Source organism: Candidatus Margulisiibacteriota bacterium (assembly GCA_041661965.1).
GTDB lineage: Bacteria > Margulisbacteria > WOR-1 > O2-12-FULL-45-9 > XYB2-FULL-48-7 > XYB2-FULL-45-9.
Genome location: JBAZTH010000003.1, coordinates 1 through 56,748 on the forward strand (window position 1 = coordinate 1; position 56,748 = coordinate 56,748).

53 protein-coding genes, 3 tRNA genes and 1 rRNA gene (1 of these 57 only partly in view) are annotated in these 56,748 nt (G+C 51.8%); 26 read left to right on the top strand and 31 right to left on the bottom strand.

The window, feature by feature from the left end; translation table 11 throughout:
- The 7 genes from WC772_05745 to WC772_05775 form a co-directional block, all read left to right on the top strand.
- On the top strand, window positions 1–644 hold a 644-nt coding region (locus WC772_05745; GenBank protein MFA6170256.1), incomplete at its 5' end, for an NADH-quinone oxidoreductase subunit L.
- Window positions 644–1,504 carry a complex I subunit 1 family protein gene (locus WC772_05750; GenBank protein ID MFA6170257.1) on the top strand — a complete coding sequence of 287 codons (861 nt, stop codon included), beginning with the start codon at window positions 644–646 and terminating at the stop codon, window positions 1,502–1,504. The genes WC772_05745 and WC772_05750, both read left to right, overlap by 1 nt.
- Window positions 1,501–1,986, top strand: a complete 486-nt coding sequence (locus WC772_05755; GenBank protein ID MFA6170258.1) for an NADH-quinone oxidoreductase subunit B family protein — start codon at window positions 1,501–1,503, stop codon at window positions 1,984–1,986. The genes WC772_05750 and WC772_05755 overlap by 4 nt, the downstream gene beginning before the upstream one ends.
- Window positions 1,983–2,369, top strand: coding sequence for an NADH-quinone oxidoreductase subunit C (locus WC772_05760; GenBank protein MFA6170259.1), 387 nt, complete (start codon window positions 1,983–1,985; stop codon window positions 2,367–2,369). The genes WC772_05755 and WC772_05760 overlap by 4 nt, the downstream gene beginning before the upstream one ends.
- Complete coding sequence (locus tag WC772_05765; GenBank protein MFA6170260.1) at window positions 2,369–3,448, top strand: nickel-dependent hydrogenase large subunit; 1,080 nt, start codon at window positions 2,369–2,371, stop codon at window positions 3,446–3,448. The genes WC772_05760 and WC772_05765 overlap by 1 nt, the downstream gene beginning before the upstream one ends.
- A complete protein-coding gene (locus WC772_05770; protein ID MFA6170261.1) occupies window positions 3,448–3,747 on the top strand; it encodes a 4Fe-4S binding protein in 300 nt (99 codons plus the stop codon). Before WC772_05765 ends, WC772_05770 begins: the two co-directional genes overlap by 1 nt.
- 2 nt (window positions 3,748–3,749) lie before the next feature.
- Window positions 3,750–4,394 (top strand): protein-L-isoaspartate(D-aspartate) O-methyltransferase, encoded by a 645-nt coding sequence (locus tag WC772_05775; GenBank protein ID MFA6170262.1) that lies wholly within the window; start codon window positions 3,750–3,752, stop codon window positions 4,392–4,394.
- Between the two features lie 4 nt (window positions 4,395–4,398).
- Here the strand turns inward: WC772_05775 and WC772_05780 are convergent.
- The 10 genes from WC772_05780 to WC772_05825 form a co-directional block, all read right to left on the bottom strand.
- Window positions 4,399–4,472: transfer RNA gene (locus WC772_05780), tRNA-Pro, on the bottom strand.
- Window positions 4,473–4,757: 285 nt separating this feature from the next.
- Window positions 4,758–5,729, bottom strand: coding sequence for a thioredoxin-disulfide reductase (gene trxB / locus WC772_05785; protein ID MFA6170263.1), 972 nt, complete (start codon window positions 5,727–5,729; stop codon window positions 4,758–4,760).
- A gap of 1 nt (window position 5,730) precedes the next feature.
- Window positions 5,731–6,735 carry an LPS export ABC transporter periplasmic protein LptC gene (lptC, locus tag WC772_05790; GenBank protein ID MFA6170264.1) on the bottom strand — a complete coding sequence of 335 codons (1,005 nt, stop codon included), beginning with the start codon at window positions 6,733–6,735 and terminating at the stop codon, window positions 5,731–5,733.
- A gap of 88 nt (window positions 6,736–6,823) precedes the next feature.
- On the bottom strand, window positions 6,824–7,435 hold the full coding sequence (locus WC772_05795; GenBank protein MFA6170265.1) for a hypothetical protein: 612 nt from the start codon (window positions 7,433–7,435) through the stop codon (window positions 6,824–6,826).
- Entirely contained in the window at window positions 7,432–8,886 is a 1,455-nt protein-coding gene (rfaE1, locus tag WC772_05800) for a D-glycero-beta-D-manno-heptose-7-phosphate kinase (protein MFA6170266.1), read from the bottom strand. Before rfaE1 ends, WC772_05795 begins: the two co-directional genes overlap by 4 nt.
- A gap of 51 nt (window positions 8,887–8,937) precedes the next feature.
- Window positions 8,938–9,516, bottom strand: a complete 579-nt coding sequence (gene gmhB / locus WC772_05805) for a D-glycero-beta-D-manno-heptose 1,7-bisphosphate 7-phosphatase (GenBank protein ID MFA6170267.1) — start codon at window positions 9,514–9,516, stop codon at window positions 8,938–8,940.
- Window positions 9,517–9,620: 104 nt separating this feature from the next.
- On the bottom strand, window positions 9,621–10,817 hold the full coding sequence (locus tag WC772_05810; GenBank protein ID MFA6170268.1) for a radical SAM protein: 1,197 nt from the start codon (window positions 10,815–10,817) through the stop codon (window positions 9,621–9,623).
- A gap of 1 nt (window position 10,818) precedes the next feature.
- Entirely contained in the window at window positions 10,819–11,223 is a 405-nt protein-coding gene (locus WC772_05815; GenBank protein MFA6170269.1) for a hypothetical protein, read from the bottom strand.
- Window positions 11,224–14,394, bottom strand: coding sequence for a hypothetical protein (locus WC772_05820; protein MFA6170270.1), 3,171 nt, complete (start codon window positions 14,392–14,394; stop codon window positions 11,224–11,226).
- Window positions 14,395–14,462: 68 nt separating this feature from the next.
- Entirely contained in the window at window positions 14,463–15,767 is a 1,305-nt protein-coding gene (locus WC772_05825) for a hypothetical protein (protein MFA6170271.1), read from the bottom strand.
- Window positions 15,768–15,865: 98 nt separating this feature from the next.
- Here WC772_05825 and recR point away from each other — a divergent pair, with 98 nt between their 5' ends.
- Genes recR through WC772_05865 form a run of 8 tightly spaced genes read left to right on the top strand, consistent with a single transcriptional unit; the run spans window position 15,866 to window position 21,921 of the window.
- Window positions 15,866–16,465 (top strand): recombination mediator RecR, encoded by a 600-nt coding sequence (gene recR, locus WC772_05830; protein MFA6170272.1) that lies wholly within the window; start codon window positions 15,866–15,868, stop codon window positions 16,463–16,465.
- Window positions 16,462–17,163: a YIP1 family protein gene (locus tag WC772_05835; GenBank protein MFA6170273.1), complete on the top strand. Its 702-nt coding sequence runs from the start codon at window positions 16,462–16,464 to the stop codon at window positions 17,161–17,163. The genes recR and WC772_05835 overlap by 4 nt, the downstream gene beginning before the upstream one ends.
- Window positions 17,142–17,717 carry a 2-oxoacid:acceptor oxidoreductase family protein gene (locus WC772_05840; protein ID MFA6170274.1) on the top strand — a complete coding sequence of 192 codons (576 nt, stop codon included), beginning with the start codon at window positions 17,142–17,144 and terminating at the stop codon, window positions 17,715–17,717. The genes WC772_05835 and WC772_05840 overlap by 22 nt, the downstream gene beginning before the upstream one ends.
- Entirely contained in the window at window positions 17,714–18,004 is a 291-nt protein-coding gene (locus tag WC772_05845) for a 4Fe-4S binding protein (protein ID MFA6170275.1), read from the top strand. Before WC772_05840 ends, WC772_05845 begins: the two co-directional genes overlap by 4 nt.
- A 1-nt stretch (window position 18,005) precedes the next feature.
- Window positions 18,006–19,178, top strand: a complete 1,173-nt coding sequence (porA, locus tag WC772_05850) for a pyruvate ferredoxin oxidoreductase (protein ID MFA6170276.1) — start codon at window positions 18,006–18,008, stop codon at window positions 19,176–19,178.
- Window positions 19,178–20,110, top strand: a complete 933-nt coding sequence (locus WC772_05855) for a thiamine pyrophosphate-dependent enzyme (GenBank protein MFA6170277.1) — start codon at window positions 19,178–19,180, stop codon at window positions 20,108–20,110. Before porA ends, WC772_05855 begins: the two co-directional genes overlap by 1 nt.
- Window positions 20,111–20,122: 12 nt before the next feature.
- Entirely contained in the window at window positions 20,123–20,410 is a 288-nt protein-coding gene (locus tag WC772_05860; GenBank protein ID MFA6170278.1) for an HU family DNA-binding protein, read from the top strand.
- A complete protein-coding gene (locus WC772_05865) occupies window positions 20,407–21,921 on the top strand; it encodes a R3H domain-containing nucleic acid-binding protein (protein MFA6170279.1) in 1,515 nt (504 codons plus the stop codon). The genes WC772_05860 and WC772_05865 overlap by 4 nt, the downstream gene beginning before the upstream one ends.
- An 18-nt stretch (window positions 21,922–21,939) precedes the next feature.
- Here the strand turns inward: WC772_05865 and WC772_05870 are convergent, their stop codons facing one another.
- Together WC772_05870 and nadB are read right to left on the bottom strand one after the other, a co-directional pair.
- Window positions 21,940–22,860 (bottom strand): HAD family hydrolase, encoded by a 921-nt coding sequence (locus WC772_05870; GenBank protein MFA6170280.1) that lies wholly within the window; start codon window positions 22,858–22,860, stop codon window positions 21,940–21,942.
- Between the two features lie 47 nt (window positions 22,861–22,907).
- Window positions 22,908–24,479, bottom strand: a complete 1,572-nt coding sequence (nadB, locus tag WC772_05875) for an L-aspartate oxidase (GenBank protein MFA6170281.1) — start codon at window positions 24,477–24,479, stop codon at window positions 22,908–22,910.
- Window positions 24,480–24,537: 58 nt separating this feature from the next.
- Here nadB and WC772_05880 point away from each other — a divergent pair, with 58 nt between their 5' ends.
- From WC772_05880 to WC772_05895, 4 genes are all read left to right on the top strand, one after another.
- Window positions 24,538–24,774, top strand: a complete 237-nt coding sequence (locus tag WC772_05880) for a hypothetical protein (GenBank protein ID MFA6170282.1) — start codon at window positions 24,538–24,540, stop codon at window positions 24,772–24,774.
- A 70-nt stretch (window positions 24,775–24,844) separates the two neighbouring features.
- Window positions 24,845–24,915: transfer RNA gene (locus WC772_05885), tRNA-Gln, on the top strand.
- 419 nt (window positions 24,916–25,334) lie between these two features.
- A complete protein-coding gene (locus WC772_05890; GenBank protein MFA6170283.1) occupies window positions 25,335–26,189 on the top strand; it encodes an ankyrin repeat domain-containing protein in 855 nt (284 codons plus the stop codon).
- 164 nt (window positions 26,190–26,353) lie between these two features.
- Complete coding sequence (locus WC772_05895) at window positions 26,354–26,683, top strand: hypothetical protein (protein MFA6170284.1); 330 nt, start codon at window positions 26,354–26,356, stop codon at window positions 26,681–26,683.
- A gap of 16 nt (window positions 26,684–26,699) precedes the next feature.
- Here the strand turns inward: WC772_05895 and WC772_05900 are convergent, their stop codons facing one another.
- The 5 genes from WC772_05900 to WC772_05920 are packed head-to-tail and all read right to left on the bottom strand — an operon-like array spanning window position 26,700 to window position 31,428.
- The gene (locus WC772_05900; protein ID MFA6170285.1) at window positions 26,700–27,422 is read right to left on the bottom strand and encodes a DUF72 domain-containing protein; all 723 of its coding nucleotides are present in this window, start codon (window positions 27,420–27,422) and stop codon (window positions 26,700–26,702) included.
- Window positions 27,419–28,954, bottom strand: a complete 1,536-nt coding sequence (gene ligD, locus WC772_05905) for a non-homologous end-joining DNA ligase (GenBank protein ID MFA6170286.1) — start codon at window positions 28,952–28,954, stop codon at window positions 27,419–27,421. Before ligD (WC772_05905) ends, WC772_05900 begins: the two co-directional genes overlap by 4 nt.
- Window positions 28,951–29,856 carry a non-homologous end-joining DNA ligase gene (ligD, locus tag WC772_05910; GenBank protein ID MFA6170287.1) on the bottom strand — a complete coding sequence of 302 codons (906 nt, stop codon included), beginning with the start codon at window positions 29,854–29,856 and terminating at the stop codon, window positions 28,951–28,953. The genes ligD (WC772_05905) and ligD (WC772_05910) overlap by 4 nt, the downstream gene beginning before the upstream one ends.
- A complete protein-coding gene (locus WC772_05915) occupies window positions 29,828–30,658 on the bottom strand; it encodes a Ku protein (protein ID MFA6170288.1) in 831 nt (276 codons plus the stop codon). The genes ligD (WC772_05910) and WC772_05915 overlap by 29 nt, the downstream gene beginning before the upstream one ends.
- On the bottom strand, window positions 30,658–31,428 hold the full coding sequence (locus tag WC772_05920) for a Ku protein (GenBank protein ID MFA6170289.1): 771 nt from the start codon (window positions 31,426–31,428) through the stop codon (window positions 30,658–30,660). The genes WC772_05915 and WC772_05920 overlap by 1 nt, the downstream gene beginning before the upstream one ends.
- 133 nt (window positions 31,429–31,561) lie before the next feature.
- Here WC772_05920 and WC772_05925 point away from each other — a divergent pair.
- Window positions 31,562–31,638 (top strand) — tRNA-Ile (locus WC772_05925).
- Between the two features lie 373 nt (window positions 31,639–32,011).
- On the opposite strand, the gene WC772_05930 is transcribed toward WC772_05925, so the two are convergent.
- From WC772_05930 to WC772_05960, 7 genes are read right to left on the bottom strand one after another with little or no spacing between them, the layout of a single operon-like run.
- On the bottom strand, window positions 32,012–33,376 hold the full coding sequence (locus tag WC772_05930) for a hypothetical protein (protein ID MFA6170290.1): 1,365 nt from the start codon (window positions 33,374–33,376) through the stop codon (window positions 32,012–32,014).
- A 3-nt stretch (window positions 33,377–33,379) separates the two neighbouring features.
- Window positions 33,380–35,116, bottom strand: a complete 1,737-nt coding sequence (locus tag WC772_05935) for a hypothetical protein (GenBank protein ID MFA6170291.1) — start codon at window positions 35,114–35,116, stop codon at window positions 33,380–33,382.
- A complete protein-coding gene (locus tag WC772_05940; protein ID MFA6170292.1) occupies window positions 35,113–36,450 on the bottom strand; it encodes an SUMF1/EgtB/PvdO family nonheme iron enzyme in 1,338 nt (445 codons plus the stop codon). Before WC772_05940 ends, WC772_05935 begins: the two co-directional genes overlap by 4 nt.
- 8 nt (window positions 36,451–36,458) lie before the next feature.
- The gene (locus WC772_05945; protein MFA6170293.1) at window positions 36,459–37,328 is read right to left on the bottom strand and encodes a hypothetical protein; all 870 of its coding nucleotides are present in this window, start codon (window positions 37,326–37,328) and stop codon (window positions 36,459–36,461) included.
- Window positions 37,322–38,653, bottom strand: a complete 1,332-nt coding sequence (locus WC772_05950) for a hypothetical protein (protein ID MFA6170294.1) — start codon at window positions 38,651–38,653, stop codon at window positions 37,322–37,324. Before WC772_05950 ends, WC772_05945 begins: the two co-directional genes overlap by 7 nt.
- Window positions 38,653–42,228 carry an AAA family ATPase gene (locus tag WC772_05955; GenBank protein MFA6170295.1) on the bottom strand — a complete coding sequence of 1,192 codons (3,576 nt, stop codon included), beginning with the start codon at window positions 42,226–42,228 and terminating at the stop codon, window positions 38,653–38,655. Before WC772_05955 ends, WC772_05950 begins: the two co-directional genes overlap by 1 nt.
- Window positions 42,212–43,204 (bottom strand): hypothetical protein, encoded by a 993-nt coding sequence (locus WC772_05960; protein MFA6170296.1) that lies wholly within the window; start codon window positions 43,202–43,204, stop codon window positions 42,212–42,214. Before WC772_05960 ends, WC772_05955 begins: the two co-directional genes overlap by 17 nt.
- Before the next feature lie 203 nt (window positions 43,205–43,407).
- Here WC772_05960 and WC772_05965 point away from each other — a divergent pair, with 203 nt between their 5' ends.
- Window positions 43,408–44,160, top strand: coding sequence for a hypothetical protein (locus WC772_05965; GenBank protein ID MFA6170297.1), 753 nt, complete (start codon window positions 43,408–43,410; stop codon window positions 44,158–44,160).
- A 33-nt stretch (window positions 44,161–44,193) separates the two neighbouring features.
- On the opposite strand, the gene WC772_05970 is transcribed toward WC772_05965, so the two are convergent.
- The 4 genes from WC772_05970 to lexA all read right to left on the bottom strand — a co-directional run bounded on the left by WC772_05970 (window position 44,194) and on the right by lexA (window position 47,344).
- Window positions 44,194–44,847: a DUF4130 domain-containing protein gene (locus WC772_05970; GenBank protein ID MFA6170298.1), complete on the bottom strand. Its 654-nt coding sequence runs from the start codon at window positions 44,845–44,847 to the stop codon at window positions 44,194–44,196.
- A gap of 50 nt (window positions 44,848–44,897) precedes the next feature.
- Window positions 44,898–46,115 carry a putative DNA modification/repair radical SAM protein gene (locus tag WC772_05975; protein ID MFA6170299.1) on the bottom strand — a complete coding sequence of 406 codons (1,218 nt, stop codon included), beginning with the start codon at window positions 46,113–46,115 and terminating at the stop codon, window positions 44,898–44,900.
- Between the two features lie 163 nt (window positions 46,116–46,278).
- A complete protein-coding gene (locus WC772_05980) occupies window positions 46,279–46,629 on the bottom strand; it encodes a four helix bundle protein (protein MFA6170300.1) in 351 nt (116 codons plus the stop codon).
- Between the two features lie 124 nt (window positions 46,630–46,753).
- Window positions 46,754–47,344 (bottom strand): transcriptional repressor LexA, encoded by a 591-nt coding sequence (gene lexA, locus WC772_05985; protein MFA6170301.1) that lies wholly within the window; start codon window positions 47,342–47,344, stop codon window positions 46,754–46,756.
- A gap of 148 nt (window positions 47,345–47,492) precedes the next feature.
- Here lexA and WC772_05990 point away from each other — a divergent pair, with 148 nt between their 5' ends.
- Together WC772_05990 and WC772_05995 are read left to right on the top strand one after the other, a co-directional pair.
- Entirely contained in the window at window positions 47,493–49,097 is a 1,605-nt protein-coding gene (locus tag WC772_05990) for a HAMP domain-containing sensor histidine kinase (GenBank protein MFA6170302.1), read from the top strand.
- A 260-nt stretch (window positions 49,098–49,357) separates the two neighbouring features.
- Window positions 49,358–50,851, top strand: a 16S ribosomal RNA gene (locus WC772_05995).
- Between the two features lie 169 nt (window positions 50,852–51,020).
- Here WC772_05995 and WC772_06000 read toward each other — a convergent pair.
- Complete coding sequence (locus tag WC772_06000) at window positions 51,021–51,581, bottom strand: hypothetical protein (protein ID MFA6170303.1); 561 nt, start codon at window positions 51,579–51,581, stop codon at window positions 51,021–51,023.
- A gap of 75 nt (window positions 51,582–51,656) precedes the next feature.
- On the bottom strand, window positions 51,657–52,961 hold the full coding sequence (locus WC772_06005; protein ID MFA6170304.1) for a protein kinase: 1,305 nt from the start codon (window positions 52,959–52,961) through the stop codon (window positions 51,657–51,659).
- A 95-nt stretch (window positions 52,962–53,056) separates the two neighbouring features.
- Between WC772_06005 and WC772_06010 the strand changes: the two genes are divergently transcribed.
- Window positions 53,057–53,902 (top strand): M23 family metallopeptidase, encoded by an 846-nt coding sequence (locus tag WC772_06010; protein ID MFA6170305.1) that lies wholly within the window; start codon window positions 53,057–53,059, stop codon window positions 53,900–53,902.
- Window positions 53,902–54,912, top strand: a complete 1,011-nt coding sequence (thiE, locus tag WC772_06015; GenBank protein MFA6170306.1) for a thiamine phosphate synthase — start codon at window positions 53,902–53,904, stop codon at window positions 54,910–54,912. Before WC772_06010 ends, thiE begins: the two co-directional genes overlap by 1 nt.
- Here thiE and WC772_06020 read toward each other — a convergent pair.
- Window positions 54,883–56,484 carry a hypothetical protein gene (locus WC772_06020; protein ID MFA6170307.1) on the bottom strand — a complete coding sequence of 534 codons (1,602 nt, stop codon included), beginning with the start codon at window positions 56,482–56,484 and terminating at the stop codon, window positions 54,883–54,885. The genes thiE and WC772_06020 overlap by 30 nt on opposite strands.
- 85 nt (window positions 56,485–56,569) lie before the next feature.
- On the opposite strand from WC772_06020, the gene WC772_06025 reads away from it, so the two are divergent.
- On the top strand, window positions 56,570–56,748 hold the 5' end (the start) of the coding sequence (locus WC772_06025; GenBank protein MFA6170308.1) for a 3-isopropylmalate dehydrogenase. The gene runs 874 nt beyond the window's last position; 179 of the gene's 1,053 nt are visible here — the first part of the coding sequence; its start codon is at window positions 56,570–56,572; its stop codon lies beyond the right edge, outside the window.

Consider the following 56,748-nt stretch of genomic DNA (forward strand, 5'->3'; position numbering starts at 1 on the left):
TCTCGATGCTTGCCTTGCCGTTCGGTCTCCTGATCAGCAAATGGATGGCGATCGAAGCGGCGGTCCGTTACCCACTGGTCCTTTTCATGATCATTATCGGCAGTGCTCTGACGATCTTTTTCTGGGCCAAGTGGATCGGCCGGATCATAACTGCTTCGTATCATGAAGAATATAAGATCGAAAAGATCCCTTTCACCATGATGGGGACGATGTTGACCCTGGTGACCGGCGTGATCGTTCTTGGTTTATCGGCTGTGCCGCTCTATCAATTATTTGTCCGTCCGGTCGCGATGGCGGCTTACCAGCATGTCACGACCGTTGTTGCCGCTTGGCGGGTAATGCAATCGGTTGATAAATTTATGGAAGCGCCGCTCTTCGTCTGTTTATTCGTGGTTTTGGTCGCGATCCTGCTGGCAATGAGAAGCATTAAAGAAAGTCATATCCGACCGCCCTTTCTCTGCGGTGAAAATGCCGAACAGAAAGAGACTAGCTTTGAGTTCCGCAGTTTGGCCGATAAACGTGAGACCGCTTATCTTTCTTCGTATTATATGTCGCCGGTTTTCGGCGAGGATAAATTGACCAGCTGGTTCAATCCGCTGGCGATCGCCTTAATTTTAATAATGTTTGGAGCGTTAATGATATGATGTGGGAAGCGTGGTTTAAAATACTAGCGGTCCTGATCCTGGCGCCGATCGGCGGCGCGGTCCTGATGGGGATCGACCGGATCTTGACCGCCCGCATGCAGCGCCGGGTCGGTCCGCCGCTCCTCCAGCCGATCTATGATGTTTTTAAACTGCTGGGAAAAGAGCCGATCCTCCTTAACCGGATCCAGGTTATTTACGCTTTTCTCCATCTTGCCTTTATCGTTCTGTCGGTGATCTTTTTGGTCATGGGCCAAGACCTGCTGATGCTTTTGTTCATTATTGCTTTCGCTAATATTGCCCTGATCCTTGGCGGGATGTGCGTCCGCTCGCCTTACAGCCGGATCGGCAGCCAGCGCGAGATCCTCCAGATGGTCGCTTACGAACCGATCCTGGTCCTGATGGTCGTCGGGATCTACCTGGTCACCGGGAGTTTCCTGGCCAGCGACATTGCCGCTTCCGGGCGGCCGCTGTTATTTTCGCTTCCCTTGATCTTTATTGCTTTTCTATTAGTCTTGACGGTAAAACTGCAGAAATCTCCCTTTGATCTGGCGACCTCTCATCATGCCCACCAGGAGATCGTCAAAGGGATTACGATCGAGTATTCCGGCCCATACCTGGCGATCCTGGAGATCGCTTACTTTTATAAACTTGCCCTTCTGTTCATTATGTTGATGCTTTTCTGGCTCCCCAACATCTATATCGCGCTGGCGCTGGCCGCTGGTTGTTATTTCCTCGAGATCGTGATCGATAACGCGTTCGCCCGCTTGACCCCGATCTGGATGCTGCAATATATGTGGACGATCGGACTGGGGATGGCTTTTACCAATATCATCTGGCTTTATATGGGGAGAGGGTTATGACTAAATTAGCGAAATCACCGTGGGTAGTCCATTATAATTGCAATAGCTGTAACGGCTGCGACATTGAAATTGTCGCCTGTTTGACGCCGATGTACGACCTGGAACGCTTCGGCATCCTCCACGTCGGCAATCCCAAGCACGCCGACGTCTTGTTGGTGACCGGTTCGGTCAACCACCGGAATGCCCGCGTTCTGCGTAACGTTTACGACCAAATGCCAAGTCCCAAAGTCGTGGTCGCCTTCGGGGTCTGTACTTCTTCCGGCGGGATCTTTGCCGATTGCTATAACGTTTATGGTGGGGTGGACAAGGTCATCCCGGTCGACGTTTTTGTCCCGGGCTGCCCGCCGCGGCCGGAAGCGATGATCGATGGCATCGTCAAAGCGGCCGCCAAACTGGAAGCGCTACGCGGCGGAGCGGCTAAGGGTGGGGCGGAGAAGCCGAAAGTTTTCATGGTCCCACCGGCGCCAAAGGAGCAGGCATGATCAACGCGGAAGTTAAAGCCATTACCAAAGAGACCCTCAAAGCCGAAGTCAAAGCCAAGATCGACGGCGGGAATCGTTTCGTGACGATGACCTGTGTCGATACCGGCACCGATTTCGATATCTACTATCATTTCGATCTTAATTACCAGCTCTCGAACTTGCAGTTAAAGCTGGCTTACGGCGAAGTCTTACCGAGCGTCGCCGAGATCACTTTCCCGGCGGTCCTGGTCGAGAACGAGATCAAGGACCTTTTTGGGATCGAGGTTTCCGACCTGCCGATCGATTACCAGGGGCGCTTTGTCCTGTCGGAAGGTTCCCCTAAAGCGCCGATGACCAAAAACTGCGGGATGGCGCTCGATGTCCGCGTGAAAGAGGAGAAATAATGGTCAACACAACCTTAATACCATTTGGCCCCCAACATCCGGTCCTGCCGGAGCCGATCCAGCTTCGCCTGGTCTTGGAAGACGAGAAGGTCGTTGAGGCTTTGCCGGCGATCGGTTATATTCATCGGGGCTTGGAGAAAGTCGCCGAGAAAAAAGATTTCATCCAGACAACTTATATCGCGGAGCGGATCTGCGGGATCTGCAGTTTTATCCATTCTCTTTGCTATTGCCAGGGGATCGAGACGATCATGGGGATCGAAGTTCCCGACCGGGCGAAATATCTCCGGGTCATCTGGAGCGAAGTTCATCGTATCCACAGCCATCTCTTATTTCTCGGCTTGCTGGCCGATGCTTTCGGGTTTGAGAACCTTTTCATGCAGAGTTGGCGCTGCCGCGAATACGTTCTCGATATCATGGAGAAGACCGCCGGTGCCCGCGTAATGCTTGGGACCTGCCAGATCGGCGGGGTCAAACGGGATATTCCGGATGACCTACTTAAAGAAACGCTTAAGACTTTGGACCTTTTGGAAAAAGAATTTACCGAATTTATCCCGGGCTTCCTCAACGACTACAGCATCAAGAAACGGCTGGTCGGGGTCGGGGTCCTCTCTAAAGAGAAGGCCCACGTTCTCGGAGCGGTCGGTCCGGTTGCCAGGGCGAGCGGGGTGGAGATGGATTTCCGGACGACCGGCTACGCCGCTTACAAAGAACTGGGCTTTAAGATGGTCGTTGAACAGACCGGCGATGCCTACGGCCGGATGAAGGTCAGGCTTCTTGAGATGTACGAATCGATGCGCCTGGTCCGGGCAGCGATCAACAAGCTCCCGGCCGGTCCGTTATCGGTCGAAGTGAAGGGGAACCCTAACGGCGAATACGCCTCCCGGGTCGAACAGCCGCGGGGCGAGGTGGTCTATTTCCTCAAAGCGAACGGGACCAAGAACCTGGACCGCTTCCGGGTCAGAACCCCGACCTTTGCCAACCTGGCGCCGCTCCTGCAAATGCTCCCCAACTGCCAGCTCTCTGACGTGCCGGTGATCGTTATTTCGATCGATCCCTGCATCAGTTGTACGGAGAGATAATGGTAAATTTACTGAAGCTTATTTTTAAAAATTTGTTCCGCCGGCCGGCGACCAGGCTTTATCCTTTTGTGAAGCGGGAGCCGTTCAAAGGGGGGCGTTTCAGTCTCGATATGGACCCGGCGATCTGCATTTACTGCGGGATCTGCCAGCGCCGTTGTCCGACCGACGCGATAGTCGTTACCCGGGAACCAAAAACGTGGACGATGGACCCATATCGCTGTATTATTTGCGGTTACTGCGCGGAAGTCTGCCCCAAAAAGTGCATCTACATGAGGAATACCTCGGTCGAAGTAAAGTAAACATGGATAGTTTCGAGCGCCTCCGACTGGAAATGGTCGAGGACCAGCTCGTTTCGCGCGGCATCAAAGAGCCCAAAGTTTTGGCTGTCTTTCGCCGCGTTCCTCGCCACGAATTTATTCCCGCCCAATACCGGGCAGCCGCTTACGATGACTTCCCCCTGCCGATAGGAGGAGAACAGACGATCTCCCAGCCATATATTGTTGCCCTGATAACTGAAATGATGGAGATAAGTAAAGAAGACAAGATTTTGGAGATTGGGACCGGATCGGGTTATCATACGGCGATTTTGGCTGAACTTTGCCGCCGGGTCTACACGATGGAACGGATAGAATCGTTATCGCTGGGGGCGAGAGAGGTTCTAGTAAAGCTCGGTTATACCAACATCGAATTTGTTTCCGGGGACGGCACCGAAGGCTATCTTGAAGCGGCGCCGTACAATCGGATCGTTGTCGGTGCTGGCTGTCCCGACGTTCCGCCCCCGCTTCTTGAACAACTGGCCGAGGGAGGAAAGCTCCTGGTTCCGGTGGGGGATAGGTATTTGCAAAGATTAACGGTGGTGACAAAAAATCAGGGGAAAATCTCCAGGGAGAAAACGATCGATTGCCGGTTTGTGCCGCTTATCGGTAAATATGGCTGGCAAGATTAAAAAATCGGGGTGATAGGATTTGAACCTACGACCTCCTGGTCCCAAACCAGGCGCTCTACCAAGCTAAGCTACACCCCGTAATCCGCCTGTGGCGGCAAACACAGAAAAACCGAGGAAACCGCGACGATACTGTCGCAGGTTTCCGATCAAAGTTTAACATGGATTATAGACGTGGTCAAACAAGGCTGAAAAATTGAGTGAAATTTTTACTGTAGGGGAACGATAAATAAGTGGCTGGAGTATCCGTGACATGCTCGATCTGATTTCCCTCACCGGGATCAACCTGCTAGACGATATTTCAGCCTTTACTTTATCTATTATACCTCTTTTTGGCCGATCTGTCAATCTAAGGGTGAGGACGGGTTAATGCCCTTTTTCGATGAATTCCCGGGCGGAATTGGCGGCAATCGCCCCATCGGCGGCGGCGGTAACTACCTGGCGGAGCGATTTAGCCCGAATATCACCGGCGGCGAAGATCCCGGGGGCCGAAGTTTTCATGTTTTCATCCGTAATAATGAAACCGCGCTCATCCAATTTGACGACCCCTTTGACCGCTTCGACGTTGGGGTGGTAGCCGATATACACAAAAACCCCGTCAGTTTGGACCGTTGATTTTTTGTTGCTTACCAGGTCCTTGAGCACGATCCCGGTCACGGTCTTATCCCCGATGATCTCTTCAACGGTTGAATGCCAGTGAAAATAGATCTTGGGGTGGCTTTGCGCTTTTTCGGCAACGATCCGGTCGGCCCGCAGTTCGTCGCGCCGGTGGATGATCGAAACTTTGCCGGCGTAGCGGGTCAAAAAGAGCGCTTCTTCCACGGCCGAATTGCCGCCCCCGACCACGACGATGTTTTTGTCCTGGTAAAACGCGCCGTCGCAAACCGCGCAATAGGAGACCCCCCGGCCGGTGAAGGTCTCTTCGCCCGGGACCCCCAGCTTGGCCGGTTCGGACCCGGTGGCGACGATCACCGCTTTGGCGAAATGGGCCTGTCCGTCGACGGTGACTTCCCGAAAATGCTTGCCGTTTTTGACCCCAACCGCGCGCCCCCAAATGATTTTCGGAAAGAGCTTTTTGATCTGGTTCTCCAACCGCTGGGCCAGCTCCTGTCCGGAGATCCCGTCGGGGAAGCCGGGGTAGTTATCGATCTGATAGGTGGTGGAGGCCAGCCCGCCCAGGATCATTTTTTCGATCAGCAGGACGTTAAGCCTGGCCCGCAGGGCGTAAAGGGCGGCGGTCATGCCGGCCGGCCCGCCGCCGATAATGATCAGATCGTAAGGCTTTTGCTCTTCAATGATGATCGACTGCTGCGGTTTGGTTTGTAATTTTGTCGGCATATTATTTGTTGATGATCAGCTTGCTTTTTCCGACCAGGGAGATCTTCCGGTCCTTGAGCGAGACCCTGACCTGGTCGCTGGTCAGCTTGTTGGTCCCTTGCTCGGCCCGCGAATTGCCGAAAAGGATAATGTTCTGGTCGTCGGTAAAGTAGTCGGCGGCGTCTCCCCAGGCGTTGATGTCGCGATAAGCGATCCGGACCTCGTTCTTAAGCTTTAATTTCTTTTTCTGTTGGTAATATTGGACCGCTTTGGCGGTGACCCTGGCGTCCTGCCAGCTGATGCGCGGGTTGCCGTTGGCGGTAAAGATATCCTGCGCGCCGGTCACGCTGAATGTCTCGGCTTCCAGGGTGAGCGGAATACTGCCGGCCGGCGCGATGACTATTTTCGGCGAGCCGGACAGGGTCATCATTTTAAATTCGACGTCGCCGCTCAAGGTCTCGGCGTAAGCGGAGGCGTCCCCCTTGTTCAGCATAATTCCCCCCTGGCAGAGGAGTTTTTGGTCGGCCAGCCGCCAGCGGAGATTCTTGGCCTTGAACCAGTAACCGAGCCCTTTTTTGTATTCCTTGGGGAAAGAAAAGAACGAGAGCTTGCCGGTCCTGATCGAACTAAGCAGCTGGTTGATCTTGCCGGCGGAGGCCAGGTCGTAGCCGACCGGATTGTCGAGATAGATCTCTTTCTTGTCTTTTTCCCAGAGGGCGGCGGGGGAGGAGAAGCGCAAGACCGGTTTTCCTTTATTAAAGAAAGTCCCTTCCACGTTTTGCAGGGCGGCGATCCCGGCATTTTTATTGAGCATGCCGGTGTCGGCTTCCAATTGCCAGTATTTGACCCCGTTGACGACCTCTTCGACCGTGACTTTTTTGAAGATCAGGTCGGCTTTCTTTTCCTGTTCCTTCAGAGAGTTATAGATCCGGCTGGAGACGTCCTCCTTCGGGACGAAGATCGCCCAGTAGAAGATCCAGACGAAAAAGACCACCGCCAGGATCGGTATTAAAGTTTTAAATCTCATAAAATTTAGTTAACTCCCCGAATAACCGCGCAATTAATTGCGCGGTTATAGCAAGGAAACCGCGACGATACTGTCGCAGGTTTCCATTTTAGTATCCCAACGCCCTCAACCTGACCGCTTCCATGGTTTCCAGGAAGCCTTTCCATTTGTCCCCTTTACGGTTGTAGCCTTCCCCCAGCAGCAGGTGGAGCGCGGCGACGTTGCTGTCGATCGCCAGCCCTTTTTTGGTGACCTCCATGGCGGTGTCGGTTTCGTTGAGTTCCCCGTAGATCAGCGCCTGGTAGCCGTAACCCCAGACGTTATAAGGATCGATCTTGAGGACATTTTCCAGTTCCCGGATCGCTTCTTTTTTCCGTTCGTTGAAGTAGTAGGCGAAGGCAAGGCGGAAGCGGAGCCGCCAGTCGCTGGGACTGTCGGTGACTTTTTTCTCGTACATTTCCAGCCCCTTTTTCTTAAACGAAGGGTCTAGTTCGACGGTCTTTTTAAGGTTGTTCCAGCCGTCCTGCAGGTTGTTAGTGTAAGCCATGGTGATCGCCAGATCGAAGCGGGTAGCGGCATCGTTCGGATTGGCCTTGACCGCCGCTTGTTTGGTCTCCAGCTCTTTCTGCAGTTCGGGCGTGATCCGCCAGGCCTGGGCGGAAAAAGCTGTAAGCAGTAAGCAGCAAGCGGTAAGCAAAAACAAGCCTCTTTTTATATTCATTTCTTCCCTCCCAGTATTTTAGCGACGATGTTAGTGGTCGAGCGGCCTTTGATCGGCGGAATGACGACAACTTTGCCGCCAAGCGCTTCGACCAGTTTTTTCTCCGGCAGGTCGTTAACGTTATAGTCCCCGCCTTTGACGTGAATATTGGGTTCGACCGCTTTGATCAGATTATCGGGCCGCAGTTCGCCAAACAAGATGACATAGTCGACGCATTCCAGGGAGGCCAGGATCTCCGCCCGTTCCAGTTCCGAGACGTAAGGGCGGGCTGGTCCTTTGAGGGCGGCGACCGACTTGTCGGTGTTGACCCCGACGATCAGAATGTCGCCGAGCTTTTTGGCTTCGCGCAGGTAGCGGACGTGGCCGAGGTGGAGGATATCGAAACAGCCGTTGGTGAAGACGATCTTCATCCCTTCGTTTTTCAGGTTCTTGGCGATCGGCCCGATCTCCCGGCGGGTCTTGATCTTGCGGGTGACCGGCTCATGCCCGGCCAGCGATTCTTCCAGCTCTTCCCGGAAACAGGGGGCGGTCCCGATCTTGCCAACGACAACCGAGCCGGCGAAGTTGGAGAGGAGGGCTGCTTCCCGCGTCGAGGCGCCGGCCGCCAGGGCCAGGGTCAGGGTGGCGATCACGGCGTCGCCCGCGCCGGTGATGTCGAACACTTCGCGGGGGACCGCCGGGAAGGTCTTGGCCTCTTTGGCGTCGAAGAGGGTCATGCCGTCGCGTCCCCGGGTGACCAGGACATAGCGGCTTTTGGTTTTCTGCAGGAGGTTTTTACCCGCTTGCCGCAGGGTTTCGTCGTCTTTGATCTCGACCCCGGCGGCGACAATTGCTTCCCGTAAATTTGGGGTGATGATAGTGACCCCGGCGTATTTGGCGTAGTCATTTCCTTTCGGATCGACAGCGACCGGCTTTTTGTGGGCTTTGGCCAGCTTAATGGTCGTTTGGCAAATCGTTTTGGTGACCAATCCTTTTTCGTAGTCGGAGATAACGATCGCGTCAACGCGGGGGATCAGTTCCTTGAGCCGTTTAACGATCTGTTGGGTTAGGGCGAGAGAGAGGATCGATTTGTCTTCCCGGTCGACCCGGACGACGTGCTGGGAGGCGGCGATGATTCTCGACTTGAGGATGGTCGGCCTAACATCGTCGACAATGATGAAATTGGTGCTGACGTTGATCTTTTTCAGGGCGTTGAGGAGTTTTTCGCCCGAGCTGTCCCGGCCGATGATCCCGATCAGGTAGGGGGTACCGCCCAGGGCGGCGATATTGGCGGCGACGTTGCCGCAACCGCCGGGGACATGGGTCGTCTTTTTAACGTCGGCGATCGGGACCGGCGCTTCCGGCGAGATCCGGGAGACCGTGCTCCAGATATGCTCGTCGAGCATCAGGTCGCCGACGATCAGGACTTTTTTACCGGCAAAATTTGAGATGTATTTTTTTAGGTTGTCCAAGGTTTGATCCTTTCCTTCAAAGGTGCTTATGTAATGGTATAGGAGCGGGGGTTATTTTTCAAGAGCTGATCGGCCAAGGAGCCAGTCGGCCGCCGCTGACAGGTCGGAGGCGATAAAGTCGGCCGGTTTCCGGAGCTTGTTTTTTGATTCGGCCCCCAGGCCGGTCAGGACCAGGATCGTTTTGGTCCCGGCGTTCTCCCCGGCTTCAATGTCGCTCGGCTTGTCGCCGATCATATAGGAGCGGCTAAGGTCGAGCTGGTGTTCACGGGCCGCTTGCTTCAGCAGACCGGGGGAGGGTTTGCGGCAGTCGCAATCATCTTTATAAGGGTAAACCCCGTGTTCGGGGTGGTGGGGGCAGTAGTAAGCGCCATCAAGGTGAGCCCCTTTTGCCAGCAGGAGCTTGTGCATCGTTTTATCGATCGTCTGGAGCATATCTTCGGAGATAATTCCCCGGGCGACCCCCGATTGGTTGCTGATGATGATCACCGGCCAGCCGGCTTCGTTCAGTTTTTTGATCCCCTCGATCGCTCCCGGCAGGAATTCGATCTCCCGGGGAGAGCTTAAGTAGTGGGCGTCCAAAATGACCGTACCGTCACGGTCGAGAAAGACGGCTTTACTTTTTTCAGCCATATCGCGATAATTATAACATAATCTACAAAGAAGAGTCATTGTAGACTATTATCGCGAAACCGGGCGTTGGCTACCGGCTGGACATACAGGCGCTGGAAAAATAGTTATTCAAAACAGAAAGAATAGTTCTTTTTTATTTGACGGTTGATATAACTGATCGCTAGACTCTTCTCTTGATAGAGACGGCCCCAGAAATAGGCCGCTTCTTTGATCAGAAATTTTTTCAATTCGCACAACAGCCGGGCAGGTTCGGTGGAACGGCTCCTAACTGTTTCATAATAGCACTGGCCGCCGCAGAGCTTTTTGGCGGCGCATTTCTCACATTTGGCCAGGAAGCCGGCCTGCGCCGCCGGCGGTGGGTTTTTAATTCCCTTAACAACGTTGCCAAGCGAAGTCTCCGGCAGCCGGCTGAAAGAGGGGCACAGGAAAATATCGCCTCCGGCGTCTACATAAAAATAATCCAGCCCGGCCGGACAGCGCCGGGTTTGCTCCGCGCCGGCGTAGGTCCGCAGCAGGAATTTGCCCAGGTAATCACCCGGATTAAAAAGCGAAAAGAAATAGCCGTAATCGTTTTCTTTAATGATCTTTTTCAGGATAAAGTCGGTCAGGGCGCGATATTCTTTTTTGACTTTTTTCAGCCGGTCGGCGGTCAGCTTGAATCTCCGATCGCTGCCGCGGTACGGTTTGACGATGATGCGGCGAAAGCCGAGCAAGTAAAGCCCCTTGAGCCGGTAGGTCAAGAGGGGATCGTCATAAGTAAAAGTTGAATTGGCATTGTCGATCAGAGAAAAGGCCTTCTGCTCTTTCAATTCGCCGATCAGCCGCAAAACACGGTCGCCGCTGCCGCGGCCGGACCGATCCCGGCGGTTGATGTCATTGAGGAGCGGAAAGCCGTCGAAGGTAAGCGAGAAACGGATCAGCCGCCGGCGCCGTTTGTTTAATTTTTTGATCCGGGCGATGAGACCGGGCGTCAAAAGCGTGCCGTTAGTCGTGAAATGCAAGAAGATCTTGTCGTTTTTGCGGGCGATGACATATTCGGCGAGCCGTTCGATCAATTCAAAATTTAGCAGCGGTTCGCCGGTGCCGGTAAAATCCACACAATATTCTTGGGGCGGCGGCGACTGTTTCCGGTAATAGTCCAGAAAGAAATCAATGGCTTTGACAGCCGATTCATAGCTCATTTTCTGCGGCTGCCGGTGCTTTTGCGCTGCGAAACAATAGCGGCAGTTGAGATTGCAGCCCGAACAGTTTTCCAGGCTGATGGTGACAACGCGTTTTTGAAGTGTTGATTTGGTTGCCATGTTAGCAATAAACCCTGACCGGGTTGAGGTTCGGGCCCGGTTTTAATGGAATATAAGAAAAACGATATTGCCCTCTGGAGCTATTTTCATGGCGTAATTTAATAAGGGCGCCTGCTTTTTTGACGATGTCCCTGGTGAATCTCGTCGGATCAGTGATTACTCCGGCGGCGATCATGCTAAGCAGCGTGTTCAAATAATAAAGACTATCTTTAGGCAGCCGCTTGACAATCGCTTTTTGCACGCTATAAGACTTGTTGAGAAGTTTTAGCGCGAAATCATCGGTAATCTCGTCCGGCTGGAGGCCAGGGGTTTGATTGGTATCAAACGATTTGAGGAAGACGGCCGCTTCTTTGTCGGCGGCAGCTTGAACGGTGTTAACTCTGTTAGTGTTTACCGGCTGCGGCATTTATTTGCTCCCCGGCGCCAGCCGATTCTCGACCGCCTCGGTCAACTGCGTTAGGGAATCGGTTCTGACTTTATCCAACAACTCTTTTAATCGCGCTTTAAGCGGACCGTTCCAGGGCAGGGTGGCGATAAAATCCGCCAGGCGGTCTTTGTCGAGCAGGAGATATTTTCTGGCTGATTCTTCAGCGCCTTCTTCATTTATTCCAGCGCTTCTAATCCTGTTGTTGCCCGGCGGGTCGGCGATCGGTTCCAGTTCGATCGGGATTAAACTATAATTTGGATCGAGATAGCCGACCGTAAAACCGGGGGTTAGGTCATGGAACCGAGGCCGGTCGACGCCCGGCGCTGTTTCTTGCGGTTCTTCAAAAAGTATCGGGCCGGGTTCTTGCAGGATGGCAGACAGACCCTGATCGAGAGTGAGTCCGGCCAGGTCGGCGAGCGCCGCCAGCTCGGCCGCCAGTCCCCGGGCTGTCTGCTGGGAGGTTGCGGTGTTGCGGCCGCTTTCCTTTAGCCGGTATTGAGTGATTGCTTCAAAATGAGCGACCGGTTTAGCGCCGGCCGGTTTGTCATCCGCCGCAGCCAGAAAGATTTCGTTGCGGTCAAAATATAAAAGATAGCGTTTCAGCAATTCAACAAAGGTCTTGGCGGCCAAACGCGGACCCTGCTTGTTGGGCGAGATCACGGGAAGCCATCGAATCTTGGCCAGCAACACCCGCTGCCGGTCAAAGTTTTCTTTTTCCCGTCCGGCCGGAACCGGCTTGAGCAGCGCCGGGATATCCTTGGTTATGACCTCTCGCCTGGCTTCTTCGAAGACCAGACGAGGGACATCTTTATCGTTAATCCCGGCCATGCGCGCCAGCGTGGCGATATCCCGCGCGGCATCGCTGCCCGCTTCGGCCTGTAGCCGCAAGATCTCGTCGTTAAGCATCAGCTTTTGGTCATCAGGGACGAACGAAAGATTTTGCAGGCGCGCCAGCGCGTCTTCCTTTAACAACACGACATCGTAATTGAGCGGCTCGGCCAGGCCCAATCCAACCAGCATTCTTTTTGCGTAGGCCGGGGCGGTCTCGGCCACCACCCGCCGGTAATGATCGTACCCAACGATGATATTGGCGGCCAGGAATTTGAACTCTCCGCTGTCCAGAGAGGTTAAATCTGTTTCGGAGTAGCCGGCCCGCCGCCTTGTGTTTTCATAACCTGCTTTAACGTTCAGAAGCATTCTGATTTTATTAAGCAGCGTTTTTTTGTCCGCTTGTTTGGGGGAGAGGGCGAAAATTCCTGCTTTCAGCTCGTCTACCGATAACTTAAATTTATCGCGCACTTCGGTATCGCTGGGCGGCGAATTGGCCACGGACAAGCTAAACTCATCGACTCCGGCATGAAAATAGCTGTCAAGATCGTCTTCTATATTATCGGCTAACGGCCGGCCCTGATAGGTGTTGGCCGGATTGGCGTAGATCCGGAAAAAATGACGGACAAAATCCTCCAGCTTGTAGCCTTCCACCAGACCGTCTTCGTATTCACGAAAGAGCTGGAAGGCCCGGCCGCGGTCCAGAGGATTGGTATAACAGGTCGTGGCGGCAAAGCGAATATGCCATTTGTCGATCAAATGGTTGCCCCGGTTACGCTCATCCGCTGACAGCGCGTTGGCGCCGTAGACCACGCAGCCGATTTGGTGCAGGCGTTGCGCGGCCGCCTGCTCTTCTGCATCATTTTTGAATGGGCGGGCCAGCAGGATCCTGGCTTCGGCCAAATATTTATCGGTGACAGCCCTTAATCGCGCATAGTCCGGCCGATTGTTCTCCGCAGCTTTATCAATCGGCGCAGGGGCGGGTGGAACGGCTTTTGTTCCGGGCGGGATTTCAGCCGGAACGCTCAATTTATCCTGCCTGCTCAAGGTAACCCGGCCGCCGCCTTCATAGAAAGTGTTCCGCGAGCCGCCGCCGCCCCGGTTGGGAGCGGGAGCGCCGCTGCTTTCAACGACTATCGCGACATTATCGGTCTGTTTGATGGTGCTTCTATAAACCGTGAGCTTTTCTTCCCTTAATTTCGCCAGCTCCTGAGAGTCTTCGATGGCTATTCCGGCGACCAGGACCATCGGGTCGAGCAGGTCGGCCCGCAACTCCGAAACCGGCTGCCAGCCGGCATAATTGCCCAGCAAAACCGCCTGGCGGTTCTCGTTATAAATCGCCAGGTCGTCGTGATCAGAATATCTGGCCACCACCAGCCGGTTGTCTTCACCGAGCATTTCAGGATAAAAGAGCAGAATGCCGAGCGCCCCGATGCCCCGGAGCGTGCACTCCTGGCCGCCCGGGCCGACCAGCTTCGGCCGGCCGTTAACTTTTAATTCTCCGCTGATAATTGAGGTCAGATATTTGGCGTTCGGGTCATACTTTGATTTCGATTCGATCAGGCCGATCAGTTTTCGCTTTTTTTCTTCGAGGTTCATACTTTGGTCGTGCGCCGCCGGTTCATACTCTTTGACCCAGCCGGCGATTTCCGCCTGTAAAATCGGAAGCGGGATGCTCGGATTCGGCATCAGATAAACGGTGTCCCGCGACCGCTGATCCCAGAAATCGGCTGCAAATAAAAACGCGAGGAGTTTGGGATCAACCCGGTTGCCTGGTTTGCCCAGATCGGCCAGGTATTGGTCAAGCCAGGTTTTGCCCTCCTGCCGCAGGCCGGCAAGTTTTTGTTGAGCGGCCTTTCGCTCGGCGGGAGAGAGCGGGTTGGGTTTGCCTGCGGGTTTGACCGACATCTCTTCCCAGGGAGAAGTTTCCGAGCTCGCGTTGGGACTGACTGTAAAGCCGGCGTTAACATCGAAACGTGGTTCGGCGGAAAAAACGGCGTTTTGGCTCGCGGAACGGGCACCGCCCGACGCTTTATTTATTTTTTCGACCAGGCGATCGATTTCTTCCTTGCCCGGCGGTGAATTATCGGCTGTTTCAGCTGCCGGGTTAACCAGCAGTGGTTTCCCGGCTTTTCCGTTGGGCGGAGGCGGGGTGAGTGTTTGGCCGGTTGGGTTTCCGGGAGTTGAGGAAGTCCTTGTTAGTCTTCTCAATAGGCTGTCCTGGCCGCAGCCGCCGACAGCCACTGTATGCAGCGCGGCCGAGAAAAGAAAGGTCCGGGCCAGCCGGTTTCTGAATAACGAGCCGATTCTAAGATTAATCATTTATTTTATTTACTAATATCAAATTGCACACAAAAATTTACGTATGTCACTACAGATCAGTGATATAACTAAAATAGCCGTTTTGCCATCACAGGGGTTAATGAATTAGTTGTTGTACCGTTCCCTAATTGACCATCGGCATTCTTTCCCCAAGCCCAGAGAATGCTGAATGACCAGGTCGTATTTAATGCCAAAGAGAAACTGCCCCCAGCACTAATTGCCGTGACCCATCCCAAATCGGAAACCATGATTGGCTTTGATGAATCGGTTGTCGTACCGTTCCCTAATTGACCATTGATATTCTTTCCCCAAGCCCAGACAGTGCCATCGTCTATCAGTGCCAAAGACGAGCTACATCCGGCACTGATTGCTGTGACCTGCCTTAAACCGTAAACAGTAACGGGGATTGACGAATTAGTTGTCGAGTCGTTCCCTAATTGTCCCCAAAAATTATATCCCCAGGCCTTGACCGTTCCGTCATGCAATAAAGCCAAAGAGTGATCGCATCCGGCACTGATCGCCATAACTTCCCCCAAACCGGAAACCATGACGGGCGTTGACGAATCGGTTGTCGTACCGTTCCCTAATTGTCCCAAAATATTACTCCCCCAGGCCCTGACCGTTCCGTCATGCAATAAGGCCAAAGAGTGATCGCCGCCGGCACTGATTGCTGTGACCTGTCTTAAACCGTAAACAGTTATGGGAGTTGGCGAACTAGTTGTCGCACCGTTCCCTAATTGTCCCCAATAATTAAATCCCCAAGCCCTGACCGTCCCGTCACGCAATAATGCCATAGAGTGAAGGCCTCCAGCACTGATTGCCGCGACTTCCCTCAAACCGGAAACCATGACGGGGGTAGGTGAATTAGTTATTGTGAGATCCCCTAATTCACCATTATGATTAGACCCCCAGGCCCTGACCGTCCCGTCACGCAATAATGCCATAGAGTGAAAGTCTCCAGCATTGATTGCCACGACTTCCCTCAAACCGGAAACCATAATGGGTGTTGCTGAAGGGCTTGACGTTGTCTTGCCGTTTCCTAATTGGCCAAAATAATTACTGCCCCAGGCCCAGACCGAACCATCATCTTTTAGCGATAAGGAGTGATAGGCCCCGGCACTAATTTTATTCTCCGGCGGCGTTGACTTACTGCCTTTGATCGATCCGCTTGGTGATAGAGCGGATATTTTTTTACTTATATCTTCAGCGTTATAGAATATATAACTGAAAGCTGCAGCTGCCGAAACTATCCCGGCTCCTATTGCGCCCCATCTTTTCCAGGGACAACCGCGGAGCCGTTCATCTTTTCTGTTAATATTAGCCAGTTCCATTCTAGTTGTGGTGAGTCTTGTGGTTACTCTTTCAATTGCCATTTTATTTCTCTCCTGAATTTCCGATCCCAAGTATTTATCGGTAAAAAACAAGCCAAATTTCATTGAGAATTCAACGAATATGATATAATACCCGAGCTATGTACGCCGATTCACTGGCTAATATGATCAATGAATTGCAAAAGCTCCCCGGGATCGGGCCCAAGTCGGCCCAGCGGCTTGCTTTTCATTTGTTAGGCTGTACCGACAAGGGGATCGCCGACCTCTTGGGTGCGATCCGTTTGGCCAAGGAGACCATCCGCCACTGTTCGGTCTGTTTCAACATCACCGACATTGACCCCTGTAAGGTTTGTGCCGATACCAATCGCGACTCTGCCTCTCTTTGCGTGGTCGCCGAGCCGAAAGATCTGGTGGCAATCGAGCGTTCTGGTGTGTATAATGGCAAATATCATGTCTTGGGCGGAGTGATCTCCCCTCTGGATGGAATGGACCCGGAAAGTTTGAGGATCAAAGAATTACTTACCCGCCTCGGTAAGGAAGAGATAAAAGAGATCGTTTTGGCGGTCAATTCCACGACCGAAGGAGAAGCGACTATTATCTACCTGACCAGGTTGATCAAGCCCCTGGGGATTAAACTGACCAGGATCGCTTACGGTCTGCCGGTTGGAGCGGATATGGATTACGCCGATCCGGCGACTCTTTACAAAGCCCTGGAAGGGCGAAGAGAGGTAATGTCATGAACTTATTAAAATGGTACTGGGGGACTTGGTGGCAGATCATGGCCCGCCCGATTTATTTCTACGCTAAGCTGGCCGAGGAAAATTGGAAAGAGAAGTCTTATTCCTTTTTCCTGGTTACCGCCTGGCTTCTTTCTTTCGCCCTGACCCTGGCGATCTTCTTTTTCCAGTATCTGCCGATCGGCCAGACCCTGATCGAAGGGATTACCGGTTATAAATTGATCCTGATCATGCCGGTGATGATTACCCTGGCTTTTGTCTTTTTCCTGATCACCTTTTTTATCCTGGCCGGTTTATTGGTCGTCGGCTTAACGGCCACTTTTTTTGCCCTGGCCTACGTTTTTCATTATGTTTATCTAATGTTGGGAGGGAAGGGGTCGGCCCCGCGGACCCTGCAATGTCTTTTTTACAGTTCCGCTTTCCTGCTTGGCGCGTTCCTGATGGTTATCGTTGCTTTCCTGACCCGCTACGAGCTCTTGTCGTTCGAGCTTTTCCGGGTCGGTTATAATTTTATTTTCGTGCTGATGATCGTTTACGTTTATGGAATTTGGGCGGTGGTCGGCCGCCGAGTTTACGGCGTGCCTAAGTGGAAAGCCTTTGCCGGCGCGCTGGTCCCCGTGGTAATAATGTTGATTTTTGTGTTCGTGTTTGATAAAATCGGAATGGAAAGGTTGAAATCATGGATAACACCGTTGAAATAAGATGGCATGGACGTGGCGGACAAGGGGCTAAGACCGCAGCGCTTCTCTTAGGAGAAGCGGCAATGTCTCTGGGTAAGTACATTCAGGCGTTTCCGGAATATGGACCGGAAAGGATGGGGGCCCCGGTTGCTTCGTTTAACCGGATCTCCAGCCAGCCGATCAATCTCCACTGTTCGATCACCAATCCCAGCCTGGTCGTGGTCCTTGACCCGACCCTGATGGGAAAGGTCGACGTGACCGAAGGCCTGCCGGCCGATGGTTCGATCATTGTCAACACTACTTTGGCCCCGGCGGAGATCAAAAAACAGCTGGGGAAGGGGATCAAGGTCTTTACCGTTGATGCTTCCGGTATTTCCAAAGCAACGATCGGACGAGATATCCCCAATACCCCGATGCTGGGGGCCCTGGCCAAGGTCAGCGGCCTGCTTGAGTTCGACATGATGATGAAAGATATGGAAAAGAAACTGTCCGAAAAATTCAAGAATAAACCCGAGATCGTCAAAGGGAACCTGGAAGCGATCGAACGGGCGTATAACGAGGTACACGGAGAATGACAGAAAAACCAGGCTGGAAAAAATTGCCCCAGGGAGATGTTGTTCAGGCGGGGACCGCGGAAGCCTTTGAGACCGGCGATTGGCGGAGCGAGCGGCCGACCTGGCATCCCGACCGTTGCATCCAGTGTCTGCAATGCTGGATCTATTGTCCCGACTCTTCGATCATAGTTAAAGACGCGAAAATGACCGGCATCGATTACAAACATTGTAAGGGATGCGGGATCTGCGCGAAAGAATGCCCCGTGAAGCCGGAAAAGGCGATCACGATGGGGCCGGAAGGAAAGTAGTATGGTTAAGGTTGTAGCAAAAACAGGCAATGAGGCGATGGCGGAGGCGATGCGCCAGATCAATCCCGATGTTGTCGCGGCTTACCCGATCACTCCGGCGACCGAGATCGTCATGATCTTCGCCAAGTACGTGGCCGATGGATTGGTTGATACCGAATTTGTGGCGGTCGAGTCCGAGCATTCCGCGATGTCGGCGTGCGTCGGCGCTTCCGCGGCCGGCGGCCGGGTCATGACCGGGACCTCTTCGCAAGGCTTGGTCTATATGTACGAGATCTTGCCGATCGCCGCTTCACTCCGTTTGCCGATCGTCATGTGCGACGTCAACCGGGCGATCTCCGGGCCGATCAATATCCATTGCGACCATTCCGATACGATGGCGGCCAAAGACTTCGGCTGGGTCCAGATGTTTTCCGAAAATTCCCAAGAAGCCTACGATGGTCTGATCCAAGCGATCCGGATCGCCGAAGATCCCCGGCTCCGCTTGCCGACCATGGTTACGACCGACGGTTTTATCATCAGCCACTGCATGGACAAGATCGAACTCCTTGATGACGCCGACGTTAAGAAATTCGTCGGGGCCGAACGCAAGGCCGAGGTCCGCTTGTTGGACCTCGACAAGCCGGTGACCATCGGCCTGATCGACCTTCAGGATTATTACTTCGAGCACCGCTGCCAGGTCGCCGACGCGATGAAAAACGCCAAACAAGTCATTTTAGAAGTGGCTGACGAATTTGCCAAAAAGTTCGGCCGCAAGTACGGCTTGATCGAAGGCTACCAGCTTGATGACGCCGAATATGTTGTGGTTGCCCTTGGTTCGACCTGCGGCACCGCTAAAGTGGTCGTTGACGAAATGCGGGCCAAAGGGGTTAAAGCCGGCCTGCTCAAGATCCGGGTCTTCCGGCCGTTCCCGGCGGAAGAAATTACCGCCGCGCTTAGCAAGGCCAAAGCGGTCGCCATCCTTGACCGGTCAGACACCTGGTCGGCGCAGGGGGGGCATGTTTTCACCGAGGTTCGTTCAGGCATGTTTGATCTTAAGGTCCGGCCCAAAATGATCAATTACATTTATGGATTGGGCGGCCGCGAGATCAATCTGGACCACATCCGCCAGGTCTTCGGCGAGCTCCAGAACGTTGATAAACAGCCTTTAGTCCAATATTTAGGAGTAAGAGAGTAATGGCAAATTTAAAGGAATTATCCAAAAGACAAGACCCCTTAACCGGCGGCCATCGGCTTTGTCCCGGCTGCGGCGCCTCGATCGTCGTTCGCCAGGTCCTGCTCGCTTCGAAAGACCCGGTAGTGGTCGTTTCCGCGACCGGTTGTCTGGAAGTTTCGACCACGATTTTCCCGTATGCCGCCTGGCAGGTTCCCTTCCTGCACAACGCGTTTGAAAACGCCGCCGCGACGATGTCGGGGGTTGAGGCCTACTACCAGTTCCTGAAACGAAAAGGGAAGACCTCCCAGCACATCAATTTTGTCGCTTTTGGCGGCGACGGCGGGACCTACGATATCGGGCTGCAGTCCCTTTCCGGCGCGCTGGAGCGAGGACATGACCTGACTTACGTTTGCTACAACAATCAGGCTTACATGAACACCGGTATTCAGCGATCGAGCGCCACGCCGAAAGGGGCGAACACGACCACGGAACCGGCCGGCAAGATCAAGCAGGGGAAGATGATGAACCGCAAGGATCTTACCGAGATCATCGTTGCGCACGCCATTCCTTACGTCGCTCAAGCGACGGTCGGGAACTGGGCCGACCTGACCCGCAAAGCCGAGAAAGCGTTTTCGATCCGCGGACCGAAGTTTCTCAATGTTCTTCAACCGTGCCGTTTAGGCTGGGCGTACAAGCCGGAAGATACCGGAGTTGTCGGTCGTTTGGCGGCGGAGACCTGTTTCTGGCCGCTCTATGAAGTCGAGAACGGCGTTTACAAAGTGACCAAACCGCGGGAAAAGAAACCGGTGACCGAGTTCCTGAAAACCCAGGACCGGTTTCGCCATCTTTTCAAACCCGGGAACGAGCAGTTGATCGCGGATATTCAAGCGGAAGTCGACCAGCGCTGGGCATTGCTTTTGGCCAAGGAAGCCCCGGCGAAGGCGGCGGGATAAGAGGAGGATAGTATGAACAAGAAGCAATTGGCGGGAAAAGTCGCGGATAAATCTGATTTGACCAAAGCTCAAGCGGAAGCTCTGATCGACGTTGTTTTAAAAGAGATCGAAGAAGCGTTAACCCGTAATGACAAAGTCAGACTGGTTGGGTTCGGTAATTTTGTGGTCAGAAAGCGGAAGGGCCGTATTGGCCGGAACCCGCAGACTGGAGCGCAGATCACCATCGATGATTCCAAATCTCCGGCTTTCGTTCCGGGGATCAATCTCAAGAACGCGATCAAAGGCAAACCGAGCGCTTGACGACTCTTGATGAAGAGTTAAGCAGTCTATTAGAGGTCCTGCCGCCGCTGGTCAAGCAAGCGATAGTCGCTCATCCCGAGATCAAAGGCTTGGTCGAGGTTGTTTTGGACCTCGGTAAACCGGCCGAAGCCCGTTTTTCCCACAACGTTCATTATTTCCCCGAAATGACGACCTCCCAGGACGACATCGATCATGTTGTCGGTAAAGTCGGCGATTTTACAACTGATAACCGGGCCGGGGTGGAACGGACTTTGCACCGAATATCTTGTATCCGCAACCGGCGGGGGAAGATCATCGGTTTGACCTGCCGGGTCGGCCGGACCATCATCGGCACCATTGATATTATCAGGGACGTTGTCGAATCAGGGAAAAACGTCCTCTTTGTCGGACCGCCGGGAAGCGGGAAGACCACCAAACTGCGCGAAGCGGCCCGGGTCTTGAGCGAACAGTTCAAGAAGCGGGTGATCGTGGTCGATACCTCCAACGAGATCGGCGGCGACGGCGATATTCCCCACCCGGCGATCGGCAGCGCCCGCCGGATGCAAGTTCCATCCCCGGATTTTCAGCACAAGGTCATGATCGAAGCGGTTGAGAACCACATGCCGGAAGTCATTATTGTGGACGAGATCGGGACCGAAGCGGAAGCGGCCGCCTGCAAGACGATCGCCGAACGGGGCGTCCAGCTGATCGGCACCGCCCACGGGGTGACTTTCGGTAATATTATCAGCAATCCGACCCTGACCGACCTGGTCGGCGGGATCCAATCGGTTATTTTAGGCGATGAAGAAGCCAAACGCCGCCATACCCAGAAAGCGGTCCTGGAAAGAAAAGGGCCGCCGGCGTTCGATATCGCCGTCGAGATCCAGGAGCGCGACAAGTTCGCGATCTACGGCGATGTTGCCCGCTCGGTCGACGCGATCCTGCGCGGCTTCCCGATCCAGCCGGAGATCCGGGTCCGCAAACCGGACGGCAAGATCGAAATTTCGCAAAAAGCGCTCGAACCGATGGAAATGCCCTCGGATGAAGAGCTTATCCGGGGCGAGGCGGAAAAGGGCGACGGCCCGGTCCGTATTTATCCTTTTGGCGTCAATAAACAGACTATTGAGCGCTCGCTCCGGGCGCTGCAGCTTCCCGCGGTTGTCGCGTCCGAGATCGATAACGCCGACCTGATCCTGACCGTCAGGTCTAAAGCCAGGGCGGGGACTAAGATCATGCTGGCGGCGGAAGAGAGGAACATCCAGGTCCACGTGATCAAAAAGAACGTTTCCTCGCAGATCATCAAATTCCTGAAGTTTTATTTCGGCACGGCCGGGAAAGAAGAGAACGAAGCGGTCGCCATGCGGGAAGTGGAAGAGGCGATCGACGAGATCAGGAAAGGAAAGAAGGCGACCGATCTCAATCCCCAAAATTCCTACTTGCGCCGTCTCCAGCACCAGCGGGCCGATGAAGCGGGCTTGCATTCCGAGTCGGTGGGCGAGGAGCCGAAGCGGCGGGTCAGACTTTATCCCTGATAAACCAGAGGGTTGTAATTATTGTAACTGCGGCAGGGTATAAGTAGGGTACAGCTTTCTTTCCCGCATAAACAAATCTAATTTAGACCCTCGAACTATCATTGTGCGAAGGCCGGACAATACAAGATAATCTTCTAATGCTCTTTTCTCGTTTGGAAAAGAGGGGTCAATCCACGGTGGAACATAGCCTAACTCCCAAGCGTGAAGCCCGGAAAGAACTAATAAACTATCGATCCCCGCGTTGCTTGCCCCTAAAATATCTGTTTCCAATGTATCCCCAATCGCAAGGATGCGATTTTTGGGCAATCCATTGAGCCTTTGAAACGCAAGTTGATACATGTAAAAGAATGGCTTGCCGATGCCAATTGGGGTAATTCCAGTTTGTTCTTCAAATTGTTTGCCAATATAGCCGGGTCCGGATGATTGCGAACTGGTGTCTATTGGGATCATTTTATCGGTATTTACCAATAGTGCTGGTTTTCTTCCTTCTTTACATAATTTCCAGGCCAATGAATAATTTCTTAAATTATATTCTTCAACATGATGACCAAGGATTGCGGCTTCGGCTTCTAACGACTCAACCAATATGCCTCCGGCTCTTTTAACGTATTCCTCGGTAGCTTGATTGCCGACGCAAATCAGGGGTTTCCCTTTTAAGCCCAGCTCTTCCAAGGCGATTGATAGAGCGCTACCGGCTGTGATTACATGCTTTTCATCAGTTTTAACGCCCTGAGCCGCTAGTTCACTACAGAGCTGCTCCGGTAAATGGCTCGCGGTGTTTGAAAAGATAAACACTTCTTTGCCTTGATCCTGTAATTCTCTCAAGGCTTTATATGCCCTGGGGAAGGGAGCGGTGGCTGTTCTAAGCACGCCATAATTATCGACTAGAACAGCACTGTATTTGTTTGTTATATGAAATAAGGTTGGATTTGTTTTCATAAGACCCATCGATGTTTCGTTAAACTTTGCGGTTAATTTCAGCGGTATTATGTTTTTTTATAAACCAGGTGCTTCTGCCAGTTTTTATCGTCGGTCGCTGGGTAATCGGTCCGGTAGTGGGCGCCTCTCGATTCTTGGCGGTCAAGGGCCGCTTTAGCGATCAATTTTGAGATCAAGAGCATATTCTTCAATTCCAGTTCTTCAACTGAACCGACCGGGTAGATCAAATCTTTCTCCAGCTTTTCCAGTTTAAGCCGGGTGTTTTCCAAACTTTCCTGCGAACGGATAATTCCGGCCCCGTTCCACATCGCGGTTTTAATGATCAGCTTGTAACGTTGGATTTCGAAGTCTTTAAAACGCGGTTTAAGATTTGGCATTTGAGATTTTAGGCTTGTTTCGAATTTAGTTAGTATTTCGGATTTAGCCGCTAAAGCGGCCCGGTGGCCGAAGACCAGCCCTTCAAGCAGGGAATTGGAAGCCAGTCGGTTGGCGCCGTGGACCCCGGTGGAGGCGCATTCACCGGCGGCATAGAGACCGGGGATGTTTGACTGGCCGTCGATATCGGTCTTGATCCCCCCCATAAAATAATGGGCGGCCGGAGCGACCGGGATGTTGTCGCGGGTGATGTCGAGCCCGCGGTCAAGGCAGGTTTTGTAGATCATCGGGAACCGGTGCTTGATTTTTTCGGCGTTGATCCCTTTCAGAGAGAGGAAAACATGGTCTTCGCCGGTCGTTTTCAGCTCCTCGATGATCGCTCGCGAGACGACATCGCGCGGCGCCAGTTCACTGATAAATCGTTCGCCCCGGTTGTTTAACAGGACCCCTCCTTCGCCGCGGACCGCTTCCGAGATCAGAAAGCGGGGGAGGGCGACGATATCTTCAAATTGTTTGAACTGAACCAAGGCGGTTGGGTGGAATTGGACGAATTCCATGTCGGTCACGGCGGCGCCGGCCCGGTAAGCCATGGCGATCCCGTCACCGGTCGTAAAAGGCGGGTTGGTCGTATAAAGATAGATCTGGCAGACCCCGCCGGTCGCGACTAGGACCGCTTTGGCTTGATAGGTATTGACCAAGCCGGTTTTGCTCTCCAGCGCGCGGGCCCCGATACAGCGGCCATTGTCCATTAGCAGGTCGATCCCCATCATTCCCTGGTGAATTATGACCTTGTTTTCACTGACGACCCGGCGGCCAAGGGTCTTTTCGATCTCTTTGCCGGTCTCGTCTCCGGCGTGGAGGATGCGGCGGCGTTTATGCGCCCCTTCAAGGGCGAGGGCAAACTCGCCGCTGGCTTCGGTTTCGGCCCGATCGAAGCGGGCTCCCATTTGGATCAGTTCTTTGACCCGATCGATCCCTTCGGTGACCAGGATCCGGACCGCTTTTTCGTCGCATAATCCGGCGCCGGCGGCGATGGTATCTTCAAAATGGAACTCGGTTGAGTCGCGGAGCTGGTCGATAGCGGCGGCAATCCCGCCTTGGGCTTTTTCGGTGGCGCTTTCGCCGATTTTCCCTTTGGTCAGGATGACGACCCGTCCGTATTTACTGGCTTCGAGAGCGGCCGAAAGACCGGCAATCCCGCCGCCGATGATCAAAAAATCACAGGAAAAGAGGTTATCCGACATAAATTCATTATACACCAGGGGAGTGGAAAGTTAAATTAAAGTAGGCTATAATCTTGTCATGTTCGAATGGGTCGTCGATATCGTCCAATTTACCAATACCAGCCCGTTTTTTAAGGGGTTTGGCGCGTTAATTGTCGGGGTTGCGGCCTTGCTTTTTGCTTGGTGGATGAGGAAAAGATGGCAGGAACCATTGGCGGGGGGCTTTAAAGTCTTCATTGGCCTGGCAGTTTTTATTGTCCTATACGGATTGTTTATCCTGGTTTTTCAGCCTCATTGGTGGAATCCGCCATACTGAAATAATGTCAAATGACCAACCTGCCTGCCGGCGCCGAGCGAGTCCGCCGCAGGCGGACGAGTCGAGGCGTTGGGGGATCGTCTAACGGTAGGACTGCAGCCTCTGGAGCTGCGTATCGGGGTTCGAATCCCTGTCCCCCAGTCCTTCGACTCGGTCGCTTCGCTTCCTCGCTCAGGACAAGTTCCTCTTTCGAGTCGAAGGATGTCGAGCGAACGAAGTGAGTCGAGACTTCTAGATTACTTTATTAAATAAATCGGCTCTACTCCAACAACAGGGGCCAGCACCCAATTTAAGCACATAGTGCTTTGACTCTCAATCTGTAATTTTTAAAGTTTCTGAAGCCGAAGGCTCTTCGTCCGATCTTATTAGTAAATGTTGGTGTCATGGTCGAACTGCATTCTTTGCACTTGACCATTCCAGGGAATAGGAAATGTTTAGCCGGATGCCATTTTGGGACCAATTTCCGTTTGTGAAGCGCTTGATCTGCTCAAATTGTTTGCCACTGATTATTGGTTCATGAATACCCTGATAAATCTGACCATTATGCTATACTTTCTGGCATGAATAATATTTTAGCAAAGGCAAAAATAATGTTTTTAAGGGTCGGGTTCTTCTTTGTTTTATTTGTTTATTATTTGTTTTTACTGATGATGATTGAGTGTGTCATTTGGTTGTTTTTGGTAAATATATATCCAGCGTCAGCTTGCAATGCTGGCATGGGGAAGGCGACCTTGTGGGGCCTTATCCTCGCCTTAACTACGGTGGCGTATACTTTTCGAAGCATGTTAATAGCCCCTCCTTTTAGCAAGCAAAGCCTCTTGTTAAGTGCTTTAATATTGCTTCGAGCAACAGGGATATTTATTTTAATTTCTGGTTTGATTACCATTTTGCTGGTTAATTTAGAGAATGGCAAAGCTAACGTTAGAGAATATTATAAGCAACAGACAATCAACTCAAACGTAGCAGAGGGTGTTGTTGGCAACTATGGATTTGATAAAGCAGAGAAAGTTCATGCAAATCTTATAACTGGTGCATCTGAAGGGAATATTGAGCAAATTAAGTATGCGCTACAAAACGGCGCAAATGTTAATGATGTGGTGGGGCCGGGCTTGTCAGCTTTGTATTATGCGGCTAGTAACGGCAAATTAAATGTAGTAATGTCCCTGATCAAACATGGAGCTGATATGGAATATCATAATGGTCCAGCCCAACGCACTGCATTGCATGAGGCTTCGTTGCGAGGGCATTATGATATAGTCAATTATTTGTTGAAAAATGGAGCAAATGTTAACTCAAGAAATAAATTTGATAGAACTCCTCTTTATTATGTGACGAGTCCTCCCCCACCATTAAAATTACCTGAAAACCATCAGGAAATCGCAAAATTATTAAAACGCTTTGGCGGAATCATCTGATACATAAAATAATATACTGATAGTACCAAGCCACAGGGAATCTTCGGTGTTGATGCGGGCTCATTTAGGGTTGGATGGCGGTGATAGAATAGCGATGAAACATTCCAAGAATATAAAGAATATTTAGGCAAGTAAAATAAATCAAAGAAAAGGTGGTGGAATATATGGGTTTCGACAAACAAATTAAAATATTTATAACGCAAAATGAGGCGTCATGTCTTATTAATCACGCATTAAAAGTCAATGCTTATAATTGTTGCCGGGGGGTTGATGAAAGCAACTTGAAGAGCATTTACAATAAAATAAGCGGTCAGGGTGAATATGAATTTAATTCACTAGAGTTAATTATTATGAGAATAATATTAAATTGTTATGATGCTTACTGCAATGATGAAATGAGTGCAAATAGGGAGACTGGTGGTGAATATCCCGTTAAAGAATTAAAAAGCACTGCAAAATCTCTTAATGATAAAATTAAACAATTGTTGGGGTAAATGTAAAAGCAGCTTTTTATTTGCTTTGCTCAAATTTGCGGCATAATTCGCTAAACCCGGCCGCTAGGGCGGGGGCTCTGGCCGCTTCATCATCATCGTGCTTAAAAAAGACGAACACTTTTTCCCACTTCTGGGTGCCGACCTTTTTTACCCATTGCGCCAGCTGGCGGTCTGTATAGTCCGTCCGGCGCAGGCGCAGGTAACCCCAGGTCGCGGTGCTGATGAGCTCTGTGACCGGTTTTTCATCGGTATCCTCGAGGCAGAGGGAGAAATTTCTTTTCCTTAGCAGATCATAAGTCTCTTTATTGAGCCAGGTCGTGCTTCGGAAATCGAAGGCGCAGGCTATTTTGGGGGGGATATGGCCGATAAATTTCTCGAGTAAAGGGATGTCCTGGCGAAAGCTCGCCGGGAACTGGAAAAGGACGGGGCCCAGCTTCTTGCCCAGGACCGAGACGATCGTGAAAAAATATCTGGCTTCTTTGCTGACGTTTTGCAGCCGTTTAATATGGGTGATCATTTGGGGTGCTTTAACGGCGAAGATAAATCCGGCCGGGACCTGGTCGGCCCAAGCCTCCACCACGTTGATTGTCGGCATCCGGTAAAAAGTGTTGTTTATTTCGACGGTCATCAGCCGGCTGGCGTAAAAAGAGAGCCTTTTCCCCGCTGAAATCTTTTCCGGATAAAAATTCCCTTGCCACTCCTTGTAGCCGTAGCCGCTGGTGCCGATATAATAATTCATGGCGACTGCCTCCGCCCGGCTCTTTCGCGGATTGCCTCGGCTGGAGATTTATCTTCGCGGAACCTCACAAATTTCGGCTGCCGCATCACGCCGTCTTTTGTCCATTCCGTAAAAGCGACTTCGCAAACAAGCTCCGGCTTTACCCAGGTGACGGTTTCACTCTCGGGCGGGAGGGCGCTAAGCGGACAGTTCTTCCGAACCAGGGGCCGAAGCCGGTCGTAGATCATTTTGATATTTTGCCCGCCAAACCCGCCGCCTGAATGGCCGACATAAATAAGTTTTTTGTTTTCGAACGCGCCCAAGACCAGGCTGCCGAAATATCCCCTTGAGCCGCGGGGCCGGGTGAAGCCGACAATAACGCAATCTTGCGTCGGTTGGTACTTTATCTTCAGCCACAGTTTGCTTCTGACGCCCGCTTGGTACCGGCTCTTCGCATGTTTGGCGACGATTCCCTCCAGGCCTTGTTTTTTCACCGCCTTGAAAAAAGAGACGCCGTCCTTTTTTACGTGCTCGGCATACCTGACGCGCGCGTCGTCAGGCAGGACCTGTTTAAGGAGTTCTTTCCTTTTTCGGAGCTCCAAACCGGTCAGGTCGCGGTTTTGGTAAAACAGGATATCAAATACGTAATAGATCAAACGGCCGGGAACCCGGCGCCGATAATCCTGAAGCAGCTGAAAAACCGGTTTGCCGGTCTTATCGACGGCGACCACCTCGCCGTCCAGCACGGCGTTAAATTTGAGCTTTTTCAGGGATTCCACGATCCCGGGAAATTTGTCCGCGAGCGAGCGCTGGTTGCGCGAGTAGAGCAAGACGTTGTTAGGGCTGATCTCGGCGATCGCCCGGTACCCGTCCCATTTGACCTCGAAGATCCAGTCGTCGTTGTCGAACGGCTTGCCGGCGGCAGTCGCCAGCATTGGCCGGACTTTGTGCGGCCTTGCGCCGGGCTGGGCAGGTGTTTTACCCGCCGGTTCCTCAATGGGCTGGTGGGAAAGCACGGACCGGTCGCGCTTCAGAATGTCGGCGGTAGATGCGTACCGGTCTTTTTTCTTTATCAATAGCCAGGAGTTTTTGTCCCAGCGCGTCTTGATCAGCGCGAATTCCCCTTTTAGTTTTTCCCCCGCCAAGATGAATTTTAGATCGCCTTTCTTTAAGCCTTGCAGCAGGAGGGCTTCGCTTTTTTTCTTGTCCAAGGAAGAGAGCGGGCTGTAAAATCCCCGGTCCCAGAGCAGAACTTTACCGGCGCCGTAATTACCTTCGGGTATGACCCCCTCGAAATCTTTATAATCAAGAGGGTGGTCCTCGACCATGACAGCCAGCCGTTTTACGGCCGGATCAAGGGAGGGCCCTTTGGGAACGGCAAAGCTTTTCAGCACCCCCTGCATTTCCAGCCGGAGGTCGTAATGAAGGCGTCTAGCGGCATGCTTGTGCACGACAAAAATCGGGTATTCTCTCTTGTCTTTGCTGTCGAACCCCCCCGGAGGTTCCGGGGTTTTATTGAAATGCCTCTTTTTTTTATATTTACTTAAGGTCATACATTAGGCAGCCTTTGTTTTTTGGTTAAGACTTCCCGGAAAAGGTCCCCGTCTTTTCCCACTCTTTTAACGGCTTCAGCCGCCAGGACCTGGAACTTATCCGGTTTTTTCAGTTTTAATAATTTCTCGAGCTCCGGCCATTTAAGCGGGCAAGAAACATACGGTTTTTCCTCGGCGCGCAGGGAATAAGCGCAGACCATCGTCTTGGAGGCGTCATTTTGCGACCAGTTGATAAAAACCTTGTTCCGGCGATATTTTTTGTCCATCCTGGCGGTGACCAGATCGGGATATTTATTCTGCATCGTTTCCGCTACCGCCCGGGAAAAGCTCTTGGTATTTTCGAAGCTCGTCCCTTTTGAATTCAGCGGGACAAACACGTGCAGGCCTTTTCTGCCTGAAGTTTTTACCCAGCTTAAGAGGTGCTGGCGGGCCAGCAGCTCTTTTAGAATAAGCGCTACTCTGGCGCAGTCCAAGATGTCCGCGCCGTCGCCGGGATCAAGGTCGAAAACCACGGCGTCGGGGGTGCGGTAAGAAGCGGCCCTGGCCAAAGGGACATGAAGTTCGATCGACGCGAGATTTTCCAGCCAGATGAGAGTTTCCAGATTATTGGCCAAACAATAAGCTATTTTCTTGTCTTTGCCGTACGGGAGCGCCGCTGTTTTCACCCAGTTGGGGCGGTGCGCGGGACACCGTTTTTCAAAAAAATATTCCTGGTCGACTCCCTGCGGATAACGTTTTAGGGTCAAGGCCCGATCCTTAAGGTGCGGGAGAATGAAACGGGCGACGCGGCTGTAGTATTCAAGAATACGCACTTTAGTAAAACCATAGGCAGGGTAGAGGATTTTTTCGGGGTTGGACAGGGACAACTCCCGATCATTGATGCTTATGTTTTTTTTGTTCATCGGCTTTTCTCATCTTGCGCATGCTTTCCTGCAGGGCGGCCATGAGATCGGCCATCCCTTCCTCCGCCTCTTCGTCTTCGATCTCCGGGGCTTCGACCGCCGCTTTTTTCCCTATTTTCTTTTTTATGAGATCAAGAAAAGCCTGCCGGCGCCGGTCCGAATATTTTTCCGGGGCGAAATCAGCCGTCATCTCCTTAATGATTTTTTTGAGGCGATCTTTTTCTTTTTCCGTGAATCCGGCCTTTTTCCGGTCCTTGCCGGGAATTATTTCATCGCTGTAATGCAGAGTATTCAGTTCCAGGGCGCCGTCCCTGTTCTTGATTAGGGCCAAGTATCCCCGCTCGTCGAGCACGAATTTCGCGATCCCGGCCTTATTGGTCTTTTGCAGGGCCAGGGCGAGAAGCCGATAGGCTTTTTCCCCGCCTTTTAAAGGAACGAGATAATACGGGCGTTCGTAATAAATGGGGGCGACCTCATTAAGGTCGATGAATTCAGATATTTCAATGGTGCGGCTCCGCTCGGGTGAGACCGATTCCAATTCCTCGTCGGAGATCATGATGTGCCGGCCGGGCGCTATTTCATAACCCTTGGTAATTTCCTCGGGAGGGACAATGGCTTCATCTTCGGGGCAGAACATTTTCCGCTCCAGAGGAGAATAGTCCTTGTCATGCAGCAGGCGGAAGGCGATCAGCCCGGGGGCCAACGCCCGGACCAGTCGTACGGGGATCGCTACCAGGCTGAAGCTGATTGTCCCGCTCCAGATCCCCTGCGGAGCTGTTTTTGGGGGTGAAGTCTTTTTCATCAGGCGGCCGCTTTCTGCAGGCTTTCTTCCAGTACCTCAAGCAGCTTGCTGGGAACGGTGGCTGTAAGGTGTTTGGGCTTGGAAAGCCTGATCTTTTCACCGCGCGCTTTTTTCCCTATCAGAGCGCGCAATTTTTTCTGATGCTCATCGGTATATTTTTCGGGCTGAAAAGGGACGGTCAGCTTTCCGATCAATTCGCCGGCAATGTTCAGCTCTTTTTCGGATATGGAAAACGACTCCAAGCCCAGGGATTTTGCCCGGATTATCTCATCCGCGAACCTTAAGACGATCAAATTGAGCGATTTACCGTCCGACCGCAAGGCGCCGAGGTGTGCTCGCTTTCTCATCGTCCAGGTGCAAAGGCCTTGGCGGCCCGTTTCCTTCAGCGCCGCCGCCAGCAGGCCATAGACTTTGCCGGGAGCCGCCGGTTCAAGGCGATAAGTCTGTCCCATGAAAACCGGATCGATCGCATCGGTCTTGACAAATTCGTGGACCGCAATCGTCCGGCTTGGTTTGGGTTCCGTTTGTGCAAGTTCTTCAGGGGAGATCGGGATATAGCTTCTTTCACCAACCCGAAAACCTTTTAACTGCTGGTCTGATGAAACCGGCGTTTTTTCGTAGGCGCAGATCATCTGCTGACGGAGTTTTATCCCGTCGGTTTTGTGGAAGAGATGGAGCTGTATTCGGTTCTGGCTAACCGCGGTAAGCAGTTTGACCGGCACATTCGTGGTTTTAAAATGTATGTTCCCAATCCATAAAGTTTGTGCCATAAATAACCTCTTATGAATACAGGCGATTATATCATAGGTCAAATAGCGGAGGTAGAGCGATATTTGATCTAGCTTGGGCGCAGGACGAATTGCCTAAGTCGGGAAATTTTGCTAAAATAGATTAATATTCGATGGGCTCATAGCTCAGATGGCTAGAGCGCACGCCTGATAAGCGTGAGGTCGGTGGTTCGATTCCACCTGGGCCCACCATTTCCCAATTTTGCTTGGCAAAATTGGGAAACTCTAAAATCCAAACACTAAACCTCAAAATAATCCTTTACCCCTTGCATTCTGCCATGGACTTTACTAGAATACTGTCCCCTCCGGCAGAGGGGATCAACAAAGGGGGTGAGGGCGAGACATGAAACCTGTTCATAAATGTTATTTGGGGGGTGGTTGCGATGCCGGATACCTTCTTTATTTCGACAGCGTTTATGATCTCGTATCTCCTTCAGGACCAGGATTATTTGAAAGATCTTTTGTCTAATTTTTTGAAAGATATTTAATATCTTATTTTAATAAAAGATTGATCCTCTGCCGGAGGCAAGGTCCTCTGATCGTCTGCCAGGTGAGGCGTTTTCCGTTAGTTTCCCCGCAGCATTTTATCGAGTTCATCCGGCGAGGCGTTGGTCACCTCAAAAAGCAGTCGTCCCAAACCTTCATTTTTGATCTCTTCGCGATTATTCCAGACCCAGGCGCCGAAATTGAGGTAATGGCGGCTCTTTCCCATGTATTCCATTAGCTCGATAAAAGAAGAGACTTTCGATCGTGTTCCATCGGCAGATTCTTTTTTAAGGAGAGTTTGAATTTCCGGATTACCGATAGATTCGAACATTCTGGCTAGCCTCTCCCGGCCGTGCCGTTCAAAGACCCCTTTGATCCGGTCATAATTTTGGACCAACGCATTCTTTAGCCAATCGGGATAAGGGTCCTGCTTTTCAACTTCCATATTTTGTTCCACAAATTGGTCCCGTTCATAATCGGTGTAGCCGCCTTCTTCGGTGACCGTGTACGAGCGATAAAGTTTAACCCCCATCTCTTCCAGCCGGGCGACCCGCCGGTCATATTCCTCCTGGATAATGGCGCCGTTTTCATCGTACAAGTGCGGCGTCGACAGGGGGAGGGGGAGAGTTTCGCTTGGGAGCTCTTCAACCAAACGAATGCCCATGTTCCCTTCCCGGACATTGGGGCGGGAGGCGAATTGCATGTCCGGAACGTTAAGATAGCAAGTTATATTTAAATCTGGCTTGTCCATGTAAGGGGTTACTGTCCAGGTGACTCGGTCGCCAGTCAGCTGTTCTCTGGCCTGTTGCCATTCCTCTTCAGTTTGAACCAGGAACTTCCTGCCGGTCAGCTCGCTTAGCCGTTTGGCAAATTCCATGGCGTCGTCCAAACTCACATAAGTGACGGTTTTCCCTTCATTGGCCGGATCAGAAAGGAATTCCCTCAATTTGTCAGCGTTGTGTCCTTTGATTTTATAACCGGCCATTACCTGCTTAAACAGAGTAACCGCGACTTCCCCCCTCATGATTTTTCTTTTGCCTGAAAGGGTGAGCATTTCGGGAAGTTCCAAGGCAGTCTGTTGGACGGCGGCTGGGAACATCTTTTGGATCCCGGCCAGGTTTTCTTTGTCGCCCAGAATGAATAAATGCTCCTCATTTGTCAGAAAGGCCGACAGCTCCAGGGAAACGAAGATCGTTTCGGCGGTTTCGCCGCCGGCCGCCCTTGTTTCGAGCGAAGGCTGCATGCCCAGCAGCCTGATTTTGGCGATCCGGTCGAGATGGATGCCATTGAGTTCGATCCTCTGTCGTTGGCAGAGCGCGGTGAGGCAGGGGCCAAGCCGCTCCTTGCCGATCGCAAAAGAAGAGATATCGACAACTCCCCGCAAAGCCGGCAGGGCTCTTTGGGACAAGTGAATTATTGATTTATTGGTTACCGGCGTGATCATAGTTTATTTGTCCTTAAATGATTCGATTTCCTTGAAAAGCGCCAAAATGACGGGACGCAGGTTCAGTGTCGCGGAACAGCGTAACTGATTCCGGGAAGTTGACCAGACTAAAGGGATCTCCCCGTCAGGCAGATCGGTGAGACGAATCGTCGTTGGGGAAAAATAGCTTTCAGCGGGTGAAAAAACGATCGTCATTTTGTTGGTTTTGAGCTTAATATTCAGGTAAACAATTTTTTCCGTTACTTTAGTTGGCGCGCCGTCTTTTTTCTCTTCATACCTGGCCGGGATGTTGTGGATCACAAAGACAAACTCATTTGGATGGGCGTTCAAAACTCTCAACTGGTAAGGGCCTGCCTTAAAGAACTTTTCCCGTCTGAAAATACCCGGCTCGGCCACGCGCAGGGCGGCACAAAGAGTTGTCCAGGAAAGGTCTGTTGATTTTAACAATTCAAGACGAAGGGGTTCAAATTCCGATGGTAGGGCTTCGACAATCTGGCGGAAGTTGAAATCCCTGATATAGTTCCAGCCGACCGGGCCATTGCGGGTCTGGGTCCGATTGGGCAGAATTTCCCAGCTTAAAGAGATGTTTTCCAGATCATCCGGAGAAACCAGGTAGGTGTTCAAGCCTTTATTGGGAGCGCTTAATTCAATCCCGTTTTCGACCAGCCTGGCGGTCAAAGAGATTTCAGCTGTCCCGGCGGAGGAAGATGGTTCGCTCCCTAATGAGCCGGTTTCAAATCGCGTGGCGACGTTATGGATCAAAAGCGTCAGGTTGGCCGGATTAGGGTCTAATATTTCAATCTTATGAGGGCCGGCTTCAAACTTTTTTGCTTTTTCGGCCGGTTGGTCGACCAGCGAGATCCCTTGACCCCGCAATTGCCGCCGCATTGCTCTTAGCCAGGTTTCTGAAAGCGGATCGGCATTGACGTCTTCGACCAAAACAATCGAACTGCTGGTCGAGCGCTCGTTGAGGCCGCAAGTGTTCAGACCGCCGGCTCTGGAGAGATGACGGCGAAAATATATTTCTTCGTCTTCGTCAGGCCTCGATTCGGTCAGCGCCCATGAGGGGCGAAACTTAGCCGAATCCTTTTTCAGCGCTCTCAATATTTCCTGATTAGTCGGTACCCGGAACCTTCGGCCGGTCAGCTCGCTTAAGCGCTTGGCAAACTCTCTGGCGTCCAATAAGTTGGCAACCAGCCTGTTTGCTGCCTTTGCCGGTTCGCTAAGTTCCGCCCGCAGCAGAGCGGCATTTTGGCCAACAATGAGATAGCCCTCCATCACCTGCTTGAATAAGCCAACTGTAACGGCGCTTGTCATAATGCGGAGTTGGTCGGAAACGTCAAACATTTCCGGTAGCGCGAGTTGGGGTTGAGGGGAGGAGAGCAGGGCCGGATTGGAAAATGTCCTGGCCAACAAGCTGACGTTTTGTTTATCGGCTAAAAGAAAAAGCGCCTGTTCTTGCGTTAGAAAAAGCTCAACCTGTAAATCAGCGAAGATATTTTCCGCAATGGCAAAGCCGGCCGCTCTTTTTTCCAGAGATGGGGTCATTCCCAGCAACCGGATCTTAGCCGTATTATCGAGATATATTCCCTTTAGCTCAATCCCTAAAAGCCCTCTTAGGCAGGGGCCAAGCTTTTCTCTCCCAAGGGCAAAATAAGATATCTCGACCACCCCCCGCAAAGCGGGCATGGGCTTTTGCGGCAAACGGATGATCGATTTGTCGCTTACCGGCGCTATCATGAGCTTTTAATCTCCGATAGATCAGACGCGGCTTTCAAGACTTCAATATACGGCTCTATTAATTCCGCGAGCTTCTTTGGACACCGCGCCAGCAGGCTGGCGATCCGCTCCATTCCGTTTTCTTCCCGCAAAAACACCCCCAGAAGCTCCGAAGCTTCTTTGGGGAGGAGGTCTTGAACCGCGACGACGACACAGGCCGAATCGTCCGCCAGGCGCTGGAAAAGGGGGAGGGCGTAGTCGGGGTGGTTCACGGCCAATTGGTGCATGATCCTGGGCATTACTTTAAAATTAACATTGTCCCCCCTGATCATCGTCTTTAATATTTCGTTGACATCAGCCTGGTCGATGAGCGAGAGCGCGGCCACGGCCCTTCGGTGTTCCACAACACTCGCAAGATTAAAGGCCGCATGGCCGAGGTCAAATCGGAGCCAATTAGCCAGATCCTCTGTCTTTCTGTCATCCGTGCGATTGATATATCGATCCATGATTGAGGGGACGGTGGCGGATGTCCCAATTGGAAGAACCTCGACCAGGCGGATCGCGTTGCTGGAAAAGCGCTCCCAGGGAATATAATTATCGCGGCCAGAGCGGCCCCGACAGCGGAGAACAAAAGAAGGTTTTTCGTAAGAGGCGCCCGCAGATTGTGTCATCGTCCATTCCCAATTTGAGCCGAACAAATCATCTGTTACCGCTTCCCATTCTTCTTCGGTTGGGAGCCTGAATTGCCTGCCGGTGAGATCGCTTAATTTCCGGGCAAATTCTACGGCATCATCTAAGCTTGCCCAAGTTAATGTGCCGCCTTCTTTTTCTGGATCGGCAAGAATTTTTCTAAGTTCCTTGGACCAAGCTCCTTCAAAGCTATAGCCGGCCATCACCCGCTTGAACAAGCTGACCGTTACTTCATACTTCATGATCATGAGGCCGTCTGAAATAGGGACCATTTCGGGCAAGGCAATTTGCGGTTGGCCGGCCGCAGCGGGAGGAATCGCCCCCCTGACCATCAGATCGTCATTCTGTTTGTCGCCTAGAATATAAAGCTGTTTATCTTGCGTTAGGAAGGCTGACAGTCCCAGCGAAGCGAAAATAGCCTCGGGTGTTTCGGCGACAGTTCTCGTTGCTAGATCAGGGCGCATTCCCAGGAGCCTAACTTTGGCGGCGGTATCGAGCTGAATCCCTATTAGTTTGATCTCTTGTCGTTGGAAAAGCTTGGTGAGACAGGGGGCGAGATTATCTTTGCCGATAGCAAAAGAGGAAATACTGGCCACTCCCCGCAAAGCCGGCAGGGCTCTTTGGGACAAGTGAATTATTGATTTATTGGTTACCGGCGTGACCATGATTGTTTTTATTTGCTCGATGGCATTAATTGAGAAAAGAAAGCCATTCCTTCTAATACTTCCGGGACCTCTTCGGGCGTTATATTTAATTCTTTTGCTAAAACGTCCGTACCAAGCTTTTGGGTGTGGCCGATCAGTTGCGCGCCGCTTATTGCTATGCCTTTGTTTGCATTAGAAAGGTCAGCTATCACTAATTTTAATTGTTCGAACATATTGGAGTAGGTACCACACATATAAATCTGGAATACGAGCAGTCCCATCAGGGCCGCGCTTTGCGGAGACTCCCGATTGTTAACGACTTCCCTGATCAACGCTACTCCACTTGCCCCGTTCCCCTTTATTAAAATCTCTCGTATTAAATCAGCCAGAAAACGTTCTTTTTTAATGAGGTGGTCAGGATAAATAGTTTCTTCCGCTTCACGTATTTGCCCGGTGATTTGAAGAGGGGGAACGCGATATTCCAATGCTAATCTAACGTCGGATTTAATTATGCCGGCTATTCTGTCGGGACCAATCTCTGCGGCCATCGGTTTAATATTCCGTTTATCCCCTAAAATGTAAAGCGCCTCATCCTGTGTCAGGAAAGCTTGGAGCTGTAAACCGGCGAAGAGGTTGCCGGCGGTCCCATCGGCTGATCTTGTTTCGAGCGAAGGCTGCATGCCCAGCAGCCTGACTTTGGCGATCCGGTCGAGGTGAATGCTGTTAAGTTCAATCCCCTGTTGTTGGCAGAGTGCGGTGAGGCAGGGGCCGAGCCGCTCTTTACCGATCGCAAAAGAAGAGATCTCGACCACTCCTCGCAGTGCCACTCTCATTGTAAAAGCTGGCACGGCCTTTTGAGGCAAGCGAATTATTGAATTACCGGTTTTTGGCGCTACCATGAACTTTTAAGCTCCGATAAGTCGGACGCGATTTCCAATAATTCGATGTGCGGCATAATTAATTCCGCGATCTCCTTTGGACACCGCGCCAGCAGGCCTACGATCCGCTCCATCCCGTTTTCTTCTTTTAAAAACACCCCCAGAAGCTCCGAGGCTTCTTTGGAGAGGAGGTTTTGAACCGCGAAGACGACACAGGCCGAATCGTCCGCCAGGCGCTGAAAAAGGGGGAGGGCGTAGTCGGGGTGGTTCACGGCCAATTGGTGCATGATCCCGGCCATTTCTTCAAGATCGCCGTGCGTCAGCATCCCCTTAAATATTTCGTCGACGTTCAGAGTGATCCGCGACAAGGCTGTGGCTGCTTGGGTGGGGTCAAGATATTTGAGCTTTGTGGCCGCAGTGCCGAAGTCGCTGTAGCGAAGCTCGTTGACTAAATCATTTAGTCTGTTTTCTTCCACACAGCGGTCATACAGGCCCATGATTGGGGGCCGTGCGGCGGGAGGATCAGATAAAATATCTTCGACTAAACGAATCGAGATATCCATGGAGCGGGTCTCCGGTTTTATTGTCTGGCGGTTGCCGGGGTCGACGCCGTCGTACAGGAGGCAAAGAATATAACCCTCGCTGTTTTTTGTCTCCGTCCATGTAAAATTAAGGCCTGATAACTTGTCCCTTTCCTGGAACCATTCCTGCTCGGTTTGAACTCTGAACTTTCTGCCGGTAAGCTTGCTTAAACGGTCCGCAAATTCCCTGGCATCAATTAAACTTACATAAACTATTGGATCATTTGCTCTTGACGGGTCATTAAGGATATCTCTTAGTGAATCGGCGAAATTGCCGGTTATTACGTATCCCCGCATTATCTGTTTGAACAAGCCGATCGTCACTTCGTCCCTCATGATCGCGAGCTTGTTTGAAATAGTGATCATTTCGGGCAGGACGATTTGCGGTTGACTTGCGATCGCGGCCGAGGCAGTCGTTCCCTTGGCCATCAGATCGATGTTTTCTTTATTGCCCAAAATATACAGCGCCTGCTCCTGGGTCAGGAAAGCCGAGAGCCTCAAGGAGGAGAAAAGAACTTCGGCGGATTCAAAAAGCTCGGTCCGCTTCTCCAGCGAAGGGCCCATTCCCAGCAATCTGATCTTGGCGGTATTATCAAGTTGAATGCTTTTGGGTGTGATCCCCAATCGTTGGAAGAGAGTGGTGAGGGCCGGGCCGAGCCGCTCTTTGCCGACGGAAAAGGAGGAGATCTCGACTATCCCCCGCAGAGCTGGTAGGGCTCTTTGGGGCAATCGAACGATCGATCTATTGGTGACCGGCGCGACCATTAATCAGGGATCCTTATCGTCAGGATTTTGTTCTCGCCTTCGGACCGGCCGATCAGTTCAACCTTCGCGCCTCGGGCCATATTTGCGTAATCTTGCTGGATTTTGGCGATGTCAACCGTTCCCGGCAGGACGAAGGCGACATCTATTCCATCGGCCGATCTGGTCAGCGAGAGGCTGATCGGCGGGAACTTGGGCGCTTCGGGCAATTCAAGCAGAGTTTTAATGATCTCGGCCTTATATTCCGGGTCCAGATTATTATTAGTTAACAGGTCGTTGAATGAGATGATTTGCGGGTTGGCTGAAACAAAAAATTCTCCTATCAACTTATCAAGCGGGGCCATCATTCTCGGCGGTTGGGATGAGGCTAAGAGAGACGCGGCCAGGTCCTGGATCAACAACACGGCCCCGTTATTCTTAATAATATTGTCGCTAGGATTGAGGATAGGGGCGAGCGCTTCCGCCAGGGGCTTGGTCGGCGGAGAAAGTTCAATCTTTATCTCTCTGTTCGCGATGATGCTGAAAACAAAGCTGGTGCCGGTTTTACCGGCCTTGATGGCCAGAGAGCGGCTGGTCCCGTCGATATATTTCTTCCTGAAGTCCGCCAGTCTTGGCCCTTCCTCGCGGGCTTCTCTGTCCGCGTTATAAACAACGATCTGGATATCGTTGGCCCGGCTTATCCGCCAACGCACGATTATCGGTTTGTCCCGCTCATCGCCGGTGAGTTTTTCTTGCCGGTCTTTGGCGGCATAGATCAGGGTGGAGAGGGCGCGCAGGACGGCTCCCTGTTCGGTTTCGGGCAAGCCGCGGGCCGTCAACAATTCCTTAAGACCGGCCTGGGCTGATTTGATTTTCGGATCGACTTTGGCCTTGTCTCCGGGGGAAAGAGTTATTTCCCAGTCCGGCTTGTTGGTAAATTGCGCTGCTTCTTTCGCCTGTTGGAGTTCGTCGGCAATCGCTTGGGCTAGCGCGACTATCCCGGGATTGCCGCTTTTGAGAAGCTCGGGGAGTTCCGCTTCGAGCGCTTGCCGGTCTTCGGTTGTCAGAGCCTGTTTGACCTTGGCTAGCGCTTCGGCCCGGGCTGTTTCGTCCTCCGGCCAGGGATTTTCTTCCAGCCAGAGCTCAACTTTTTCTGCCCCTTTGGGCGGGGAGAGGAGCCCGCCGATCATGGCGGCGTCGACTTCCGCTCCGGCCGCGACCAGTTCGCGGATTTTGCGTAAAATTATTCCTTTGCGGCCGTGAATTTGGGCGATATCCATCTGGCGACCCCGCTCCGACTTGTCGGTGGTTTCTTCAAAGCGAAGTTCCCCATCCCGGACCGAGATCTTGATAATATGTTCGCCGTTTGGCATATTATTGACCAGCCAGGCGGAAAAAGTATTGTCGAGATGCTCTTCAAGCGCTTGCTTTAGCGGCCGGGCGCCCCCGGCCAGGTCGATTCCTCTTTCCATAATATATTGCTTGACCGCCTGGTATTCAGTCTCATCCCCGCCCAGGACGACCTCAAGCTTTTGGTCGGTTTCTACCTGGGCGACAAAATTTTTCAACTGGATATCGGCGATGGCCGAGAGGTCGGCTTCGTTCAGATAATCAAAAGGAACAATATCGAGCCGCCGGAGAAAGGCGGGGGGATATTTGTCGCGGCCATATTCATCTTTCTGGCTTTTAAATGAATTAGCGGCGATCTCGCGGTTTGCTTTGGTCAACCCGTCGGCGATCTTCTTAGCTTCTTCCGGCGCTTTGCCGGCGGCCAGCTCCCTGATCTGTTCGGGCTTGAGCATTTGGGCTTCCCCCTGGTTCGAGGTCATGATGACCACTACGTCTTCGAGAGAATATTTTTCACCGGTCTCTTTGTTCTGAACATAACCCTGGTCGAGCATCACTAATAATGATTCATAAACATCCGGGTCGGCTTTGTCCGCTTCGTCAAGGAGGAGGACCCCGTGGCGGTTCTCTTTTCTTTTAAAGAGCTCCGGCAGCATCCCTTTGGTTTTGTCAAACCCGACAAAACCGGGATCGGGGCCGAAGAGCAGGGTCTTTCCAGCTTTCCCTTCGCACTGGGTCATATCGATCGTCATGACCTTTTGCGCGTTGCCGAATAACAGCCAGGCCAGGGTGTGGGCCAGTTCGGTTTTGCCGGTCCCCGTCGGTCCGGTGAACATGAAAGCGGCGATCGGCGACTGTTTTTTGCGTCGGCCGGTCTTATACCGTTTAACGGCGCCGGCAACTTTCCCGACCGCCTGGTCCTGTCCGATGAAGCGGGTCCTGATCCGTCCCTCGATCTGGCTAAGCTGTTGAATGTCCAATTCATCCATTTTGCGCAGGTCAAGGCCGGCCATTTTCGAGGCCTGGGCGCGAATATCGTCTTCGGTAATTGTCAGGCAGCCGGACTCAGCCAGTTTGCGCACAACTTTTTCCACCAGCAGTTCGCTTTCCAGGTAAGCGGCGACAATCCCGATGACCGATTTCCAGATACCCTCTAATTGCGGGCGGGTGGCTGGATCGGCGGCAAATTCGATCAGGTCGTTGATATCGTCGGCCAGCTTTTTCGGGGTTTCCGTTACGATCCTTCTTAAGTCGCCGAGCTGGCTCCGTTTACTGCCGATCGCTTCTTTGATCAGGGCGATCGTCGCGTCCGGCGGGAAGCGGTTGACGATCAGCGGCGAGAGGTCGATCGCCGCCTGGCGCGAAGCGGGCGGGACCTCGATCTTTTCCACTCCTCTTAGTTTCTCCAGGATGACCGGAATGATATTCCGGACCAGCCGCCGCAGCTTGTCGCCGGTCAGCGATTCGATATTGATCGGATCGCCGAACCGCCGTTTGGTGGCGTCGTTATTAAAATAGCGATAGAATTCTCCCGTTGTCGTCGCACCCACGACCTGGAAACCGGGGCGGGCGAGGGGTTCCTTCAACAGTTCGAGAACGCCCGCTTGTTCCATCAGGTGGAGTTCGTCCATCAGGAGGTAAACGGTGTAGCCCTGTTTGAAGGCGTCTTGGACCGTTTCGACGATCTGTTTCAACTGCGGTTCGAGGACCGAGCGGTCGAGATCTTTCATCCCCAGGCTGAAGAAGTAGGTTTTTTCCTCATCCTTCCACTCCTGGGCCAGCCCTTCGACGATCGCCGTTTTTCCGACGCCGGTGTTGCCGATCAGAATAGCGTTGCTGCCGCCCTTCAGCCGTTTGGAAAGCTCCGCCATTTCGTCGCTTCGTTCAAAGACCGGATCGAGATCGCCGGCGCGGGCTTCGCTGGTAATGTTGCGCAGGCCAAGTTCTTCCAGCTTTTCGATCGGGGTTTTCGGCTCGCCGTCACCCGCGCCGTTGACGCCGTTGGTTCCGTTAACCGCGCCGTTGCTTTCGAGGCCGGCCGGATTTCTCGCGATCAGGCTTAATTCATCGCGGATCAGGGTCCCGGCGGGCGTCAGGCTTAGCAGGTTGTGAGTCGGTGGGGCAATTTCTTTTGTTATTCGTCCTCCGGGTAACAAGCTCGGGTGGTTTACAAACGTGCTGCGAGCGGCGATGGTCAGTTCCCTGATCAGGCGGACGCTTTGTCTGATCGGCAGTCTAGTTAGAGCTTCCATCGGTTCTCCCGGCGGTTTTTTTAACTAATTGGATTTTGCCCAGTACCTGTTGAGCGGGGGCGGCGCTAGCTTTTTTGGGCAGCTGTAATTTGCCCGGTCCGGGGTCGAGGTAGTCCCGGCGAAAGCTATCGAAAAGTTGGGCGAGGGTGGTGCCGTTGTTCGACCGGGAAGCGGTCAGCAGTTCTCTGACCAGATTTTCCTGCCCCGCGGCGTCGATCACTCCCTCTTTCATGACTTCGGCCACGACCTGCCGCATGGCGACTTCAAAATCAAGCTCGCGGTCCATGATCTTTTCGACAATCGTTTCCGCCAGGATATGCATCGCGTGGTCTTCGCCAGTCCCTTCGATCTCGCCGGGGATCGACTGACCGAGGGTCTCTTCCGCTTTGCCGTTGAAGTCGTATAAGATTTCTCTGGTCGTTTCCCTCAAGAGGTCGGCGGCCCGCTGTTGGATGTTGTCAACACCAGAGAGTTTGCTTTCCAGCTGGTCCATCCAGGCGCGCAGGCGGGCTTTTTTCTGGGTGTCCTGGATCTTCGGTTCCAGCGTCTGCCAGACATCTTTTTCGATCAGCTGAAGGACCGCTTCCTGCTGTTGGTTGAAGGCCGACCGGTCGAAACGGGCGGTGGCTTCCAGTTGGCTGATTTCCATAAATGCTTTGTTGAGGGCGTGGACCAGGGCTGGTTCGATCTCGCCGATCAGCTCCGAAAATTCATCGAGCTTGGTCAGTTCTTTTAGAATTCTTTGGCGGGCGGCGCCGGCGACATCGATTCTTAAGTTCTTTTCCCAGCAGATTCCGGCGACAAAAGGGAGCTTGGCCGAAGTTATGGCGGAAAGGGCGACGGCGGCGACAACCGGGAGCAGGGAAACGTTCAAAGCCAGCGTTTCGGCGGCACGCTGATGCCTTAAGACAAAGTTTTTTAATGTCGTTTCGGCCCGGAAGCAATAATAATGAACATAGTTGGTCGCCCTGATCATTGATTTCCCCCGTTTTATATAGGAATTCGCGCTAAATATATATCAATAGGAGAAGGATAAAATTTCAGTCTATTAAGGATTGTGATTGTATAAGCCGCCGGCGGCCGGAGCCCGATGTTACTAAGATTGGGTGAAATTTATTAACATCTTAAGGGATAAATAGATGTAGAGAATGAAGGATTAAATAAACAAAGGAGTTTTTTATGGAAGCATCTGTTAGTCTTTATACTGGTATTACCCCCAAGGCAAGTTGCAATATATATGGAATCCAAGGAGCGGGCGAGACCAATGTCCCGGAGCCTGTCCGGACGGTTCCGATCCATCCCGCTGATACCAAGGCCGATCCAGACAATAACGGCCCTATCAGCCAAAAAGACAATAAAACCGAACCGCTTTTTACTTTTGCTTCGCTGGAGTTAGGGTTGAAAATCAGCAGTTCGAAAAAAGAGAGCAATGAAGGTTTGACGCTTCGAACCGGCGTCGGGGCCGATTTTGGCGTAATAACCGGGTCCCATCTTAACGAAAGAAATTATACGGATGCTCCCGGCACAGAAACAAAAGACTATGGAGCCGCGCTTACCTATTATTATTTAGGTGCGACTGGCCTTGTTTACCCTAAAATATTTGGCGAATTATCAGGTGAATATTGGCTGGCCAGGCTGCAATTGCGCACCTATGAAACAGCTGTAAACACTGGTTGGGACAGATATAATTCCTTGGAAACCAAAGATAATTTTATTCTGGGCAGGAACCTGGAATGGCAAGCCTATGCCGGACTTCGCCTGAGTTCCGAGCTTACCGAGGGTGTCCAACATGAATTGCGATTAGTAGGGGGGCTGGCGTATTCAAAACTGTTTCCTAACAGTTTAGGCAAAGAAGCTAACGTCAGAACGGATGAATTCGCCCCAATAATTGGGCTTGAATATCAACTCAATTTAGACTTCTTGCACCTATAATTCGCGATCAACCCGGCTGTGGTTGTGGGTGTTTTAGCTTAAGAAGCCAAATTCCTTCAATTCCGTGACCCAGCGCCAATATTTCTTGGGGATCATCCGCTGGAAGTACTTCAAGTTGCGCCGTTCCGGGATGTACTGCGAACGGTAGAAGGCGAGCCAGTATTTTTCGAACTCGTCGGTAGTGGCCGGCAGGACCGCCTTTTTACGGTCGAACTTTTCCTTGAAGATCTCGTTCCCCTGACCGATAAAAACCTCATCGCCAAAGACCAGCATGATCCGGTACTTGGGAAAGCGTTTTAAGAAGTGGAGCATGATGATCTCGCCGGTCTGGTGGACGATTTCAAATTCCCCCATCAGGACGTTGTGCTGGTCGATTGGTTTCAGCCGGAGGAAAGAGATCGCCCGATGGCGCTCCCCCGCGACCTGCCGGGCCAGGTCGATGAACTTTTTGGCTTCGGCCGAGACCTTGCACAAAATATAGCTCAAGCCTTTGGCCTTAGCCTGTTCGATTACTTTATCGATTAGCTGATATTTATTGGGGTCTTTGTGGAGGAGGGCGTAGTAAAGTCGCTGGCGGAACAAATAATATGCTTCCGGTGTTCCTTTGAGCTTGATCGCCGGAAGTTTTTCTTCCAGCTCTTCTTTCCGATCGAACTTGTCGTTAAAAATTGATAGTTGTTCGTTCATTTATAAGCTTACAGCTTTAAGCTTAAAGCTTATAGCTGTAAGCTTGTTTCCTATGTCAGCAACTGCGGAGCCTGCGCCCAGGCGAGCGAACTGCTAAAGTTTTCAAAGAGCTCAAGCTGTTTGACCGTGACGATCTCGCTAATATTCCCTTGTTTGACCCCGTTGATCAGGATAAAGGGCTTGGCCCGCTTGGTCACGACCCCCAGGTTTTTTAGCTCTTGCAGGTTGGTAAAGCGGTGTTCTTTACGGGCCCGATATAATCGTTTGGCGGCGAGCGGTCCGACCCCCGGGACTTTTAGCAAATCCCGGAAAGAGGCCCGGTTTATCTCGAGTGGGAACCGCTGCCGGTTCTTCAGGGCGTGGGCCATCTTGGGGTCGATATCGAGGCTCAAGTTCTGGTCTTGTTTCATGACCAGGTCATCGAGCTCAAAGTGGTAGAAACGCATCAACCAATCGGCCTGGTAGAGGCGATGTTCGCGCAGTAATGGGACCCGTTTGGCCCCGGCCAGCGGCGTTTCGCCGGTCGGAACAAAGGCGCTAAAATATGCCCGCTTCAGGTTTTTCTTTTTGTAGAGCCAGTTGGTCGTTCGCAGGAGTTCGGCGTCGGTCTCACCGGCGGCGCCAACCACAAATTGGGTCGTATGGCCCGCTTTAAGCAGCCCTTTTTCGACCTGTTTTTGGATGGCGTTGATCGGTTCGATCAGGTCGAGCATGAAGTTCTTTTCGCTGGCGATCGACTTGAGCCGGTCGGGATTGGGGCTTTCCAGGTTGACTGACATTCGGTCGGCCAGCTTAGCTCCCCGTTCGATCAGGTCGGCCGGGGTGTTGGGGAGGACTTTCAGATGGGCGTAGCCCCGGTAGCGATATTGGAACCGGAGGATTTCCAGGACGGCGATCATCCGTTCCATGGTGTAGGTCGTGCTTCTCTGGACTCCCGAACTAAGAAAGATCCCTTCGATGTAATTGCGGCGGTAGAGCTCGATAAAAAGATCGGCCAGCTCTTTCGGTTCAAAACTGCTGCGCTCAAAGTCGTTGCTGACCCGATTGACGCAGTACTGGCAGTTGTTTTTACAGGAGTTGGTCATCAGGACCTTGAGGAGAGAGACACAGCGGCCATCCGGTGTGAAGCTGTGGCAGATCCCGCCGGGGGCGTTGGAGCCGATATAGTTGCTGTTCGGCTGCCGCTTTTGCGGGGCCGCCGTGGAAGCGCAGATGTCGTATTTGGCGGCCGCTCCCAGGACCTCGAGCTTTTTTTCAGTGTCCGGCATGGTTTAGCCTCCGGTTTAATTTATCGTCGGCGAAAAGGGAGGCCTGGTCGACCCGAAGCCGCGTGTCCTTCGCCAGGTTCCCTTTTCGCTTTTTGTTGAAATTAAAAATGACATAATGCAAAATGAAAAATGAATGTATGGCCTGCGGTCATATTATTAATAATCATGCTTTTGCCTTTTTTAAGATTGCTCCCAAAACATTAGCTATTTCTTCCGTTTCTTTTAATAAGTTGAGCAGCTTATTTAAATTCTCCTGGTTCTTTAGCAATTCAGCTTCTTGAAGTATTCTTAGCCAATATCGGGTTTCTTTTGCTTCTTTAAATGAGATAGAAACTTTATTGATGAAGTCTTTCTTTGATACTGCGCCGTCCGCTTCTTCCATATTTGCGCCAATGGATGTTCCCGATCTTAATAATTGCTTAAGAAGGACTTGTAGCTCTTGCTTTTTGTATAAAGCAATGGCGAATTCTGCGATTTTTACCCCCAGCTTAAAAGTTCGGTCTTGTATTTCCATGTTTCATGCTCCTATGATTAATTAAAAATGACTTAATGCAAAATTAAAAATGAATGTATTATTTTGAGTAATATTCCGGATTGATACATTTTTCATTAAGTCATTTTCCATTTTGCATTTCCCCCTAGAACCGTCTGAACAGTCCCCGGACTTTTCCCTGCACGGCGACGTCTTTCACGTAGATCGGTTTCATCGTTGAGTTGGCCGGTTCGAGCCGGACCCGGTTTGGTTCGCGATAAAGCCTTTTCAAGGTAGCTTCGGAACGGTTGATCAGGGCGACGACCACTTCGCCGTCATCGGCCGAATCGCATTTTTCCACGACGACGAAATCGCCGTTCAGGATGTGATCTTCGATCATGCTGTTTCCTTTGACCTGCAGGATGTAGCATGGCTTGCGGCCGATGAGGGTCGCCGGGATGGCCATTGTTTCCTGGTGCTCCAGGACTTCGATCGGCGCGCCGGCGGCGATGAAGCCGAGGAAGGGGAGGACGATTGTCCTCAAATCAGGCTCGGTCAGGAGGCTGATGGCGCGAGATTTGCTCTCCCGCCGGATCAACCCCTCCGCTTCGAGCGCTTCCAGGTGTTTTTGGGCGGAGCGGGGCGAGGCGAAGCCGAGCGCCCGGCAGATATCCCGGAGCGACGGGGCAAACCCCCGTTCATTTATATAGCTAGTCACGTAATTTAGGACCAGTGCCTGTCTGTCGCTTGGTGTCATTGTTATTCTCCTTGTAAATGGACGCTTTAAGCTTGATGGTATACAATTGTATACCTAGTTGGTTTTTTGTCAAGATAAAATTTCGAGGGTTAGTATTCCGGCGAGCCTACTTTATTAAGCTTTTAGCTTGTGTTAAGCTTAATCCCGCATGGAAAAAGAAGTCAGCGGCAAAACCAACAAAACTTTTTATGACTATGTTCTTTCTCATCTGGGAAAAGAAGAAGCCGGAAGCGTTCTGCGAGACCTCCCTTTTTTCAACGGCCGGCCATATGATGAGATGTCCCTGATCGACGAACACCGCTGGTTTTCAACGCGAATTACGAAAGAAATATTTGAGCGCGCCAATCAATATTTTCATGATGATAAGCTTTCTTACAAGATCCAGGTCGAAGCCATGCAAAAAAGGGAATACGGCCATCTTGATTTCTTGATGCGGATTTTCTCGCCTTCGCTGGCGGTCTTTTACCATAAATTTCCTTTGATCGTGAAAGACAATTTTTGTAAAATTTATGTTTCCAAGGTCACGGACGCTGGTAAAAATCAGATCATTTTTGAAAACAGAATACAATCCGACATCTTTATGATCAAAGAAAGCACCTGCCAAACCACCAGAGGCGGGCTGGAGTATCTTCCCACTTTTATCGGTTATGATAAGGCGAGTGTTGTGGAAACGGAATGTTCCGTCCCAATTGAACACAAGGGGTTAATCGGGTTCAAGTTTTACCGGGTAAATGAAAAAAGAGAGGTGCTGGAGTTCAATAAGGGGGACGATGAGAAAACCGCGGCCGGCAAGGTGATCGGGACTTTGTCTCCTGACGGGACTTTTAAGCTTGACGGGGTCGTTTACGGCGCCAAAAATTGCGTTTACCATGTTTCCTGGCATGACAAAAGCTTATGGGCGCGGACCTTCGGCCAACTTTTCAACCGTGAGACCACGCTCCAACTAACCTTAAAAAAACTGGAAGAAGAGAAGATCCTGCTTGAGCAAAAATATGATGAGATCGACCAGTTGAATGCCGGCCTGGAAGAGAAGATCCTGCGGCGAACGCAAGAACTTGAGAACAGCAATAAGCTTAAAGATCTTTTTATTTCCATAATGGAGCACGACATCAATAATTATTTGACCAGCGTTTTGGGCTACGCTTTGTTGTTAAAACAGACTGGCGAGGGAAATGTTCAACAGTACGGTCAAATAATTGCCGAAAACGCGGTTAAAATAAACGAACTGATCTCCAGCGCCAGGCTTTTTTCCCGGCTCCAGGACCCGGAATTAAAGAAAATCTTTAAACGGCTCGATTTGCGGCAAATCGTTGAAACAATAGTTGCCGACCTGGGGCCGAAAGCGGCACAGCAAAAGAAGCACTTTATTGTCGGGGCAATCTCCGAAAGCGCTTCTTTTGACGGTTTATCTTTGGCTTCCGAAATATTTTCCAATCTGATCGATAATGCCGTTAAGTATTCCAACCCGGGGACGCGAATCGAGCTTTCAGTGGAAGAACAGCCCGATAGTTTTATTTTTGCCGTCAAGGACAATGGTCGGGAAATAGCCGATAAATATAAGACGGCCATCTTTGACCGTTTTGAGAGATTGGAATGTCAGGAGAAAGAAGGGGTTGAAGGGAGCGGGTTGGGCTTGGCGATTGTTAAATTGCTGGTTAGACTGCACGGTGGCCTTGTCTGGGTGGAAGACAATCCCGAAGGGGGAGCGATCTTTAAGGTTAAGCTGGCAAAAAGCCGGGCCGGGGGCCTCTGACCGCTTCGAAGCAAAAACAGCTTGACAACCCGGCTTAACTTGCGTTACAATGATCAAGCCCTAGTAGAGCGAAAGGAGGGTAGCGAGAAGCTTTCTACGTAAATGCGTCGGAAATGTTTTGCCTCGTCATTTCTTCTTTCGATATCTCCTCGGTGCGATAAACAAGATCTTTGAAAATCAGGCAATGAGATTGATGCGAGTCTTCGTATCTTTTTCTTTTGGTTTAGATAGATTATAAATGATAGAGCTGAATTAGACTCTTTATTGAGAGTTTGATCTTGGCTCAGGACGAACGCTGGCGGCGTGCCTAACACATGCAAGTTGAGCGAGGTTTCGAACCGAGCAGCAAACGGGTGAGTAACACGTAAGCAACCTACCTTTAAGACTGACACAACCTGGAGAAATCTGGGCTAATTTCAGATGTGACCCCGGTCTCGAATGTGACTGGGATTAAATCCCGCAAGGGGCTTAAAGATGGGCTTGCGTCCTATCAGCTAGTTGGCGGGGTAATGGCCCACCAAGGCAATGACGGGTAGCTGGTCTGAGAGGACGATCAGCCACAAGGGAACTGAGACACGGTCCCTACTCCTACGGGAGGCAGCAGTGAGGAATTTTCCGCAATGGGCGAAAGCCTGACGGAGCGACGCCGTGTGTGCGACGAAATCCTTCGGGATGTAAAGCACTGTCAGTGGGGACGATATTGACGGTACCCACAGAGGAAGGCCCGGCTAACTACGTGCCAGCAGCCGCGGTAATACGTAGGGGCCAAGCGTTGTCCGGAATCATTGGGCGTAAAGGGCGCGTAGGCGGTTTTGTAAGTCAGATGTTAAATCCACAGGCTCAACCTGTGTCCGCATCTGATACTGCATTACTAGAGAATGGTAGAGGAAAGCGGAACTTCCAGTGTAGCGGTGAAATGCGTAGATATTGGAAGGAACACCAGTGGCGAAGGCGGCTTTCTGGACCATTTCTGACGCTGAGGCGCGAAAGCTAGGGGAGCAAACGGGATTAGATACCCCGGTAGTCCTAGCCCTAAACGATGTTCATTAGGTGTTAAAGGTATCGACCCCTTTAGTGCCGTAGCTAACGCGTTAAATGAACCGCCTGGGGATTACGACCGCAAGGTTAAAACTCAAAAGAATTGACGGGGGCCCGCACAAGCGGTGGAGCATGTGGTTTAATTCGATGCTACGCGAAAAACCTTACCTGGGCTTGACATATTGGTAGTAGTGAACCGAAAGGGGAACGATCCCGAGCAATCGGGAAGCCTTTACAGGTGCTGCATGGCTGTCGTCAGTTCGTGTCGTGAGATGTTTGGTTAAGTCCAACAACGAACGCAACCCCTATTGCCAGTTGACAGCATTAAGTTGGTCACTCTGGCGAAACTGCCTCGGATGACGAGGAGGAAGGTGGGGATGAGGTCAAGTCATCATGGCCCTTATGCCCAGGGCTACACACGTGCTACAATGCAACATACAAAGGGATGCAAATCCGCAAGGAAGAGCAAATCTCAGAAAGTGTTGCTCAGTTCGGATTGAAGGCTGCAATTCGCCTTCATGAAGCTGGAATCGCTAGTAACTGCAGATCAGCGTGCTGCGGTGAATACGTTCTCGGGCCTTGTACACACCGCCCGTCACACCATGGAAGTCAGAAACGCCTGAAGTGCCCTTCGGGGAGCTAAGGTGGTGCTGGTGACTGGGGTGAAGTCGTAACAAGGTAGCCGTACCGGAAGGTGTGGCTGGATCACCTCCTTTCTAAGGAGTTTACATCCTGATTAATTTCGGGAATACTCTTAGGTCGGTCTCGCGTCGTCTCCTAGCCCCGATGTAAAAGTCGGGGGTTGCCTGGTTTTCAAAAAGCTTATTAAATTAAGATAAGGCGTCCTGATATTTTCAGGACGCCTTTTTTATTGGGGTTCTTCGGCTAAGCCGTGGCTAGAAGGCGGCTAAGGACAAGGATGGTGTTCAATAATTGTTTTTTTTGCAGACTGAGCGGGTCGACAACGACGATCTTCCCGGCGAAAGGAAGCAGCTTCTCACCTAAAAAATCAGCGGTCTCTCTTTGGCCCAGACTATAGGTGACCGTTTCCGCGACAAATTCGACCGGCCGAGGAATGGCAAAGCCGGTAATCTGTTTAAAGCCGGGATCATCTGAAATCTGGAGCAATGGCGGGGAGAACGGGACCTGGCTTGAGGTCAGGGCGTAAATTGGCGACGCGAAACAGATATATTGGCAAAAGGTTCTGAACGCGTCATTTTTATTTAACCCAGCGAACTCTTTGCCGAGGTGGCGTTGTGAAGTAAACAGTAAACAGCCGCTATTTGCCGAGACCGTTTGCCAATTGGAGATAGTTTTCTTGACTTCAGCCAAGCTGACCCGGCCGGTGCTTTCAAGATGAGAGAGAAAAGTGTTGGTTTTTACGCCGACGTGATAGCCGCGGAGGCTTGCTCGATACGTCGTCGCCAAGTTATAATTGTAGGGCATTATCAATCCTTTGCGGCGGGCTCTTCTTATCCGGGTTCCCGGCCAAATAGATATCCTTACAAATGAGACGGAATTTCAGCTTAAATTCCGACGCTGCGGGATTGAGACGACGGTCCTTTCGTCAATCACGGCCTGTGGGCGCGGGGTGACAATAGTCGGGTCTTCATTTTCAGTCGGCAGGAAGGGTTGCCCCAGCCCTTGATCGTCCCCGCTACCTAAGCTCCCAAGATAGTCGGCAATACTCCGGTGGATATCCAGGATTGCTTCTATTTTTCTGATAATATCGTGAAAATTAGGCCTCTTGTTCGGATCTTTTTGTGCCAACCCCTGGAGCAGGGCGTTGAGCTGGCGTTGGATCGTTTTGATCTCTTTCGCGATCTCCGGCAGTCTGTCCGTATGGTAAGCGCTTTCAATCTCTTCGATCGAAAGTTTGGGCATCGGTTTGGTGAGCTGATTTTCCCAGGTCTTTTTATTGTAGACCACGTTTTTATACTGTTTATCGTTCCAGACGGTAACGCGCATCGGCGGTTTGCCGGTGATCCCTTCGGCGATAACCTGGGCCAGGCTGTAATAATCCGAGGCGGCCGTTAAGCTGGTGTAGTGACGGTCTTGATCGAGGTGGGTCTGGAACTGTTCCGGCGAAGCGTAGCTTGGCGTGCTGACATCCGCCAGGATCGGCTCGCCGATTTTTATGATCCCGCCGAAATCAAGCAGCCGGACGTTGATCTTCTGGTTCTCCCCCATAATCAGCATGATGTTCGATGGTTTAACATCCCGATGGACATAGCCGTGGCGGTGGACTACGCTCAGCGCGTAAAAGGTCTCCATCGCGATCTCCACCATTTTATAAAAAGGGATCTTTCTTTCCATTTGGCCTTGGAGGACCGCGGCCAGGGTCAGGTCGCCTAAATCCTGGGCGATCAAGCATTCTTTGCGGGTGACCAGCGGGTTGTCCCGGCCGCTTTCGATCAGGCGGTGCTCGATCAGGCGGGGGATCCGTTCTTCGCTGGCGGTTAGATGGAGAAATTTGGCTTCGGTCTGCATGTACGGCAGGGCGTCGCCTTCGGCGAACTTTACGATCACGCCGCAGCGTTTGACGATGCTTGGCGTTTGGGACAAAATACGTTGGAGATCCCCCGGCTGAAGAGCGCCGAGCTCAACGCCGATCTCGCTGAACCGCGAACGGTCGGTCGAGGTCAGCTTTTTAAGATCGATCGCCCGATAAACCTGGGACATATCGCTCCGGTTCCTTTCCTCAAGGATCAGATAGCGGCCGGCTAAGGGCTTGCGGGTGACGAATGAATTATAAGGCGTGAGCGGGGCGTGAACCCAAAAACCGGACCGGCGGCCTGATGATGGTGGTGGAATTCGATTGTTCATGTGTTTGTCCTTCATGATATTATCGAAGAAAATAGCGGGGAATTTCAGTTTGGCTGTTTTTTAATAGCCGGTGGAGATGTGCTAAAATGTCAGTTATGAAAAGAATTATTCTGTTGGCGGCGTTAACCATTTGTTTTGCCTTTCCATTGTTAGCGCTTGGAAAGGCGACCCTCTCGACCGGAGCGATCGAACAGGGGAAGACCCTGGAAATTAAGGTTAGTTCAACTGATGGGATTGAAAATATCCGGGGAACATTTTTGGGCGAAAAGGTCCGCTTTTTCACGGCGGTTGACGGCTATCGGGCCCTGGTTGGGATCCCCCTGGAACAAAAGCCGGGGGTTTATCCGCTGGTCCTGACGTTGGAGCAAATTGAAACTCCCCCGCAGGCGATCAAAAAGAGAGTGAAGATCGTCAAAGGAAAATTTCCCGTGGTTTCTTTTTGGTTGAAGCCGGCGAAGAACAAGCTCCGCAGCCGGGAGATAATCAACAACGAATGGGCGGAAGTTGAAAAAGTCCTGGTCGTCAAAGACCCGGTCCAGCGCTGGAGCGGCAAATTTTCCTGGCCGGTCGAAGCCCCGACTTCCATGGTCTTTGGGGTGGTCCAGAAAGTTAACGGGAAGCCTTCCGGCCGTCACCGGGGCTATGACCTGGCAGTTCCGCAGGGAACCGTCGTCGCCGCTCCGAATGACGGCAAAGTTGTATATACCGGCCGCTTGCGGGCTTTTGGCAATACGATTGTCGTCGATCACGGCCAGGGGGTCCAGACCCTCTACTTCCACCTATCCAAATTTCTGGTTGAAGTTGGACAAGTCGTCAATCGGGGGGATCAACTTGCCTTGTCCGGCAATACCGGGATCTCCTCCGGGGCTCATCTCCATTGGGGGATGTCGGTCAACAATCTGCGGGTCGATCCGACCCAGTGGGTGAGAATGGAGTTGTAATGAGCAGCAACGCTAAGGTCTTAAGAATTATAGACGCGAACATTAACCGCTCCATGGAAGGGTTGCGGGTGGTGGACGAGATCGTCAGGTTTATCTTGAGCGATGAAGCGCTGACCGCCAAGGTCAAAGGGTTGCGCCATCTTCTGCAACAAGGGATCCGGCCGATCGGCAACGACTTTTATCTTTACCGCGAATCGGCCGGTGACGTTGGCCGGCGGTTATATCCTAAGAGCGAAGGCGAGCGAGCCGACCTGAAGTCGGTCTTTATGGCCAACATCAAACGGGCGGAGGAAGCGGTCCGTTGCCTGGAAGAATTTTCCAAGCTGATCAAAGCGGACTACGGCCGGGTATTTAAAGAAGCCCGCTTTCAGCTTTACGACCTGGAAAAAGAAATTATTCCTAAATTAGAGAAAGCGATCAAGCTCGATTTTGAGCTTTACGTCGTGACCGACCCGGCTCTCGATCATTTGAAAATGGCAGAGCGAACTTTGTCCTCCGGCGCGAAAATGATCCAGCTCCGGGATAAAAAGATCAGCAAAGAAGCTTATCTCCAGCTGGCGAAGAAGCTCGCCGTCCTGGCCAAACGGGCCGGCGCGACCTTTATTCTGAACGATTACTGGGATTTAGTGGCGCAAGTTGGAGCGGATGGGGTCCATCTGGGCCAGGAAGATCTCGCCAAGTTAACGGTGAAGAAGGTTCGGGAGAAGATCGGCGCCGATAAGATCATCGGGCTCTCGACCCATAGCCTGGAACAGGCGGTCAAAGCGGCCAAAGCGGGGGCAGATTACATCAGTTGCGGGCCGATCTTTAAAACGCCGAGCAAGCCGCTGGGCCAGCCGGTCGGCTTAAAGTTATTAAAAAAAGTCCTGGTGACGGTCAAGGTCCCGGTTGTGGCAATTGGCGGGATCGATGAGACTAATGTCGCGGAAATAAGGAAGGTTGGGGGACAAAGGTTCGCGGCGATCAGGTCGAGCGAGGCGTTAGCCAAGAAGATGGAGCGTGCTATTTAAAGCTTCTTCGAGAATTTCCGGTTGGAATGGGTCTTGGACCGCGATAAGTTGTGTTCTCAAGCCGGAGAACTGGATGTGTCCGGCCCGCTTTTTCGCCTCAAAAACCAGGTTATTGATAAAAAGAGACAAGGCTTCTTCTTTTCTTTGGCTCATGGTTCGGATTAAGCGAGACCAGAGTTCTTTCTCTTTTAAAAATAATCTTAAGCGATTGGCGTTAGCCAGGTTTCCGTCAACCTCTTTCATAAGAAAACCGCAAACCAGTGTTTCCGATTGATATTCGAGGGCCGCTTGAGCGACCCGGGCCCCTTTTTCCGGCAAAGCGCTGGTCATTACCAGTTGATAACCGATCAACAGTTCGTTTGTTACCGCCGAGGATATTCTGGCGGACGGAGTCAGTTCCAGCATTTGGCCGAGGCGCGTTGTTGCCTGGGCGACATCGTCTTCGGTGCGGAGCTTGTTCAATTGTTTGCGCCAGGCGGAGAGCCTGACTGCCAGCGCCAGCGTTTCCTTATTGTCGATCTCCCTGCCGGGGCCGTTCAGGTACTCTAAATTATCCTGCATTTGTCCTATTCCCGACAAGACGCTCGCTCTAATCTCCCGGCTGGTCGCCTCGACCAATTCCCGGCTGAAGCTGTCGATCGTTTCCGGGTTGGCTTCAAGAAAAACCGTTAACATAACAATCGTTTCCGGTTGGCGCAGCATGGCATGGATTGTTTTTTGAATGATCGGTTCCAGGACCGCCCGAATGGGCGCTTGGTCTTCCGTTTGATTAAGATAATAAAGCATAGGAAAAAAGAGGGGCTTGGCTAATTCCTGGACCAGTTCGAGCTCGACCGCGCCGCCTAGATTACGGGGAAGAACCTGATGGTTGGCGGTTTTTCCGGCTAAGGACTGCTGCAGGATATTGAAGACCGCCTGGGCGTGTCTTGATCGGGCGATCGCCCCGATGTATCGGACGGCCAGTTTTTCCGCGTTGCCGGGTTTTTGGGACGTTTTCCGCAAGCAATTGATGGTTGCCAACAGAGAGAAAACTGCTTGCGGGCCGATGCCGGTAAAAATTCGCTCCAGAATGTGCGCTTGACGGTTTTTATTGATGCCGTTCGGTAAAGGGAGCGCGGCGGCGATTTTACGGTCCTGATAATTTTGAAAGACGGCCAAGAGGGTTGTCGTTTCGCCCCTTTCGATGGCCGATCGGAGCCGTTCAACATAGCGCCCAAGCGCGATCATCGTCTCAAACGGATTCCGAGCCGCGGCCTTCGGCATAGTTCCTTGCCGCTGACTGTCTTTTAACCGCTCACCGTCAATCGCGTCCAGCAATTGGTCAAGATCGCCGTTGGCGCAATGATAACAACCATCGGCAAATAAACGACGATTATTTGAATCTGCCAGTATTTCGCAAGCTAAGTCTTCTTGAGCGGGATAAGTCCGTAAATATTTAGCCACGGCGTCGCTGGCCACTGGCGGCAATTGCCTGGCCAGCCTGCCCCAGGAGGCTTTAACTTCCGCCTTAACGATGTTTCTTGGCTTAAGAAGAGGCGGCGGCGCGCTTATTCGTTTTGGGAAGATGCTCATATCAAGTAATTATCGCCGGCTTCGTTGATAAATTTCATTTTTTTTGCTATTATTTATACGACGTGAATTGAAGGGAGAAAATAAAATGACATATAAAATTGCGGTAATTGGCGGAGACGGAACAGGCCCGGAGGTTGTCGCTGAAGGCTTAAAGGTCTTAAAAGCGGTCGCGAAAAAGTACAATTTCAAATACGAACTCAAGGATTTCGACTTTTCCGGGGAACGCTATCTCAAGACCGGCCAACTGGTGACCGATGAAGATGT

Excerpts from the sequence above, each read along its gene's own strand:
- WC772_05750 (MFA6170257.1), top strand. The coding sequence starts at position 644 with ATGTGGGAAGCGTGGTTTAAAATACTAGCGGTCCTGATCCTGGCGCCG.
- WC772_05755 (MFA6170258.1), top strand. The coding sequence starts at position 1,501 with ATGACTAAATTAGCGAAATCACCGTGGGTAGTCCATTATAATTGCAAT.
- WC772_05760 (MFA6170259.1), top strand. The coding sequence starts at position 1,983 with ATGATCAACGCGGAAGTTAAAGCCATTACCAAAGAGACCCTCAAAGCC.
- WC772_05765 (MFA6170260.1), top strand. The coding sequence starts at position 2,369 with ATGGTCAACACAACCTTAATACCATTTGGCCCCCAACATCCGGTCCTG.
- WC772_05770 (MFA6170261.1), top strand. The coding sequence starts at position 3,448 with ATGGTAAATTTACTGAAGCTTATTTTTAAAAATTTGTTCCGCCGGCCG.
- WC772_05775 (MFA6170262.1), top strand. The coding sequence starts at position 3,750 with ATGGATAGTTTCGAGCGCCTCCGACTGGAAATGGTCGAGGACCAGCTC.
- trxB (MFA6170263.1), bottom strand. The coding sequence starts at position 5,729 with ATGCCGACAAAATTACAAACCAAACCGCAGCAGTCGATCATCATTGAA.
- lptC (MFA6170264.1), bottom strand. The coding sequence starts at position 6,735 with ATGAGATTTAAAACTTTAATACCGATCCTGGCGGTGGTCTTTTTCGTC.
- WC772_05795 (MFA6170265.1), bottom strand. The coding sequence starts at position 7,435 with ATGAATATAAAAAGAGGCTTGTTTTTGCTTACCGCTTGCTGCTTACTG.
- gmhB (MFA6170267.1), bottom strand. The coding sequence starts at position 9,516 with ATGGCTGAAAAAAGTAAAGCCGTCTTTCTCGACCGTGACGGTACGGTC.
- WC772_05810 (MFA6170268.1), bottom strand. The coding sequence starts at position 10,817 with ATGGCAACCAAATCAACACTTCAAAAACGCGTTGTCACCATCAGCCTG.
- WC772_05815 (MFA6170269.1), bottom strand. The coding sequence starts at position 11,223 with ATGCCGCAGCCGGTAAACACTAACAGAGTTAACACCGTTCAAGCTGCC.
- WC772_05820 (MFA6170270.1), bottom strand. The coding sequence starts at position 14,394 with ATGATTAATCTTAGAATCGGCTCGTTATTCAGAAACCGGCTGGCCCGG.
- WC772_05825 (MFA6170271.1), bottom strand. The coding sequence starts at position 15,767 with ATGGCAATTGAAAGAGTAACCACAAGACTCACCACAACTAGAATGGAA.
- recR (MFA6170272.1), top strand. The coding sequence starts at position 15,866 with ATGTACGCCGATTCACTGGCTAATATGATCAATGAATTGCAAAAGCTC.
- WC772_05835 (MFA6170273.1), top strand. The coding sequence starts at position 16,462 with ATGAACTTATTAAAATGGTACTGGGGGACTTGGTGGCAGATCATGGCC.
- WC772_05840 (MFA6170274.1), top strand. The coding sequence starts at position 17,142 with ATGGATAACACCGTTGAAATAAGATGGCATGGACGTGGCGGACAAGGG.
- WC772_05845 (MFA6170275.1), top strand. The coding sequence starts at position 17,714 with ATGACAGAAAAACCAGGCTGGAAAAAATTGCCCCAGGGAGATGTTGTT.
- porA (MFA6170276.1), top strand. The coding sequence starts at position 18,006 with ATGGTTAAGGTTGTAGCAAAAACAGGCAATGAGGCGATGGCGGAGGCG.
- WC772_05855 (MFA6170277.1), top strand. The coding sequence starts at position 19,178 with ATGGCAAATTTAAAGGAATTATCCAAAAGACAAGACCCCTTAACCGGC.
- WC772_05860 (MFA6170278.1), top strand. The coding sequence starts at position 20,123 with ATGAACAAGAAGCAATTGGCGGGAAAAGTCGCGGATAAATCTGATTTG.
- WC772_05870 (MFA6170280.1), bottom strand. The coding sequence starts at position 22,860 with ATGAAAACAAATCCAACCTTATTTCATATAACAAACAAATACAGTGCT.
- nadB (MFA6170281.1), bottom strand. The coding sequence starts at position 24,479 with ATGTCGGATAACCTCTTTTCCTGTGATTTTTTGATCATCGGCGGCGGG.
- WC772_05880 (MFA6170282.1), top strand. The coding sequence starts at position 24,538 with ATGTTCGAATGGGTCGTCGATATCGTCCAATTTACCAATACCAGCCCG.
- WC772_05890 (MFA6170283.1), top strand. The coding sequence starts at position 25,335 with ATGAATAATATTTTAGCAAAGGCAAAAATAATGTTTTTAAGGGTCGGG.
- WC772_05895 (MFA6170284.1), top strand. The coding sequence starts at position 26,354 with ATGGGTTTCGACAAACAAATTAAAATATTTATAACGCAAAATGAGGCG.
- WC772_05900 (MFA6170285.1), bottom strand. The coding sequence starts at position 27,422 with ATGAATTATTATATCGGCACCAGCGGCTACGGCTACAAGGAGTGGCAA.
- ligD (MFA6170286.1), bottom strand. The coding sequence starts at position 28,954 with ATGACCTTAAGTAAATATAAAAAAAAGAGGCATTTCAATAAAACCCCG.
- ligD (MFA6170287.1), bottom strand. The coding sequence starts at position 29,856 with ATGAACAAAAAAAACATAAGCATCAATGATCGGGAGTTGTCCCTGTCC.
- WC772_05915 (MFA6170288.1), bottom strand. The coding sequence starts at position 30,658 with ATGAAAAAGACTTCACCCCCAAAAACAGCTCCGCAGGGGATCTGGAGC.
- WC772_05920 (MFA6170289.1), bottom strand. The coding sequence starts at position 31,428 with ATGGCACAAACTTTATGGATTGGGAACATACATTTTAAAACCACGAAT.
- WC772_05930 (MFA6170290.1), bottom strand. The coding sequence starts at position 33,376 with ATGATCACGCCGGTAACCAATAAATCAATAATTCACTTGTCCCAAAGA.
- WC772_05935 (MFA6170291.1), bottom strand. The coding sequence starts at position 35,116 with ATGATAGCGCCGGTAAGCGACAAATCGATCATCCGTTTGCCGCAAAAG.
- WC772_05940 (MFA6170292.1), bottom strand. The coding sequence starts at position 36,450 with ATGGTCACGCCGGTAACCAATAAATCAATAATTCACTTGTCCCAAAGA.
- WC772_05945 (MFA6170293.1), bottom strand. The coding sequence starts at position 37,328 with ATGGTAGCGCCAAAAACCGGTAATTCAATAATTCGCTTGCCTCAAAAG.
- WC772_05950 (MFA6170294.1), bottom strand. The coding sequence starts at position 38,653 with ATGGTCGCGCCGGTCACCAATAGATCGATCGTTCGATTGCCCCAAAGA.
- WC772_05955 (MFA6170295.1), bottom strand. The coding sequence starts at position 42,228 with ATGGAAGCTCTAACTAGACTGCCGATCAGACAAAGCGTCCGCCTGATC.
- WC772_05960 (MFA6170296.1), bottom strand. The coding sequence starts at position 43,204 with ATGATCAGGGCGACCAACTATGTTCATTATTATTGCTTCCGGGCCGAA.
- WC772_05965 (MFA6170297.1), top strand. The coding sequence starts at position 43,408 with ATGGAAGCATCTGTTAGTCTTTATACTGGTATTACCCCCAAGGCAAGT.
- WC772_05970 (MFA6170298.1), bottom strand. The coding sequence starts at position 44,847 with ATGAACGAACAACTATCAATTTTTAACGACAAGTTCGATCGGAAAGAA.
- WC772_05975 (MFA6170299.1), bottom strand. The coding sequence starts at position 46,115 with ATGCCGGACACTGAAAAAAAGCTCGAGGTCCTGGGAGCGGCCGCCAAA.
- WC772_05980 (MFA6170300.1), bottom strand. The coding sequence starts at position 46,629 with ATGGAAATACAAGACCGAACTTTTAAGCTGGGGGTAAAAATCGCAGAA.
- lexA (MFA6170301.1), bottom strand. The coding sequence starts at position 47,344 with ATGACACCAAGCGACAGACAGGCACTGGTCCTAAATTACGTGACTAGC.
- WC772_05990 (MFA6170302.1), top strand. The coding sequence starts at position 47,493 with ATGGAAAAAGAAGTCAGCGGCAAAACCAACAAAACTTTTTATGACTAT.
- WC772_06000 (MFA6170303.1), bottom strand. The coding sequence starts at position 51,581 with ATGCCCTACAATTATAACTTGGCGACGACGTATCGAGCAAGCCTCCGC.
- WC772_06005 (MFA6170304.1), bottom strand. The coding sequence starts at position 52,961 with ATGAACAATCGAATTCCACCACCATCATCAGGCCGCCGGTCCGGTTTT.
- WC772_06010 (MFA6170305.1), top strand. The coding sequence starts at position 53,057 with ATGAAAAGAATTATTCTGTTGGCGGCGTTAACCATTTGTTTTGCCTTT.
- thiE (MFA6170306.1), top strand. The coding sequence starts at position 53,902 with ATGAGCAGCAACGCTAAGGTCTTAAGAATTATAGACGCGAACATTAAC.
- WC772_06020 (MFA6170307.1), bottom strand. The coding sequence starts at position 56,484 with ATGAGCATCTTCCCAAAACGAATAAGCGCGCCGCCGCCTCTTCTTAAG.